Below are 54514 nucleotides of genomic sequence, written 5' to 3'. Positions count from 1 at the left end.
CGATGTGGGGGAGAGGACGAGGAACTGGCGCCTTCGGCGGAGTCGTCGTTGGTGGACGTCAACCTTGACCCGCCTTTCCCGAACGCGCCGGAGTTTCGCGCGGTTCGGTTGCTCGCGGACGAGCGGTTTGTTGAGCGGTTCCGGCCGCGCGTCGTCTCGTCCACCGTGGCCTGGGTCGCGGCCGGGCGACGGGCCGCTTATGTGACGGACGGGCATCTGCGGGACAGTGTCCACTTCGCGAGCGGCATCGCTTTGTGCCAGGCCGCCGGATGTGTGGTCACCGGCATCCATGGCCAGCCCGTGCACACCGGTGCGGGTGGTCTGATCGTGGCGGCCGACCAGGAAACGCATGCGGCTCTGCTGGAGATGATCGCTGCTTAGGGTGAGGACTGCCGGGGCAGGCGGGGGACGGCCCGGGAGAGTTCGGTCGCCAGTTGGAGGGCCCTCTTCAGCTGGTCAGCGTATGTCGCCGGTTCCGGGCCGCCTGCGCCTCTCCGGAACTCACTCACTCTCACGCTCGCCACGACGTTCTGGCGCCGGAAGATGACCCACGCCGCCCTGAGTTCGTCGCGGTCGGGCTCCGACCGGTACGCCTGGTCGCCCAGCACGGGGGACTTGAGCTGGGACGGGAGGGGGCCTGGGGGGTCCATGTTCTTGACCCCGGAGGTGAACTCGTCGGCCGCTCGCGCGGTCGCGTCCTGCGTCACAAAGGGCAGGTGGACCGTCAGGTCGATGAAGGTCAGGTCGCGGCTCCGGCCGCCCGGGTACAGCGTCACCACGGTGCACTGCCAGGTGTCGGCGACCTTGCCCGGCGTGTGCCGGCAGCTGGTCTCCTTCGGGTCCGCGTTGCGCATCAGGTCGTCGCGCAGTGTCGGGGACAGGAGCGTGCGCGGATCGGCGGACGAGCGGAACTCCTGCGGGCGCAAGGTTGGGAGTGCGATGGGGGTCAGCGGGTCGTCGGTGCTCGGTGCTGCTTTGGGCGAGGGCTTGTCGTTGCATGCGGCGAGCGCGCCGCAAAGGAGAAGGGCCGCCACCAGTGCGGTACCTGAGCGGGGTCTGAGCCTGGCCCGGGCGGCCTCGGGCATGGGGGGCTCCATTCTGTGCCGGGCGCGGCGGGGTGGACGACAATCTTGACGAAGGCGACAAGTCCTGTCGAGTCCCCGCGCGGCCGCCTTTCGGGGGCGTCCGGGGGTCTTACGGAGTGGGGTGGCGCCAGGCGCGGGGGGACAGGAGGCGGAGGCCGTTGAGGGCTACCAGGATGGTGGAGCCTTCGTGGCCGGCGACGCCCAGGGGGAGCGGGAGGGTTCCGGCCAGGTCCCAGATGACCAGGGCGGTGATGAAGAGGGCGGCGATCACGAGGTTCTGCGTGACCAGGCGGCGTGCGCGGCGCGACAGGGCGATGACGGTGGGGACGGTGGCCAGTTCGTCGCGGACGATGACGGCGTCGGCGGTCTCCAGGGCCAGGTCGGATCCGGCTCGTCCCATGGCGAGGCCGGTGTGCGCGGCGGCCAGGGCCGGGGCGTCGTTGACTCCGTCGCCGACGACCAGGACGCGGCGGCCGGAGCGTTCCATGTCCTGGACGGCGGCGACCTTGTCGTGCGGGAGCAGGCTCGCGCGGACGTCCTCGATGCCGACCTCGGCGGCCAGGCGGGCGGCGGCGCGCGGGTTGTCGCCGGTGATCAGGATCGGACGGGTGCCGGTGAGGGTAGTCAGGGCGGTGACGGTCGCGGCGGCGTCGGGACGGAGGCGGTCGGTGATGCCCAGCACTCCGGCCGAGGTGCCGTCGATCTCGACCAGGACGGCCGTCCGGCCTTGTTCCTCCAACTGCTCGATGAGCGTGCTGGTCCGGGCGGGACGGCCGACGGCGATGTGGCGTCCGTTGACGGTGGCGGTGACGCCGGTGCCCGGGGCGGACGTGAAGTCGGATGCGCCAGGGATGTCCAGGTCACGGGCGCGGGCCGCCTCGACGATGGCGCGGGCCAGCGGGTGTTCGCTGGGAACCTCGGCGGCTGCGGCGAGGGCCAGCAGGTTGTTTTCGTCCAAGCCGGAGGACGGGAGCGGGGACACGTCGCTGACCTGCGGGACGCCTTCGGTGAGGGTGCCCGTCTTGTCCAAGGCCACCTGGTCGACCTGGCCGAGGCGTTCCATCACGACCGCCGACTTGACCAGGACGCCGTGGCGGCCGGCGTTGGCGATGGCCGACAGCAGCGGCGGCATGGTGGCGAGCACGACCGCGCACGGCGAAGCGACGATCATGAAGGTCATCGCGCGCAGCAGCGAGGCGGTCAGGTCGGCTCCGAAGGCGAGCGGGACGGCGAAGACGGCCAGCGTCGCGGCCACCATCCCCACGCTGTAGCGCTGCTCGACCTTCTCGATGAACAGCTGCGTCGGCGCCTTGGTCTCGGACGCCTGCTCGACCATCGCCACGATCCGGGCGATCACCGAGTCGGCCGGGTCGCGCTCGACCTTCACGCGCAGCGCGCCGGTCCCGTTGAGCGTGCCGGCGAACACCTCGTCCCCGGGGCGCTTGGCGACCGGCAGCGGCTCGCCGGTGATCGTCGCCTGGTCGACCTCACTCGCGCCGTCCAGGACGCGGCCGTCGGCGCCCACCCGCTCGCCCGGACGCACCAGGACGACGTCACCGACCGACAGTCGGTCTGCCCGGACGGCGTCCTCGGTGCCGTCGTCCGCGAGTCGGGTCGCGGTGGCGGGCGCCAGGTCGAGCAGGCCGCGGACCGAGTCGGCCGTGCGGGCGGTCGCGACCGCCTCCAGCGCCCCGGACGTGGCGAAGATGACGATCAGCAGCGCGCCGTCCAGCACCTGACCGATGGCGGCGGCGCCGAGCGCGGCGACGACCATCAGCAGGTCGACGTCCAGGGTCCGGTCCTTCAGGGCCTTCAGCCCCTCCCATCCCGGTTCCCAGCCGCCGGTGGCGTACGTCGCCGCGAACAGCGCGCCCCAGGCCCAGGACGGGCCGTCCAGCAGGTACACGGGCAGCCCGGCCAGGAAGAGGACGAGCGCGGCCGCCGCCCACCGCGCCTCCGGCAGTGCCAGGACACGGGTACGCCGCTGCGGCGGCGCGTCCTCCCGCGGTGCGGCGGGAGCCGGACGGGACAAGGTCGAGGTCATCGGGCAGGGCCCTCCAGGTGCGGAAACAGCGGATCTAGGCCGGGGGCGGCCGTCCTCGGCCGCGACCGCGTCCGGCACGGCGCTCGAAGCAGGATAGCAGGAACACATGAACAAGAATTCATGTGTATCGGAGCGGCGTAGCATGGGCGCATGGGTCATGGAGCGTCGAAACCGTCCGGAGGCGTGCCGCGCACGCGGCTGGACGCCGCCGGCGCCGCCCGGGTCGCCACCACGCTCCAGGCGCTGGCCACCCCGTCGCGGCTGCTCATCCTGGCCCGCCTGCGCGAGGGTCCGCTGCCCGCGACCGAGCTGGCCGCCGAGGTCGGCATGGAGCAGTCGGCCTGCTCCCACCAGCTGCGCCTGCTGCGCAACCTCGGCCTGGTGGTCGGCACCCGCCGGGGGCGCTCGGTGGTGTACGCGCTGTACGACAACCACGTGGCCGCCCTGCTCGACCAGGCGCTCCACCACGTCGAGCACCTCAACCTCGGCCTCAGCGACACCGTCCCGGAATCCGCAACGCCCGAAACCCCGGACGCCGCGGACGCCGACGTCTCGGCCGCTCCGCTCCAGCCCTAGGGTCCCGCTCGCCGAGCCCCGCAAGGGTCACAGCCAACCGCGCCGGACGGCCAGGGCGGCGGCCTGGAAGCGGGTCGCGGCACCGAGATCGGTCATCAGCCGGTGGATGCGCCGCTGCGTGGTGCGCTGGCTCCAGCCCTGGGTGCGCGCGATCACCGCGTCCGTCGCGCCGGAGGCCAGCAGCGCCAGCAGCGCGCGCGTCTCCGCGTCCGGTCCGTTCGGCTCGTTCGGCTCCTGGACGGCGTCGGACGGCGGCAGCGCCCGTTCCGCCTCGAACAGCGGCAGCGCCCGCTCCCATTCGGCCTCGAACAGCGCTCCCAGCGCGGTGAGCATGGGGGAGTGGTGCACCTGGTAGGCGGCCGAGTGGCCGCCGGGCGCCAGGCTCAGCGGGATGATCGCGGTGTGGTCGTCCGCGATCAGCAGCTTCAGCGGCAGCTCGGCGCGCACGCGGGCCTGCTCCCCGCTGCGGACGCTCGGCAGGATGTCGTTGAGCAGCCGTCCCGGCCAGGCGACCGCCGCCCGGTCGTAGAGGACGCGGTAGAGCACGCCCGTGCGCTGCCTCTCCACCTGGTGCTCCAGATTGCTGCCCGGACGGTCGATGTACGGCGGACGGTCGAACGTGCGCACCTGCCGACGCGCGCCGTCGTAGAGACGCCGCACCGCCGCGCTGACGTCGTCGCGTCCGTTGAGCAACTCGACCGCGAGGTCGGGCGCGGTGATGCGCTGGGCCTCGCGGTGCAGCTCGCTCAGCCGGTGGACCAGCGAGCGCGCCGCGTCCAGCCGGTGCTCGCGCTCCTGGATCAGCGCGGTCACCGCGACGTCCGGGGCGCTCGCGGTGAACGTCGGCGGACGCCCCGCCGAGCGGATCGCCAGCCCGTCCCTGACCAGCGCGGCGAGCAGCCGTCCGGCCCGGCTCGCGCTCAGCCCGCAGTCGGCGGCCAGCGCTGACGCCGTGCTGCGCGGACGCGCGACCAGCGCCGTGTAGAGCGCCTCCCTCTCCGCATCGAGCCCGACGACCTCAAGCCCCATCGCCCACTCCCTCCATCCATGCCCCCGTCCCGCGTAGGCGTCGTGCGCATGGCGGGTGGACGCCACGTGGCGGAATCATGCCATCAGACTGATCTTGCGCCCCTGACGTCACGATTGACATCTTCCGGGATGGTCCCGCACCAGACGTCCCCCTCCCGGAAGGTGTCCCATGCTCCATGTCCGTCCCCCGGGCCGCCGTGCCGTCCGGCTCGTGGCAGCCCTCGCGGCGTGCCTCGCCGGCGCGGGCGTCGCGCTCCCGGCCGAGGCCGCGGCGCCCAAGCCGCCCAAGGCGCCGCCGACCATCCCGCACAGGGCCACGCGGCCAGGCACGGCACCGCGCCTGGACATGAAGTCCACGCGGGTTTCGAAGACGGCCACCGAGCAGGTGCCCGCGACCCCGCCGAAGCAGCGCCAGGGCGTCGTCCCCGGTCAGGTCCTGGTCACCCTGAACGCCGGGACGGCCGTGACCGGCGCCCCCGTCCCCGGCACGAAGGTCGGCGCGCGCGGCGCCCAGACCAACAGCGCGCAGATGAACACGCTGCTGCGGCGGTTCGGCGCCAAGTCGATGCGTCCGCTGGTGAGCGGTGCCGCGACCGGCACCGGCCTCGGCCAGTCCTACGTGCTCCAGACCGGCGAGCGGGACTCCGCGGCCGTGGCCCGCTCGCTGCGCACCGCGCCGGGCGTCGCCCTCGCCGAGCCCGACCGCTATGTGAACACGATGAACACCGGCGGGACGGCGCTCCCCAAGACGACTCTCAAGTCGTTCCAGAAAACCCGCAAGCAGGCCGCCCCCTCAGCGCTCCCCGCCAATGACACCGTCGCCAACTCCGCGCAGGCGTTCCTGAACTCCGGGGGCGTGAACGCCATGGGCGCCTTCGCGCTGCTCCAGGAGCACGGCCAGCAGCCCGGGCAGGGGCAGATCGTCACGAACGTGTCGATCGGCGACCTCACCGACCAGTCCATGGCCGACGCCGGGGACGCCTACGTCCAGGGGAACGGTCCGACCACGGTCATCAAGGACGGCCAGCGCTACCTCGACCTGCCGTCGATGCCGCTGATCCCCACCTACGTCGCGAAGGCGGCGGGCGGCCTCGACCCGACCGGATCGACCAAGGAGCAGGACGCCTCGCTCGGCGAGGTCCTGCTCGACTTCAGCGTGATGTCCCCGCTGGCGCACGACCGGCAGCGTCCCGGCGCGACCGGCGGCGGCTACACCGACCTGCTCGGCGTCGCGCCCGGCGCCGGGTACCGCCTGGTGGTTCCCGAGCAGCCGACCATGGCGCAGCTCGCGGGCACGCTGCTCGCCGCCGCCCACCAGAGCCCGCGCCCGAACGTCATCACCGCCTCGCTGGGCTTCGGCACCGACACCGAGGGCTTCCCCGGCCGCTACCTGGAGGACGACCCGTACATCCGCTCGGTCGTCGCGTCCATCGTGCGGGAGGGCGTGGTGGTGACGATCTCGTCCAACGACGGGACGCGCCTCTACACCCCGGCCGCGGTCGGCCCGGACGGCGGCAGCACCCCCACCGACCTCGCGCGGGACGAGCGCGGCGCCACCCGCATCGACGACGTGGCCGAGTCGACCGCGCCGAGCCGGGTGCCCGACAGCGGCGCGATCGCCGCCGGCGGCACCACCCTGGACGACATCCTGGCCCGCGGGACGGACGGCCCGGCGACCACGGCCGAGACCCGGATCAGCGGCGAGGGCACGTTCTCGTCCGGCTTCGGCAGCCGCGTCACCCTGTCCGCGCCGAGCGACAACATCCTCGCGTTCTCGCACCAGATCGGCGGGGGAGCGAGCGACGTCGCGGTCTCGCTGAGCGGCGGGACGTCCGCGTCCGCGCCGGAGATCGCCGCCGCGGCCGCCGTCGTCCTCCAGGCCGGACGCATCAGCGGACGCCACCTCACCCCGGCCGAGGTGCGCCGGATCCTGGCGTCCACCGGACGGGCCGTGCCCACGCCCCCGCAGATCGACCGGACGCTCCAGGTCGGCCCGCAGATCGACGTCACCGCCGCCGTGCAGCGGGTGCTCGGACGCGGCCGTCCGGCGCCGCAGATCGTCCGGCTGGCCGTCGCGCACCGCGTCACCCGCGGCGAGCTCGGCGGTTCCTTCCTGGAAGGCACCGACCAGAACCGCATCGACCTCGGGAACCGCGCCTCGGGCGGCAACGGCAAGGGCCTGAACGGCCCGGTCACCTTCGCCGGTGACGTCACCGGCACCGGCCCCGGAACCACCTACGCGCTGAACATCGGTTCGCAGACCTTCACCTCGCGTACCCCGGCGATCCGGATCACCCCTGAGCAGATGCTCACCGCCGCCGGGCTCCCGCTGATCTCCACGACCGACCGGCAGGTGACCGTCACCTACCGCGTCCTGCAAGACGGCCGCACCCGCGTGAGCACCACCCGCACCCTGACCGTTGGCCCGAGCGACGGCACCACGACCGAGGCGCTCGCGCCGAAGGCCCCGGCGACCGTCGCCGCGGGCAAGCCGGTCACGGTCTCCTACGACCTCACCGGCGTCGCGGGCACCGACAAGCCGCAGCTGGTCGTCTCCACCGTCGGCCACTGGAACCCGGTTCTCGCGCCGGTGTTCACCGCCGCCTGGCACCAGGAGCTGACCGACAAGAAGGGCACCGTCACCATCCCCGCCTCGGCGTTCACGGGCGGCGGCGGGATTTACGGCATCGGCACCGTCCAGTCCGGTTTCGACTCGGCGAACCCGCGCTTCACCGTCTACGGCGAGTTCGCTCCGCTGCGCGTCACCGGCGGGACCGCGGCCGAACGTCCTGAAGCGCCCGTCCTGACCGGGGCCAACGGCGTCGCCGGACACACCGCCGAAGTCACTCGCGCTGCGCCGTCCACGACCGTCCAGTACGACGTGCGCGGCGTGCACGGCGCCCGCGGCGTCCAGGTGGAGCTGTCGACCCCCGGCCCGACGCTCTACGGCACCGTCAACACGTTCACCAACGCCAACGGCACCCAGCTCGACCATGACGGGGTGGACAGCCCGTCCGCCTACCAGCGCGTGCTGCACGGCACCCACGGCACGGTGAAGCTGGACCCGGCCGCCCTCGGCCTGGTCGGCTCGGTCGACTACGGCGTCCGCGTCCTGGCCCTCGACCGCTCCGGCCGCGTCATCGGGCAGGCGTCCCCGGTCTCCACGCTGGCCTTCGACGACGGACCCCCGCCGCCCGGCTCCGGCGTCCTCAACTTCGCCGCCGCCGGTGACCACTCCGTCGCCGCGCTGGTCACACCGACCGGCACCGAAGTCCGCCACTACAACACCGCGACCGGACGCTACGGCGCCGTCATCACGTCCGACCAGGGCCAGTCCTACTACCAGGTCGTCGGCGCCACCGCCCAGCGCACCCTCCTGATCCACGTCACGGGCGACGAGAAGGTCCAGGCCGAGACCTGGGACACCGCCACCGACAAGCTCGTCGCGTCCACGCCCATCTCCGAGGACGACGGCTACTACCTCACGGGCCAGGTCGACACGGCCCGCTCCCGCGCCGCCCTCCTCCTCTACGCCCCGGACAAGAACACCGTCCTCCCGATCGACCTCAACACCGGCAAGCAAGGCAAACCCGTCACCCTCGCACTCGCCGGGAACAGCGCCCCCTACGGCCTGCTGAGCATCGACAAGACCTCGGGCCAGACCTACCTGACCCACCCGGCGGGCCCCTTCAACTGCTTCGGCTTCACCAAGGCCGCCCGCGTCGACCTGGAAGCCGGCACCGTCGCCTACACGGGCTCCATCTCCCCCTGCGGCTACGGCGTGGCCACAGGCGGCGGCAAGCTCTACAACCTGTTCGCGAACTCGATCAGCGTCAATCTCGTCCCGACCGCCACACTCGGCCCGGTCGACCTGGCCACGGGCAACTCCGACACTGCCCTGCCCGTCCGGCTGGGCAAGCCCCTCGGCCTGGCCGTGGACGACGTCCACTCCCTGGCCGTCGTCGCCTTCCCGACCCCGGTCGGCCGCACCTACTACGGCTCCCAGGCGATGGTCATCCCGGACAACAACCCCACCAGCCAGCTGGCCGTCGTCGACCTCAAGACCGGCAAGACCGTCCGCACCCTGAACGGGTTCCTCAACGCCCAACACGGCCCCACCGACAACATCGTCCAACTCGACCCCGCCACCCGAACCGGCTGGACCTACGCCCCCTACGACACCCAAATCCAACAATTCACCTACTAACCCGTGCACTCGCGGCCCCGTCGACCCCCGGTCGGCGGGGCCGCCGCCGTCGGACATCAGGCGTGGGCGGACACCGCGCTCGTCGCGGCTCCGGCAAGGGCGGCCACTGACCTGGACGTCGCGTGAGCGGGCCAGGCCAGGAGGAGGGTGACCGGGTCCAGGTCGGTTACCGGGATGGTGGTCAGGTCGTCGCGCAGGGGTGTCGTGAGGACGCGGGGGAGGACGGCGATCTTGCGGCCCAGGGCGATCAGGTGCACGAGCTCGGCCATGCTCCGCATCTCGCGGGGGTCGTCGGGTTTGCGGTGCAGGGTTTCGGCATCCAGGTCGCTCATGCGCAGGGACGAGCGGTGCGCCAGCGGGTGGGGTCGCGGGGAGGACGGCGACCGGGGGTTCGGTGAGGAGCGGCTCGGCGTCCAGGCCGCGCAGGTCGTCGGGCGGCGCGTACAGGAGGGCCGCGTCGGCCTGGCCTTCGCGGAGCATGGCTGCGGCGTCGGCGCCGAAAGCGACCTCGATGGGGACGGCGTCCGGCTCGCGTTCGTAGGCGGCGAGGATCGCGGGGAGCAGACCCGCGTCGCCGCCGGGCTTCATGGCCAGGACCAAGCGCGGCTCGTGCGTCCCGGCGCGCTGCGTGCGCAGTGCCGCGGCGGACACCGCGTCCAGCGCGACACGTGCTTCGCGGGTGAGGACGCGCCCGGCATCGGTGAGCGCGACCGTGCGGCTCGTCCGCTCGAACAGCGTGACGCCCAGCCTGCGCTCCAGCCGCCGGATCGCCTTGGACAATGCGGGCTGCGCGATGCCCACCCGCGACGCGGCACGCCCGAAATGCAGCTCCTCGGCCACCGCCAGGAAGTAGGCCAGCTCCCGGGTCTCCAACCGATCCATACCCGCAGGTTATCGATCGTGGCCCGGACGGTCTTGGACGCTCCGCAGGCGGCGGTGGTGGGCTGAGGCCATCGCCGATCCGTAGGAGTTCCCATGCCAACGATTGCCCTTGTAGCCGCAGGTTCCCGCCTCGGCCTCTCTCTGGCGAAGGTTTTCGGCGCGCACGGATTCGATGTCGCGCTGATCGCGCGGTCCCCGGAACGGCTCGGTGAGCTGACCGATCGGCTTGCAGCCGAGGGAGGCAGCGCAGCCGGATTTCCAGCCGACGTCACCGGCCGGCCCTCGCTGGTAGCCGCACTGAACAGCGCGGAAGCGCGGTTCGGCGGAGTCGATGTCTTTCACTACTCCGCCCCGGCCGTGGGGCCCGTATGCGACACGGGCGCGCTCGACGTCACCGCGGACGACCTCCGATTGCAGGTCGAGAGCGTCTGCTGCGGCGCGATCACCGCGGCGCGCGCGGTGCTCCCGGCGATGCTGGACGCCGGTGCCGGAACCTGCTGTTCACCACCGGCGCGTCCTCGGTCACGCCCGTCCCCGTGTTCGCCGGTGTCGGCATGGCCGGCGCGGCCCTGCGCAACTGGGTGCTCAACCTGAACGCGGCACTGGACGGCAAGGGCGTCTTCGCTGGCCACATCGCGATAGGTGCTTGGCTCACCGGCACGCCAGGCGCCCCCGAAGGCGTCCCGCTCAAACACCCCGACGACCTCGCCCACCTCTACTGGGACCTCCACACCGCCCGCAAACCCGCCGACACCCTCGTCCAATAGCCCCGCCCCCCGGACGGGGTTTTCAGGGCGGATTACCGGTCAGGCGTGGGCGCGGGTGGGGAACGCCCTTGTGAGCGTCGAGTATTCGGCGCTGAACTCGCCGGTGCGGATGGAGGGGGCCGAGGCGCAGGACGGGGCGGTCGCTGCGCTTCGGGACGTCGTTCGCGGTCTGCGCTAGCTCTGGCCGGTGATGGCCTGGGTCTCTCGTTGGATGAGGTCGATGAAGGGGACGCCGTCGGTGTTGGCGAGGATGATGCCGACCCAGCCGGTGTCGGGGTAGATGTTCCAGTTGGCGGCGCTGCCCGGGTTGACGCCGGCGCGTTCGATCAGCCACTGGCCGTTGATGATGCTGACCGGGACGGAGTAGGCGCCGAAGGACGCTTCGGCGGGGACGCTGCCTGCGGCGAGACCGCCGCCGCCCTGGGGGCCGTGCGGGATCTTGGGGCCGGTGAGGAGTTCGGCGTAGTGGCGGTCGAGGAGGGTGCCGTCGGCGAGGCCGGTGGCGAAGCGGACGAGGTCGGGGGCGGTGGCGAAGCCGCCGTCGCCGGGGGGATCGATGAAGTTGCGGCCGGGGTTCTTGCCGAGCTGGTACGGGTCGAGGCTGCCCTTGTCGAGGTTGCGGACGCAGTCGACCAGGCTGCCGTCGGACTGCCGCATGTAGGAGTGGGCGATGTGCTGGTCGGTGAGCCATTGCGGACGGGTGTAGAACGCCGTGCCGGTCATGCCGCAGCGCTTGAAGATGTTCTGCTCGACGTAGTCCCAGTACGGCATGCCGGACACGGCCTCGACGATCAGGGCGGGGATGGCGACCTCGGCGCCGGCGTGGTCGGTGGGGGTGCCGGGCGGCGCCTCCACTTTGGATTCGCGGGCCCACTTCTCGCAGTAGTCGTGCACCTCGTCGCGGCTCTGGTAGACGCGCTGCAGGTCCTCGTCCGGGCTGCTCAGGCCGGACGTGCCGCTGAGCAGGTGGTGGAGGGTCACCCGGTCGGCGATCTCCGGGGCGAAGCCGGTGAGGTGGGCGCCGACCGTGTCCGACAGGCGCAGCTTGCCCTGCTGCGCCAGTTGCAGGATGGCCACCGCGCCGAACGGCTTGCCCGCCGAGCTGAGGTTGAACGCGGTGTTCTCGTCGTTGCGGACGCCCTTCTCCCGGTCGGCCATGCCGTAGCTGCGGGACAGGACGGTCCGGCCGTGGCGTGCCAGCATCACCACGCCGGAGAACTTGCCCTCCGCCGCCAGTTTCGCCACGTACTTGTCGTAGGCCCCGCCGGGACGGGCGTCCGGCGGGATCGCGGTGGTGTCGGCCTCGTCGGCCCGCGCGGACGAGGGCCGGAGACCGGCCGCCAGCGCGCCCGCCGTCAGCCCGCCCCACCCGAGCAGCCGCCGCCGGCCGATGCCCCCTGCGGATTCCGAAGCCATGATCACCGCTCCCTTCCGGTCGGCGGACCAGACCGCCGATCTGCCGTGGGACCACTGAAGACGGGCGGCCGTTGCGGTGATGTATGCGCTTTTCGATACGTCCGCGATAAGCGGCTCAATCGGTGGCGAGGAGGGGTGCCAGCAGGATGTCGAGGAGGCTGAGCCGGGCGGGTGGCAGGACGGCGCCGATGTACCGGTCGGGTTTGACCAGGACGAAGCAGCCGTCGGCCGGGGCCAGGGCGGCTTCCAGGCGGCCGTCCGCGTCGGCGATGGCCTGGCGTCCGTCGCGCGGGGACGGGAGCCGGTCGCCGAGCGCGACGTCGATCTGCGTCAGCGGCACCGACGGCACGTTCGCCCAGGCATCGGGGCCGACGTTCACCCCCAGCAGGACGAGCCCTTGCCCGAGCACATCGTCCAGGAGCCGCGGATGCAGGCCGGGCGGGACGAGAACCCGGGGTTGCGGCAGCTGCGTGCCCGTGAGCGGGTGGTCGCCCGTCACGAGCCCGGCGGTGTGGACGGCGCGCGGCCGGAACCGCATCTCGCTGAGGTAGCGGCGCCCGGCGGACGTCAGCAGCAGGGCCCTGACCAGAGTGTCCCGGACGAGGGCCCGGGTGCGGTCGGTAGTCATGACGACCTCGCCGAGCCGCTCGGAGAAGCGGACCATCGCGGTGGCGTGCGGGCGGCGCTCCGCCTCGTAGGTGTCCAGCAGGGCGGGACGCGCGCGGCCGTGCCACACCTCGGCGACCTTCCAGGCGAGGTTCACGGCGTCGCGGACGCCGGAGTTGAGGCCCTGGCCGGCGAAGGGCGGCATCATGTGCGCGGCGTCGCCGAGCAGGAAGCAGCGCCCGTCGTGCCAGGAGTCGGCGACGACGCCGTTGAAGGTGTAGTTCGTACAGCGTTCGACCTGCTCGGGGGTGATGCGCCGGTAGCGCCCGACGAGGCGTTCGATGGTCGCGAAGTCGGGTTTCGTCCCCGCAGCGCCCTCGCCGGGCCGGAGGCGGAACTCGTAGCGGCAGCGCCCGTCGCGCCCGGCGACGATCACGGTCGGACGGTCCGGACGTCCCAGGTGCATGCCGTAGCGCTCGTCGTGGTGGTCGCCGAGGGTGTCGGCGACGAGCCAGACGTCCTTGTGGCTGACGCCGGTCATGTCGATGCCCTTGAGCTCGCGCACGGTGCTGCGGCCGCCGTCGCAGCCGAGCACCCAGCTCACGTCGAGCGTTTCCTCGTGCCCGCCCGAGCGCAGGTGGACGGTCACCGCGTCGCCGGTGTCGTCGATGGCGACCAGTTCGGTGGAGAAGCGCAGGTCGACGTCCTCGTCCTTGAGCGCTTCGAGCAGGACGCGTTCCAGTTCGGGCTGGGCGAACTGGTTCTTGAACGGGTAGCCGAGCCGGTAGGGCGCGGGGCCGCGCGCATGGAAGAGGGGGCGGCCCTTGCGGTCGTAGTAGCGGGTCCCGGTGCCGGGGACGACGACGCCGAGGATCGTGTCGGCCAGGCCCGCGGCCTGGAAGGTGCGCAGCGACTCGTCGTCCAGGCTGATGGCCTTGGCCTCGTCGCTGGTCGTGGCGTTGCGCTCGACCAGGACGACCGGGACGCCGCGCGCCGCGAGCAGGCTCGCGGCGGTGAGGCCGACCGGTCCGGCGCCGACGATGAGGACGGGCGGGTTCGTCACCGCGCCTCCTGCAAGTGCTTCTCCAGGAACGCGTGCGTGCGTTCCCAGGCGAGGGCGGCGGCCGGCTCCCGGTACATGTGCGGGCGCGCGTCGCACGCGAACGCGTGCCCGGCTTCGGCGTATACGTGCTGCTCGAAGCCGATTCCAACGCCTGCGAGGGCGCTGTCGATCGCCGCGACCTGCTCGGCCGGGATGGTCGGATCGTCCGCCCCGACGTGCAGCAGGACGGGCGCGGTCAGCGCACCGGCCCGGTCCAGGACGGCGTGCGGCCCGGCGGCGATGCCGGGCCCGTAGAAGACCACGGCGGCGCCGAGACCGGGAGTCGCGGTCGCGGCGGTGAACGCGGCCCGTCCGCCGAAGCAGAATCCGACGATCGCCGTGGCCGCCAGCCCGACGCCTTCGTCCTCCCGCAGATGTGCCAGGACGGCTTGGACGTCGGTGTTGATCCGCTCGGGTCCGATCTCCTTGATGATCTCCAACGCGTCGGCGTGTCGTTCGTAGGGCAGGTCGTCCACCCCGGTGCGGTGGAAGAGGTCGGGGGCCAGCGCGAGGTAGCCCGCCTCGGCGAACCGCCGGGCGATGTCCTGGATGTGGGCGTTCACGCCGAACGCCTCTTGCAGCACGACGACAGCCCGTCCGCTGGGACGCGCAGGACGGGCGGCGAAGACCCGCATGGGGCCGTCCGCCGTGGCGAGGGTGAGCCAGTCGCTCATTTCAGATGTCCTTCCGAGGGGGTACTGCCGGCTCGCGCGCCGAGCCGGCTCGCTGGCCGGCTCGGCGCGCTTCCTTCGATCACGGCTGGACCACCGCCATCCAGATGGGCTGGTCGCGGTTCTCCAGGTGCGCGAGCGCCTCGTTGACCTCGGCCAGCGGGAACCGGTGCGTGATCAGCTCGTCGGCGGTCAGGGCGCCCGAACCGAGCAGGCGGAGGACGGCGGCGGTGTCGGAGCGGGTGCAGGCGCGCGTGCCGACGATCCGCCAGCAGCGGTGCTGGAGGTCGCGCGCCGAGAAGGGGAGCGGCGTGCGGTTGCCGCCCATGTGGACGAGGGCTCCGCCGGTCGCGAGGGCGGAGACGCACTGCGCCGTCCCGGATCCCTGCGGGAGGTAGTCGATGACGGCGTCGGCGCCGTCCGGGGCGAGTTCGCGCAGGCGGGCGGTCAGCTCGTCCTGTTCGGGCCAGTCCGGATCGAGGGTGTCCAGCGCGACGGTCTCGACCGGGACCGTGCTCAGGGCGCGCACCGCTCGGAGCCGCTCGGCCGAGCGCGCGACCAGGACCAGCCGCGTCACGCCGAAGAACGGGGCGAGCCTGATCGTCGCCGTCCCCATCGTCCCGGTCGCGGCGGTGATGACCAGCGTCGCCTCGGACGGCATCCCGGCGCTGGTCAGCGCGCGGTGGGCGTTGCCCAGGTCGTGGAGCTTGGCGCCGAGGTCGAAGCCGACCGCGTCCGGCAGCCGGTCGACCAGCCGGGCCGGGACGCGGACGTACTCCGCCAGCCCGCCGTCGTGGTAGCGCTCGTAGAGCGGCATGGGCCCGCGCCCGTGCGCGCCGTGGCCGATCATGGCGGACGAGCCGCACATCTGCTCGCGGTCGGTGCGGCAGTGCCGGCAGGCCCCGCACGACAGCACCGGATGCACCCGCACCCGGGCCCCGACCAGGCCCTGATCGGCCTCGGCGCCGGCGGCCTCGACGACTCCGGCGATCTCGTGGCCCGGCGTGCTGGGCAGGTGCTTGAACGAACCGCGCGCGAGCAGCTTCATCAGGCTCGGCGCCAGACCGGCCGAAACCACCCGCACCAGGACGTCCTCCGGGCCCGGCTCCGGAACGGCGATCTTCTCCAGCGCCAGCCCGCCGGTCCGGTCATGCGCCCGAGCGGCCAGCATCGTGCCTGGCAGAGCCGTCATCGCAGCGCCTCGATCGCGCTCGCCGGCAGCCGCTCGCCGAAGCCGGTCGCGTCCGCCACGCGCGGCAGCTCCCGCGCCGAGTTCAGGACGATGTGGGCGCTCGCCTCCCGATGGATGCTCGTGAACGCCACCCCTACCGGCACCTGGACGAAGTCGCCCGGCACCAGGTGGACCGTTCCGCGCTGCGTGACGAGCGTCCGCTCGCCGGAGATCTGGTACTGGATCTCCACGGCGTTGCGGACGCGCCGGTAGACGCGCCCGTCCGACGCCTCGTGGAACACCCGTCCGATGCGCACGTCGGCACCGGAGTAGAGCCACGTGGTGCCGGGGACGTCGGCGGGACGGAGGATCTTCAGCCGCTCGGTCTCCCTCGCCGCCTGCTCCAGCAGGACGCGCTCGTCCATCGGCGCCAGGACGATGTCGTGCCCCGTCCCGCCGAGGCATTCGGTGATCAGCTCGTTGATCACGGCGGGCTCCCAGCCGTCGAACGGCGGGATGACCACCCCGGAAGTCCGGTCCGCGGGGTGCGTCTCGGTGACCGGGGCGGGGACGTAGAACAGCAGGTGGATGTCCTCGCGGCCGTAGTTGTCGTGCGCCGCGCCGACCGGAAGCCGGGAGAAGTCGCCCGGTACCAGGTCCACGCTGCCGAAGTCGGTCATCAGCGACCGGACCCCGGTGACCTGGTAGGACAGCTCGTCCACGTCGCAGTTGCGGTGGTAGAAGGGCTGCCGGTTGTCCATGGTCTGCCACTCCAGCCGCAGGAAGTCGCTCTCGTAGACCCCGCGCGGGTGGGCGAACGGCTGCCGCACGTAGGCCGGGTCGAAGTGGACGACCTCGACCGGTCCGTGATCGCGCGCGCGTTTGCGGCCATCGGGGAAGGCTAGGGGATCGGCGAGCAGCAGTTCCTCCTCCCGGTCGAAGATCCGGGCTTCTCCGGTGAAGGGGAAGGTCTCAAAACGTTCGCGGACGAGGCCCATCAATCCTCCAGATATCCGTTGTCGCGGTAGTAGGCCTCGGCCCCCGGATGCAGCGGGACGGGCAGGTTCCGGCACACCTCGCGCATGTCCACCGGGCTGGTCAGCGGGCGCGTCGGACCGGTGAAGCGGCCCGAGATCGTGTCCTTCTGCTCGTCCAGCGCCCGGACGGCCAGCCGCACGAGCTCGTCGGGCGCGTCGGCGGCGGTGTAGAGCACCCAGCCGGAGAAGTCGATGGTCGGGACGTCCTGCTCGACCCCGCGCAGCCGCCCCTTCTCGATCACCCCGGCGGGCATGCCCATCGCGGTCGCGCGCCGCAGGACGTCGTCGTCCAGCGGCAGGAAGGCCAGGTCGTACTGGGTGGTGAGCTTCCGCCAGCGCATCGTCATGATCGCCTCGTCGAAGACGGCGTCGAACGACGGGTCGGCGGGGACCGCGTCCGGGGAGTTCTGCGAGCGCGGCCGGTCGTCCAGCAGCCGCCCGCCCCAGCTCTCCAGGTCCTCCTGGGAGAAGCCGTACCAGCCGAGGATCTCGTCCATGACCCAGCGGGCGGGGTGGCCCATCTCCCGGCCGGGCATCGAGACGTTCAGCGCGGGCTTGGCCGCGGCGATCTGCCGCAGGCTCGTGATCCCGGTCTCCGCGCGGACGGCGAGGGCGAGCCGGTCGTCATGGGCGAAACCGGCCACGGCGCGGAGCGGCAGCGGTTCGCGGTAGGGGCCCTTGCCCTCGCACGCCATCCGCAGCGCCCAGGTCGGGGTGGTGATCCCGAAGTGGTAGCGGCCCCGCGCGACGAGTCCGGGACCGTCCATGCCGAGCCGGGCGGGCGGGGTGCCGGTGACGGCGGCGATCGTCGAGCCGTCCGGCAGCGGGCTCCGGTAGCCGCCCATGCCGTTGGCGAGCAGGCTGCCGATGGCCATCCAGTTCTGGCCCGGACACAGGATCCGGACGTCGACGGCGCTGTCCATCGCTCCTCCTCAGCTCTCGGCGCGGACGGTGTTGCGGAGCGTCCCGATGCCGCTGATCTCGACCTCGACGACGTCGCCGTCCGCGAGGAACACCTGCGGGTCGCGGCGGAACCCGACCCCGCCGGGCGTGCCGGTGAGGATGACGTCACCGGGTTCGAGCCGCGTGAACTGCGAGGTCACGGCGATCAGCGCCGGGACGTCGAAGATCATCCGATCGGTGCCGGACGCCTGCATCTCCGCGCCGTTGAGGCGGAGGCTGATGTCGAGCGCGCCGGGGTCGATCTCGTCGCCGGTGACCAGCACGGGGCCCAGGGGAGTGGACGCGTCCCAGGCCTTGCCCTGCATCCACTGGTGCGTCTTGTACTGGAAGTCGCGCATGGTCACGTCGTTGCAGATCGTGTAGCCGAGGACGTGGTCGAGGGCGTCCTCCCGCGCGATCCGGCGGCCCGGCCGGCCGATGACCACGGCCAGCTCCGCCTCGTAGTCGACCTGCTCCGACTCCGGCGGCAGGACGATGTCGGCCCCGGCGCCGATCAGGTTCGAGGCGAACTTCGGGAACAGCACCGGGTAGGTCGGCAGCTCCCGCTTGGTCTCCGTGACGTGGGACCGGTAGTTCAGGCCGACGCAGAAGATCTTCCCGGGGCGGGCGACGGGCAGCAGGGTCAGCCCGTCCAGCGCGGCCCCGGCGGCGCTTGGCCCCGCCGAGGACGCCGGTTCGGTCTCGGCGGCGAGCAGGGCGTCCGTGCTGGTCGTCCGGTCGATCCGGTCGATGCCGCGGAGGCGGCGGACCGTCCCGTTCTCGATGCGGCCGAGCGCCTCGGATCCGTGGTCGTCCAGGTAGGCGACGAGCCTCATCGCGCTCTCCTTGTCCTGATAATCATGTCATCCGTCCTGTAATTCGCTACAGACTAGGTCTAGAGGCAGGGGCGGTCAATGGGTTACGTTCGTCTCGTTAAACAGGATCTCAATCCTGAATTTCGAACAGGGGAGGGTGTCATGGCGATCGCCGAGCTGGGCCACACCGGGCTGTGGGTCAACGACCTGGCCACCATGCGGGACTTCTACGAGCGGCTGCTCGGCCTCACGGTCACCGACGAGGACCCGGAGCTGGGCATCGTGTTCCTCAGCGCGCGCCCGGACGTGGAGCACCACGAGTTCGTCCTGCAGACCGGCCGGACGGCCGCCATCGGGGACAGGCAGCAGCACCAGATCTCCTGGCGGGTCGAGACCCTGGAGGACATCCGCGCCTTCCACTTCGCCTTCCAGGCCGAGGGCGTCGAGGTGCAGCAGGAGGTGACCCACGGCAACGCCTTCGGGATCTACTTCTTCGACCCCGAGGGCAACCGCAACGAGGTCTACCTGCGGCTCGACAAGGACGTCCGGCAGCCGTTCCGCAAGTCGATCGACTTCGGCCTGCCCGCCGAGCAGATCTACGCCGAGGCCGCGCGCCTGCTGGACGACGGGACCCCGGCCTACCAGCCCGTCCAGTAGCCGCCCGAGCTCGAAAGGCGCGGTGCCGCAAGGAAGCGCACCGCGCCTTTCGTCTGCCGCGCTTGGCACCGCGCCTTTGGTCTGCCGCGCTGAGGGCTCTTAGGAGCCGCGCCTAAGAGAGGACGGAGATGCGGTCGGCGGGCAGTTCCAGCCAGACCTCGTCGCCGGGCAGCGCGGTCAGCGCGGGGTCCTGGCGGGTCGTCCAGACGCTGTCGGCGACGCGCAGCAGGCAGTCGACGCTCTGCCCGACGAACATGACCTGCTCGACCTCGGCCCTGACCACGTTCGCCGTATCAGCCGGACAGGTCAGGTGCAGGGCAAGCGCCTCGGGACGCACCGCCAGCGACACCGCGTCGCCCGCCGCACCGTCCGGGCAGCCGGCGACCTCCAGCTCGCCCGCCGCCGTCCCGACCCGCTTGCCGTCGATCCGGCGCCCGTCCAGGAAGTTGGTCGTCCCGACGAACTCGGCGACGAACCGCGAGCCGGGGCGCTGGTAGATCTGCCGCGGCGCGCCCTCCTGGACGATCCGTCCCGACCGCATCACCGCGATCCGGGTGGACATGCTGAGCGCCTCGTCCTGGTCGTGGGTCACCAGCAGCGTCGTCACCCCGATCTCGCGCTGGAGCCTGGTCAGCTCCGCGCGCATCGCGGCGCGCAGCTTGGCGTCCAGGTTGGACAGCGGCTCGTCCAGCAGGAGCAGCTTGGGCCGCCGCACCAGCGCCCTCGCGAGCGCGAGGCGCTGCTGCTGGCCACCGGAGAGCTGCGTGGACATGCGTCCTTCGTAACCGTCCAGGTGGACGGCGGCCAGCGCGCGCTCGACCCGCTCCTTGATCTCCTTCTTCGGCGTCCTCGCGACCTGGAGCGGGAAGGCGGCGTTGGCGAAGACGGTCATGTGCGGCCAGATGCCGTAGCTCTGGAACACCATCCCGATGTCGCGCTTGTTGGGCGGGGTGAACAGCGGGCCGTCGGTGACGACCGTCCCGTCGATGGTGATCCGGCCGCCGTCCGGGCGCTCCAGGCCCGCGATGGCCCGCAGCGTGGAGGTCTTCCCGCACCCGGACGGCCCGAGCAGCGTGTAGACCTCGCCCTCCCGCAGGTCGAAGCCGACGTCGTCGATGGCCTTGACCGTGTCGCCGCGGTCGGCGAATCCCTTGCGCAGTCCTTCGACCGTGAGCGGCCTCATCAGACGCCCTTTCCTTCGTTCTTGCGGGTGAGCAGCAGGAAGAGCACCACGACCGGCGCCATGAAGCAGATCATCAGCAGCGTCAGCGCCGACGACGGCCCGACCTGGCCGGAGTTGAACAGCGTCCAGGACGCCACCGAGAGGGTGAGGGTGTCCCTCGACCCGAGCAGCGCGGGGACGGTGAGGTCGCGCAGGCTCAGCAGCGCGAGCCAGAGCCAGGTGTAGGTGAGGACGGGCCGCAGCAGCGGCAGCGTGATCCGGCGGACGGCCGTCCAGGTCGACGCGCCCGACATGGCCGCCGACTCCTCCAGCTCGATGTGGATCTGCAGCAGGCCGGCGTTGAACATCCGCGTCCCGAACGCCAGCTGGACGAGCGCCATCACGCACACCATCAGGACGAGCGTGCCGTACAGGCCGTACCAGCCCCTCGTCCAGTAGAGGGCGGCCGTCATCGCGCCGAACGCGAAGATCGAGCTCGGCACGGCCTGCGGCAGGAACGCCACCAGGTCGTACACGTACCGGAACCGCGTCCGCGCCCTCACCACGACGTAGGAGAACATCAGGCTCAGCACGACGGCGAGCGTCGGCGCGAGCACCATCACCTTCGCCGTGGTCGCCAGGCCGCGCAGCACGAACGCCCAGTCGAGGTTCCGGTAGTTGTCGAAGGAGACGACCTGGAACGCCTGGGCGGACGGCTTCTGCACGAACGGCAGCAGCGACACCCAGACGACCATGAGCATCGGCAGGACCGTCGACCAGAGGAAGTAGCCCGCGACCAGCAGCCACGCGACCCATCGCCAGCGGCCGAGCCTGATCTGCGACGGCCGCCGGGACTTGCCCGCGACGACCTGGTACTTGCGTCCGGCGCGGAGCGTCCGCTGGTACCAGAGGCTGAACGCCAGCCCCAGGACGATCATCACCGCGCTGAACGCGGCCGGGACGCCGTACTCCGGCCGTCCTGCGGACGAGTTGGTCGCTACGTACAGGTAGCTGCTGAACACGTACGTCCGGTTCGCCAGGCCCATGATCAGCGGGATGTCGAGGGACGACACGGCGATCGTCCCGGCGAACAGGCCCGCGCCGAGCAGTCCGGGGAAGACCAGCGGCAGCGTGACCCGCCGCAGCACCCGCCACGGGCCCGCGCCGGACGCGCGCGCCGCCTCCTCCAGCGAACCGTCCAGGCCGCGCAGGCTGCCCGAGACCATGGCGAACACCAGCGCCGACAGCGCCAGGCCCTCCACGAACCCCATCCCGACCAGCGACACGATGTTCACCGGCGCCCTGGACAGGCCGAACGCCTCCATGAGCCACTGGTTGACCGCGCCGATGCGGGGGTGGAACAGGAAGATCCAGCCCATCGCCGTGAAGAAGCCGGGGATGAGGATGCGCAGCACCATCGCGGTGTTGATCGTCCGCTCCCAGCCGAAGTCGGTGCGCTCGACCAGCAGCGCGAGCGCGGTGCCGAGGACGAGCGCGACGGCGAGCGCGACCAGCACGTACACGATCGTGTTGGTGACGACCTGCCAGATCTGCGCGTCGCCGAACAGCGCGCGGTAGTTGGCGAAGGTGAGCGCGCCGCCGGGCTCGCCGTGTTCGCGGAAGCCGAGGTAGGCGACGAGCGCGAGCATCCCGACGATCGCGGCCGCGGGGACGGCGATGGCGACGGCGAGCGTGCCGGTCAGCGTCGGGACGCGGCGGCGGTGCGGTGCGGCTGCCGGTGGCGCGGCCGGGGGTGCGCTCTTTGCGGCGACGCTCATTTGCTCGTCAGCAGCTTGATCAGCTGGCCCTTGAAGGCGGAGCTGTAGAGGTCGGGGTGCCCGGCGGCGAACTCGTAGTCGGCGCGGGTGAACTTCACGCCCTTGGCCTCGTAGTCCTTGATCTGCTGGGCGGTGCGGCTGCCGGGCAGGCGGCTGTCGTCGGCGTGGTCCCCGGCGAACACGAGCTTCTGCGCCTCGGGCGTCAGCAGCCAGCTCACGAACAGCTTCGCGGCGTTCGGGTGCCGCGAGTTCTTCGGCACCCCGGCGTACCGGGTCGAGACGATCGCGGCGTCCTTGAGGATCGCGGTCTCGATCGGGGCGCCCTGCGCGGCGAAGACCTCGCCGATGTTCTTGCCGCAGGAGATCCACATCCCCGCGAACTCGCCGGACGCGATCCGGCTCAGCTCACCGCAGCCGAGGTAGCCCGCCGCCTTGAAGTTCCGCAGGTAGGTGTGCAGCGCGTCGACGCCCATCGCGTCCTTGGCGCCGAGGACGTTGAACTGCGCCGCGTACGGGGTGCTGGCGACCGGCTTGGTCAGCTTGAGCACGTCGGCCGAGGTCTTCGGCACCTCGTCCGGCTTGATCAGCGTCGTGTTGTAGGTGAAGCCGGGGAGCAGGTCGAGCAGCGGCAGGACGGTCCCGTCGGAGTTGGCCTGGCCCTTCGTCCAGGGCGCGATCTTCTCCCAGTCGACCTTCGCCAGCGCGTCGGTGCCCTTCGGGCCGAGGCCGTACGAGAGCTCGGCGTTGCCGAGGTAGGCGTCGGACGAGGCGGGCGACTTCGCCTTGTACTCCTGGCCGAGCTTGGCCGAGGTCGCCGGCAGGTTCTGGTTCGGGGTGAGCGTGACCTTCAGGTTCAGGCCGTAGGCGGTGTTGAACGCCGCGGTGAGGTTCTTCACCGTCTTCGGGCCGTCCAGGCCCCAGGTGAGGTCGAGCGCGCCCTCCTTCCTCGCGGCCTCGACGAGGGCAGCCAGCGCCGGGGTGTTCGCGATGCGGCCCTTGACCGCGGCGGCGGCGTCGGCCCCCGCCTTCTTCGCGCCGTCGTCGCCCGACCCGCAGGCCGTACCGAAGACCGCCGCGAGCGCCACCGCCGTGGACAGCTTCCCCAGGCCGTGAAGTCCAAGCCTCATCGGACCCTCCCCTCCTCAAGGTGTCCCACTTTGCGGGATTGTGGTCCTGAATTATGCAAGTGAGCACTTGGTGCCACAAGGGGCGAAGCGGCTGGTGAGGGTGTGTCCTGTGAAGAAGAACACATGTCCTAACTTACGGGATGTGGCTGTGACCTGGGGAAACGTCGATGCGGCGGGAGGGTGGCGGGAGGCGGCGGGGGCGCGAAAATCATGCCGAGGATCAGGAGTCCAGCAGGCGCAGGCGGTCGCCGATCGCCGCCGCGGCCGCCTTGACCTTGGCCGCGACCGCCGGGACGAGGCCGTCCGGCACGCGGTGCGACAGCGCGGCGACGCTCACCGCCGCCACGACGGCCTCGTTCGCGCCGCGGATCGGCGCGGCGATGCCCAGCACGTCCGGGTCCAGCTCGCCGCGCGTGACGGCCAGCCCCTCCTTCCTGATCACCGTGAGGCGCTCGTGGAGCGCGGCGGCCTCGGTGACGGTCGCGCCGGTGAACCGGGGGAGCGGGTCGCGTTCGATGGCCGTCGAGACCTCCTCCGGTGTCGCGTAGGCGAGCAGCACCAGCGCCGCCGCGCCCGCGTTGATCGGGAGGACGTGGCCGCGCTCGTAGGAGAGCCGCACCGGGTGGTCGGCCTCCTCGCGCTCCAGGCAGACGACCGTCACCCCGGTGCGCCGGGTGAGCAGGACGGTCTCCCCGACCTCCTCGACCAGGGCCTTCATGACCGGACGGGCGACCTCCGACAGTCCGAGGCCCTTGCGCGCGAGGCGCGCCAGTTCGAGCACCCGCGGGCCGAGGCGGTACCCGGCCGGCTTGTGCTCCTCCACGAACCCCGACGCCACCAGGCTCTGCAGGTACCGGTACGCGGTCGAGCGGGCCACGCCGAGCTGGTCGGCGACCTCCGCGCCCGAGACGACCAGGCGCGCGTCCTCGAACAGCTGCAGGATGTCGAGCGCTCGGTCCGCCGTGGAGTTCCGGTCCCGGTACGCACCCGACCGGGCGATCTGTCCTGTCATGCAGGAGAAGCTACATGACATACAGGCCAACTCCTGGCGGGCGTGGAGGCGCCATGCTAGCGTCCGCATTTCAGGGATCGCATCCTGCAATATAGGACGCGTGAAAGGAGGGGTGCCATGGCCGAGCCCGCGCCGACCGCCGACGTGCCCGCGACGACCGCCGACGTGCCCGCGACGACCGCCGACGTGCCCTTGGCGACGAAGGCGGTTCGGGTCTTCCGGCATGGCGGGCCCGAGGAGCTGCGCTACGACGACTACCCGCTCGACCCGCTCGGCCCCTCGGACGTCCTCGTCCGCGTGGACACCGCCTCGGTCTCCGGCTGGGACCTGAAGTACCGCAGCGGCGGCCTGTCCGGAGCCAGGCACCCCGGGCGCAAGCCGGTCGTCCTGCCGCAGCAGCTCGGGCGCGAGGCGTCCGGCATCGTGGTCGCCGCAGGCGCGGCGGTCACGCGGTTCGCCGAGGGAGACCGCGTGGTCGCGGTCGTCCACCCGGAGAACCCGTACTCGCCCGAGACGCTGCGCGGGCTCGGGAACCTGTCAGGCGGGATCGAGATCCCCGGCCACCAGGCGCTCGGCTCGTACGCCGCCTACCTGGTGCGCGACGAGAACCTCTGGCTCCCCGTCCCGGACGGCGTCGATCTGGAGCAGGCGGCCGTCACGCTCTGGCCCTACGGCACGTCCCACCGGTTGCTGCACGACCGGCTGCGGCTCACGCTCGGCCAGACGCTGCTCATCACCGGCGCGTCCGGCGGCATGGGCGAGGCCACGGTCCGGCTCGCCCGGCTCATGGGCGCCCGGGTCGCCGTCACCACCCGCCACCCCGACAAGGTGGACGGCCTGCGCGCCCTCGACCCGGACGAGGTCGTCGTCACCTCCGACCTCCCGGCGGCGGCACGCCGCATCCGCGAGTGGACCGGCGGCCTCGGCGTCGACCACGCCGTGGACTACTCCGGCGACGTCGAGCTGATCCGGCTGGGGCTCGACGTCCTGCGGCTCGGCGGGACGCTTTGCCCCGCCTCGGGGAACCAGCGGCAGCCGGGCCCGCTGCCCATCACCGCGTCCGACCTCACCCGGCTGGAGCCGTCCGTCGTCGGGGTGCGCGGCGCGCGGCACCGCGACGCCCTCGCGGCCCTCGACCTGCTCGCGCGCGGGCGGATCCGCACCCGCATCGCGGCGCGCTTCCCGCTCGCCCAGGCGTCCGAGGCCCACGCATTGCTGGAGACCAGCACCGATCTCGTCGGGCGGGTCGTCCTCAAGCCGTGACGGCTCAGGAGGCGAGCATCCGGAGCTGGTCGCCGATGGTCTCGGCGGCGGCCACCACCGCCACGATGACGCTGCGCTCCTTCGCCGGGGGCAACCGGCGCGACAGCGCGGCGATGCTGACCGCCGCGACCACATCGCCGTCGGCGTCCCGGACGGGGGCCGCGATGCCCACCACGTCGGCGTCGAGCTCGCCCCGGCTGATCGCGTAGCCGTCCTTCCGGATGGCCTCCAGCCGCTCCAGCAGCGGACCCGTCTCGGTCACCGTCGTCTCGGTGAACTGCGGGAGGTCGTCGTCCCCGACCAGCCTCCCGATCTCCTCCGGCGGCGCCCACGCCAGCAGCGCCAGCGCCGACGCGCCCGCGTTGACCGGCAGGACGTGCCCGCGCTCGTAGGAGATCCGGACGGAGTGGTCCGACTCCACGCGTTCGAGGCAGACCACGGCGGAACCGGTCCGGCGCGTCAGCAGGACGGTCTCGCCGACCGACTCCTTCAGCTCCTCCATCACCGGCAGCGAGACCTCCGACAGCCCGAGCCCCTTGCGCGCCAGCCGCGCCAGCTCGAACACCCGCGGCCCGAGCCGGTACCCGGCCGGCTTCTGCTCCTCCACGAATCCCGACGACACCAGGCTCTGCAGGTACCGGTAGGCGGTCGAGCGGGCGACGCCGAGCGCGTCGGCGACCTCCTGGCCGCCCAGCACGAGCCGCCGGTCGTCGAAGAGGCTCAGGATGTCCAACGCCCGGTCGGCGGTCGAGTTGCGCTCGCGGTACGTGCTCGACCGTCCACTCCGCTGTCCTGTCATACAGGACACCTTACAGACCCCTCCGGCCGGCGCCCGCAACGCGCATCTGACGGACGGATCCGCTGCGCGAGGGTGATGCCTGTTCGGTTGTTCGTCCGGTGCCGGGACGTCCGGGAGGTCACGATGGGGACGTGGCGAGGATGGCTAGCGAGGAGCCCAGCATTCTGGCGAAGCTGCTGGGGTCGATGTTGCGGACGGCCCGGGAGGTCTGCGAGTTCTCCTATGACGAGGCCGCGGTTCGGGCCGGGTGCGAGGTGGACTGGCTGATCCGGATGGAGACCGGCTTCGCGCTCGTCGGTCCCGAGCAGGTCGAGCGGCTGCTGGAGCGGTACGGCGTCCGGTCGGCGAAGACCGCCGAGGTGATGATCGACCTGGCCCGGCGGCTGGCGGAGCCGCCGCCGTGGCTGGCGCGGCACCTGGGGCGGCTGCGGCCGCGGAACCGGGACGTGCTGCTGGTGGAGGCCGAGTCGACGCTCATCCAGACCTACGGGGTGATGCTGATCCCCGACCTGGCGCAGTGCGAGGAGTACTTCCGCTGGGTGTTCCCCGAGCTGGAGCCGGACCGGGACGTGGACGAGGGCTGGCACCTGCTGTCGAGCCGCCAGAACCACCGTCCGACCGGGGGGACGCGGCGGCTGGAAGTGATCATCCACGAGCGGGCCCTGACCGACTTCGGCAGGGGGACCGACGCGATGTCGGCGCAGGTCAGGCACCTGCTGGAACTGTCCGAGGCCGAGGACGCCAGCGTGCGGCTCGTCCCGCAGGACGTCCCCTTCTGCGAGGACATGGCCTACCCCTTCGACGTCTGCACCTTCGCCGGGACGGACCGGCTCAGCGTCAGCCACCTGCCCGTCCTGGGCATGGAGATCGCCCCCGCCGACCTGTCCGACATCTGGACGTGGATCGCCGGCCGCGCCGCCACCCCCGAGGAATCCCGCACGATCCTCCAGCCCATGCTCCACTGACCACGCCTCCAGCCCATGCTCCGGTGATCACCGCCTCCGGGCGACCCTGGAGCGTTCCCGCGGCCGGCGTCCCGGGACAATGGAGATCCGCGGCCCGGCGGACGGGCCGGGGCCCGCCCGGGGGACGGCGGGCGCGTTCGGGGGAGGCGATCGTCCTGGAAGACGACGGGTTCATCCAGGTCACCGGGGCGCGGGTGCACAATCTGCGGAACGTGGACGTCCGGTTGCCGCGCGGGAGGCTGGTGGCGTTCACCGGCGTGTCGGGGTCGGGGAAGTCGTCGCTGGCGTTCGGGACGGTGTTCGCCGAGGCGCAGCACCGGTTCCTGGAGTCGGTCGCGCCGTACGCGCGGCGCCTGCTGCAGCAGCTGCCGGTGCCGGAGGTGGACGAGATCACCGGCCTGCCGCCCGCGGTCGCGCTGGCGCAGCGCCGGTCGGTGCCGTCCGGCCGCTCGACGGTCGGGACGCTCAGCCGGATCTCCAACTCGCTGCGGCTGCTGATGTCCCGCGCCGGAACCTATCCGGACGGCGCCGAGATCCTGTACTCGGACGCCTTCTCCCCGAACACGATCATCGGGGCGTGCCCGCAGTGCGAGGGCCAGGGCGTCATCCACGAGGTCACCGAGGAATCGCTCGTCCCGGACCCGTCGCTCAGCATCGACGAGGGGGCGATCGCGTCCTGGCCGCGGGCGTGGCAGGGCAAGAACCTCCGCGACATCCTGCGCACGCTCGGGTACGACATCCACCGGCCCTGGCGCGAGCTGCCCGAGCAGGACCGCGAGTGGATCCTGTTCACCGAGGACGAGCCGGTCGTCACCGTCGACCCGGTCCGCGAGCCCGGCCGGATCCAGCGGACGTACCAGGGCAAGTACACCAGCGCGGCCCGGCTGCTGCGCAAGGCGTACGCGACGTCGGCCAGCCAGCGGACGCGCGACCGCGCCGAAGAGTTCATGGAGACGCTGACCTGCCCGCTGTGCGGGGGGCGGAAGCTGGCCCCCGAGGCGCTCGCGGTCACCTTCGCGGGCCTCGACATCGTCGAGCTGTCCCGGATGCCGATGCGGGCGCTCGGCGCGCTGATGGAGAAGTACCGGGACGATTCGGGCCCGGTCGGCCCGCTCGCCGGCGACGTCGCCACCCGCGTCGCGGCGCTGGTGGAGCTGGGGCTCGGGTACCTGAGCCTCGACCGCGCCGCGCCGACGCTGTCCAGCGGCGAGCTCCAGCGGATCCGGCTCGCGACCCAGCTCGGGTCCGGCCTGTTCGGCGTCGTCTACGTGCTGGACGAGCCGTCCGCCGGCCTGCACGCGGCCGACTCGGCGTCGCTCTCGCGCATCCTGCGGCGGCTGCGCGACTCCGGCAACACGGTCTGCCTGGTCGAGCACGATCTGGACGTCGTCCGCGAGGCCGACTGGGTGGTCGACGTCGGCCCGGAGGCGGGCACCCGCGGCGGGGAGATCCTCTACAGCGGGCCCGTGGACGGGCTCCGCGACGTTCCGGACTCGTTCACGCGGCGGTACCTGTTCGACCGGATCGTCCCGGAACATCGCGGTCACGAGGCGTCCGGACGGCTGGAACTGCGCGGCCTCGCGCGCAACAACCTGCGGGACCTCGACCTGGACGTCCCGCTCGGCGTGTTCGTCGCGATCACCGGCGTGTCCGGTTCGGGCAAGTCCAGCCTGCTGGAGGAGATCGGCGAGGCCGCGCCCGGACGGGTCGTCCAGGTGGACCAGCAGCCGATCGGACGCACGCCGCGTTCCAACCTGGCCACCTACACCGGCCTGTTCGACACCGTCCGGAAGCTCTTCGCCGGAACCGAGGGCGCGCGCGAACGCGGTTACGGCGCGACCCGCTTCTCCTTCAACGTCCCGGGCGGACGCTGCGAGACCTGCGAGGGCGAGGGCCACGTCTCGGTGGAACTGCTGTTCCTGCCGAGCACCTACACGCTCTGCCCCGACTGCCACGGCGCGCGCTACAACCCCGAGACCCTGGAGGTGACCTACCGCGACCTGTCCATCGCGGACGTCCTGGGCCTGACCGTGGACGAGGCCGCGGGCTTCTTCGCCGACGTGCCGGCCGTGCTGCGGGCCCTCACCACGCTCCAGGACGTCGGCCTCGGCTACCTGGGGCTCGGGCAGCCCGCGACCGAGCTGTCCGGCGGCGAGGCGCAGCGCATCAAGCTCGCGTCCGAGCTGCAGCGGCGCCGCCTGCACGACACGTTCTACCTGCTGGACGAGCCGTCCACCGGCCTGCACCCGCACGACACCGACCTGCTCATGGCCCGCCTGCACGACCTGGTGGACGGCGGTGCCACCGTCGTCGTGGTCGAGCACGACCTCCGCGTCGTCGCGGGCGCCGACCACGTGATCGACCTCGGTCCGGGCGGTGGCACCGACGGCGGACGGATCGTCGCGTCAGGCCCGCCCGCCACCATCGCGTCCGCCCCCGACAGCCGGACCGGTGAGTACCTGCGGCCCCTGCTGCAGTGATGGTCAGCTTGAGGCGAGGCTCGCTACGAGGTTGATGGTCCCGGCGAGGATGACCGTCCCGAAGACGTAGGACAGCAGCGTGTGCCGCAGCACCACGGACCGGATCTCCGTGGTGGACACGTTGGTGTCCGAGACCTGGTAGGTCATGCCCAGGTCGTAGCTGAAGTACAGGAAGTCCTGGTATCGGGGCAGCTCGTCGTTGTTGAAGTCGATCCCGCCGATGGGGTCGCGGTAGTACATGTGGGCGTAGCGGACGGTGTACATCAGGTGCAGCATCGCCCAGCTCAGGAAGATCCCGACCAGGGCCAGCGCCGCCGCGGGCGCCTGCTCGTCCTTGCGGTGCAGGCTCAGCACCACGATGATCATGACAAGGCAGACCACCGCCTGCGTCACGATGACCGTCTCCTCGACCAGCGGCCGGAAGTCCTCCCGGCGCGCGTCCGCCTGCGTGCGCTCCGGCGTCATCGGCCAGATCCGCGAGGCGCTGACGACGTCGAAGAGCCCGGTCATCGCCACGATCCCGGTCAGCAGGCCCATCGGCAGGCTGACCGTCCACGCCACCAGCGCGAACACCAGGACCCCGACCGTGATCGAGACCGTCCAGTGGCTCAGCGCGGACCTGCGGCGGCCCGGCGTCACCGCCACCGCCACCGCCACCGCCGCGATGCCGCATCAGTCCCGCCGCAGGCGGCGGACGGTCCGGACGGCGCGGAGACCACGGCCACCTCCTCGGACGTTCTGCTGGTCACCGGACAAATAGCCGCCACGCTCTCGGGCCATGCCCAACGCGCCGCCCGGAGAGCGCAAAATCAGTGACAGTGGGACGGCCGTCCGGACGGCCCGGAACCGGTATCGCCGAGGTCGTCGGAGTGCCCGGCCTGGATGCGCGGCCATTGCGAGACGGGCCGTCCTCCCGGCCACTTCGACACCGGACGCCAGTCAGGCGAGCCGGTCTCGGTGCGCGTATTGCTCCGGTCCTGCGGACGGCCCGGGGGAGTGTCCTCCCACGCCTCCTGGCGCCCGTAGGCGGTGAGGTCCATCAGGGCGTAGTTGTTGTCCAGCACTTCGACGCCGCGCCGGTTCGTCCAGTAGGTCTCGAAAACGCGGTCGCCGTCGCGCAGGTAGCACACCAGATGGAACAGCCCGTGTTGGCGGTCGCCTAGAAGCCGTTCCAGGGACTCTTGTGCCGAGTACCAGGGCATGTCCCAGCCCATGAAATCGCGGTAGCGCAGGCTCGCCCTATAGGACGCTTCCGGGTCGCCGCCGCTGTCGATGGTGTTCCGTCCCTGGGAGAAGACCGCGAAGGTGATGTCGCGCGAATGCAGCGGAGCCAGCTGGGCGACCTGGCCGGTGTAGAACGTGCAGCCTTCGCACTGCTCGGACGCGGGACGCCCCGGGCTCCACATGAAGTAGTAGGCGATGAGCTGCTCGCGCCCTTCGAACGCGTCCAGCAAGGTGACCGAACCGTCGGGCCCGATCAGCTCGATACCGGCGTCCACCTCGACCATCGGCAAGCGCCGACGCTCAGCGGCGATCGCATCGCCTTCCCGGGTATGCGCCTTCTCCCGCGTGCGCAACTGGTCGACCCGCTCCTGGAAGGTCGCGCGGTCAACGACTGGCGGCTTGGCGGTGTGGTTGCTCATGACTTCTCCTTTCCCTTTGGGGACGCAGCATGGTCCAGACGAGCGCGACGCTCGCGAGGCTGATCGCCACGTCGGCGAGCAGCGCGAGATGGATGCCGGAGAGTTCGGCGGACCGGGTCGCGGCGATGGCGCTCAGGACCGGGATGCCCAGAGTCAGGCCGATCTGCTGCGTCATCGAGGTGAGGCCGGTGGCGAGGCCCTGGTCCTCGTCGGGGAGTCCGGACGTCGCGGTCACGGTGAACGCCACGATGGCGGGCACATGGCCGAGGAACCCGATGAACAGCGCGGGAACCAGGATCCGCGGCGCCACCAGCGGCGCGGACGAGCGGCGTTCGACCAGCCAGAACAGGACGAGCAGCAGCGCCCCCGCGACCGCCGCCTGCGGGCTCTTCTCGATGACCGCGTACACGACCGCCAGCAGGCCGCCGCTGACCGTGACCGCGCCGGGCAGGTCCAGCCGCACCCGGTCGGACACCCGCGACTCGGCGATGAGGAACGGCGTGGCCGCCATGATGGCGACGGCCACCGGGAGGTTGAGCAGGAACGCGGCCCGCCAGCTGAACAGGCCCACCAGGGTCCCGCCCGCGAGGGCGCCGACGGTGAAGCCGCCCGACAGCAGCGCGCCGTTGAGACCGAGGACGCGGTCCCGCCGGATGCCTTCAGCGAAGGTCGTGGTCAGCAGGGACAGCGCCGTTGGCAGCGTCATCGCGGTCGCGAAGCCTTGGAGCACCCGGCCCGCGAGCAGCGGTCCGGGGCTGGTGGCCAGGCCGCCGAGCAGCGACCCCGCCACCAGCACCACCATGCCGGCTAGGAGCATCCTGCGGCGTCCGAACAGGTCCGCCAACCGGCCGCACACCAGGGTGAAGCCCGCCGCGGGCAGGACGAACGCGGTGTTGACCCAGGGCAGCTGCGTCACGTCCAGGCCGACGCCGGAGCCGATCCGGGGCAGCGCGACGTTCAGGATCGAGAAGTCCACCGACAGCATGAACCCCGCGCCCAGGAGCACGAGCAGGATCGCCCGTTCCCTTGGCGTGAATTGTGCAGCGGACGTTGCGGGGGACGTCGCAACAGCCGACATGAGAAGTCTCCTTTCCGCGAAGCAGGGACGACCGGCCCCAGGGCCCGTCCGGCTGTTCGGGCTACTCCGCCGGGCCAGGGCGCTCGGCGTGCTCGGCCGCTTCTGCGAGGCGTTTGATCCGGGCCAGGCGGCGGTCCCATTCGGAGGCGAGCGCGGCCATCCAGCGGGCCGTGGTGTCCAGGGCCTCGGGGCCGACCGAGTACCGGACCTCGCGTCCGGCCCGGACGCCCTGGACGAGCCCGGCGGCGTCCAGCACCGCGAGGTGCTTGACGACGGCCTGGCGCGAGATCGGCAGGCCCTCGGCGAGGGTCGTCGCGGTGGCCTGGCCGTGCGCGGCGAGCAGGTCAAGCAACCGGCGCCGCGTCGGATCGGCCAGCGCGTTCAGAACGCCGTCGACGACATCGGCGACGGGCTCGGCGGCAGGCTTGGCGACGGGCTCGGGTTCAGTGCCGAGATCCGCGCCGCCGCCGGACGGGCCGGACGGGCCGGACGGGCCGGTGGAACCGGCGGCGCCGGTTCGGCTGGAGGGTTCGTCCATCTCGGAGGGTCATGCGTCCTGGGCGGCGCGGGTGGCGAGCGCGGGCAGGCACTGCTCCCAGCCCGCGGTGTGGTCCTTGACGATGTTGCGGCGGTTGTCGTCCGAGGTCGGCAGCGTGGCGAGCCCGGACTCCACCACCCGCAGCCGGGTGCCCCCGCCCTCGGGCGCGAGGGTGAACTCGACGAGCGTGGAGATCTCCTCGCGGAAGTCCTCGCCGGGGAACGCGCTCACCCAGCGGTAGGCCACGTAGTGCGGCGGGTCGATCTTCTCCACGCGCATCGGGAAGTCGCCGTGCTCGGAGTGCCGCGCCACCAGCGACTGGCCCTCGGTGACCGTCCGGCCGCGGACGCCCTCCTCGTCGGTCGCCCAGAAGCCGGGCTCGTTGACCAGCGCCCAGACCCGCTCCGGCGGCGCCGCGATCAGGACCTCGCGCTCGATGCGGTCGTCGTTCATGGGAAGGCTCCTTCGGATCGCCCTTAACGTGCAACTCCAAGGTTGCACATGGGTGAGCCGAAGTGCAACCCATCGGTTGCGCCTGGAAGGGCTCGGAAAGCTCCACAGGCCGTGCGGGCCCGGGATTGGGGGATTTCGGAATCTTTGTCGCGGAGTTAGCATCTGGGCACCGTCGGGGCCGGGCGACGCTGTGAGGAGCGACGCGTGGAACTGGGCCCGCACCACCTCCGGATGATCGACGCGATCGCGTCGGCGGGGAGCATCACCAAGGCGGCGGCGCGGCTCGGCCTGACGCAGCCCGCGGTGAGCACGATGCTGCGCCGGCTGGAGGCCAACCTGGGCGTCCGGCTGTTCGAGCGGTCGCCGGAGGGCGTGCGGCCGACGCCGGTCGGTGCCGAGGTCGTGGCGCGGGCGCGCGCCGCGCTCGCGTGCATCGACGACCTGAACGCCTCGCTCGGCAAGGGGCAGGGGGCGAGCCCGAAGGTCCTGCGCGTCGGGATCCAGGCGTGCCCGGCGCTGACGCTCCTCGGGGACGACCTGGGAACGCTGGCCCCCGCGCTGAACCTGCGCGTCGATCCCGGCGCGGGACGCATCCCGCCGCTGCTCGCGTCCGGCGGGCTCGACCTGGGGCTCTTCCAGGAACCGCTCGGTCGCGCGGACCCGCCGCCGCGCGATGTGGAGCGGTTCGTCCTGGTGGAGAAGGAGCCGCTGTTCGTCGGGCTGTCCTCGGCGAGCCCGCTGGCGCGCCGCGACACCCTCGACCTCGCCGAGCTGGACGACCTGGACTGGATCGACGACCCGCTCGACGACGGCCCGTGGCCCGCCTACTTCCGGGCGGCGTGCGCCGCGGCCGGGTTCCAGCCGCGGGTGCGGTACTGGTCCACCGACTGGCAGATCGCGGCGTCGCTGATCAGGTCCGGACGCGCGATCGGGGTGTACCAGCCGACGGCCGGCCCGCGCGAGGGCGTGGTGTTCCGCCGCCTCGCGGGGGACCCGCTGGGGCAGCGGCTCGTCCTGATGTGGCGTCCCGAGGCGGGCGCGGCGGCGCAGCGGTTGCTGGACACGCTGGGTGAGGCTTACCTGCGGCTCGTCCGGGCGCACTCGCTGTACGCCGAGTGGTGGGACGCGCACCCCGAGGCCCACCCCGCCCTCCCGTTCACGGCGAGCCCGTCGGCGGGCGGCGCAGGCGCGTCAGCCGGAAGCGCGGGCGCGCCAGCGGGCGGCGCGGGCGCGTCAGCCGGAAGCGCGGGCGCGCCAGCGGGCGGCGCGGGCGCGTCGGCCGGGAGCGCGGGCGCGTCTGCGGGGAGTGCGGGCGGGGCCGCGGGGGCGAGCGGATCCCCGGACGGGGTCGTCGTCCGTCCGGGGATCCGCCCACCGTGAGGGCCGTTCGCTCAGGAACGCCGCGTCCGCCGCCGGAGGACCAGCGCGGACCCGGCCGCCAGCACCAGCCCGCAGCCGCCCAGAGCCGTGAACGCGAGCACGGAGCCGTTGTCCCGATGAGCAGGCGGCACCCCGGTCGACGGCTGGAAGCCGCCGAGCTTGCCCTCGCGCACGTAAGCCGAACCGGGCAGCTTGTCCCCGTATCGCGTGTGCACGAGCTTCTGGTAGGCGGCGACCGAAACACCGCTCTTACCGACCGACGTCAGCGCCTCCTTGTCGAGCCCGGTCACCTTGCCCTTGTCGAGCCGGTACCAGGCGTGGATCTGCGGCTCGGTGAAGACCGTCCCCGTGCCGGACGACGTGTAGGTGGTCTCCTCGGTGCCGGACGTGATGCTGAGGACGCGCCAGCCGTGCGCCCCCTTGGTCAGCCACACGCTCGCCTGCTGCCCGGACGCCGATCGCGCCGGGACGGCCAGGTAGGCGAAGGTCGCGACCGGAGCACCCGCCGTGCCGCGCACGAACGCGGCGTTCAGCGTGTACACCGGCCGGGCCGTCCCGGTGATCTGGGGCGCCTTGGCCTTGGCGGCGGCCGCGTCCGCGGACTTGGTGATGAGCTTCCCGGCACCGCGCTGGTCGAGATGGACGAAGAACGACGCGAGCCGGTCGTGCGTCGCCTGCCCGGCCGCCACCTTCTGCGCGGCGGCGAGGTCGGCGGGCGTCGGGTCGGCACTGGGCGCGGCGAGCGCCGGGCCGCCGCCGAGGACGAGGGAGGCCCATGCGGCCGCCGCAGCGGTTCCGAGCCCGGCGCGCGCCGTCGTCGAGTTCAGTCGCCTGGTCATCGCGGTGAACCTCCTCCGGACTCACCGGACAGTGCCTCGGCCCAGCTGAACTCGTAGTTCTGGATGTAGTCCTGGTATCCCATCTCGCTGTAGCGCGGGCTCGACGGCCACGGGTCGCCGTACGCGACGGTCTCGCTGGACGCGTCGTAGCCGTAGATGACCTGGGAATGCCCGCCGCCGCTCGTCCAGTAGATGCCGGTCTGGATCGGGCGCTGGGCGTCGATCTCCGAGGCGACGTCCTCGAAGCTCAGCGCGCCGGTGACCTGGCCGGGCGACATGCCGAGCTGCTGGAAGGCGGCCTGGTCGTCCTGCAGTTCGCCGGGTTCGTTCGGGCAGTACGAACCCTGCGGGTAGCCGTGCGCGATGGCGCAGAAGTCGTTCTGGCTGATGTCGCCCTTACCGAAGAACTGGGCGATGGTGAGGCCGCTGGCGACCCAGCACCACTGGTCCTGCTCCTGCACCTGCTGGTCGATGGTGAGGTCGCCCGCCGAGGCGGCCCGCGGCATGACCGCGGCGGCGGCGACCACGCCCAGGATCCCGCAGGCGATCCGCCTCCGCGCGGAAGCCCTGCCGGACCGGGTACGCGTTCTCATCCGGTTCCTGCCTGTCTCCCGGCGTTCGGGGTGACGCCCGGGGCGGGGGAGTCCCAGTCCCCGCCGGCGCCGGGGGAGACCGGGCGGGGACTCGCGCACCAGGGCGTTGGTTCCCCTCGACAGTCACAGCCCGGACATCCCGGCGGTAATGCCAACAGGTCATAAACCGGAGCGATACCCCCGCCCCGGGACGGCGCTGTCACGCCTGCGACCTGCGGGGGCGGAGGTCGTCAGAGCGCGCGGAGGCCGTCGAGGACCTTCTGCATGAGCGGGACGTCAGGCACGGGCGAGGGATGCCACCCGTTCCGGTAGAGCATGTAGTGCTGCTGGATGAGGTCGGCCAGCAGGACCTTGACGACGCGCAGCGGCAGCCGGACGCCCGCCGCGGCCTCCGCCACCGACAGCGGACGCTCGCAGGCCCACAGCAGCCGCGCCGACTCGGTGTCGACCCGTCCGGCGTTCACCTTCGGCCTGATCGCGACGACGAGCGTGACGAGGTCCAGCTCGATGCCGCCGGTGCGGGTCCGTCCGCCGGTCAGGGAGTACGGCCGGGCGACCGGTCCCGCCTCCTCGTCGAACCACCAGCGCTGCTCCCCGTCCATCGCGGCCCCGTTCAGGACGTCCCGGCGGTGGCGCCGTGCGGCGGGCGCGGGCGGCTGGACAGGTGCGGCCCGGCCTGCCGGACGACGCTGTTCATCTCGTACGCGACGAGGCCGAGGTCGGCGTCCTCGTCCGCGATCAGTGCCAGGCACGCGCGCGCCCCGGCCTCGCTGATCAGGACGTAGGCGTGCTCCAGCTCCACCACGGTCTGCCGGACTCCGCCGAGGCCGAAGTGGCGCCCGGCGCCGAGCGACAGGCTCCGGTACGCCGAGCCGAGCGCGGACAGGTGCTCGGCGTCGGCCCGCGTCAGCCCGGCCGAACCCGCCATGAGCAGCCCGTCGGAGGAGAGCAGCACCGCGTGCCGCGCCCCGGCCGTCCGGCGGACGAGGTCGTTCATCAGCCAGTCCAGGCCGGCGCCCTTGGCGGTCTCGGTCATCTCCCACTCGCCTTTCATGGGCGCGGCTGATACCACCAGCCGACCACGTCCCGCAGTGCGGTCGAGGTTACGACCGCGTAAAACCCCTCACAATCGGTAAATTTACGTAGGCCGCTCGGCACCGCGTCCCCGCCTACGACCGGGGTGGACCCAGATGAGGCAGTCGTGGCGGGTGTCCTGGGCCGGGTCGGGATGCGTCCAGGTCCAGGAACGGCATCGGGGGCTCCTCGGGATGGCGGGGTTGGTGATCGTGGTCGTCCCGCCTACGATGGGACGACGGGAGGTAGGTGTTCAAATGGGTGATGTCGCCTACATAGGCAACGTGGCGAAACTCGCCGTCGAACTGGTCAACCAGGACGAGCCGAGCGAGCTGCGGGCGGCGTTCTTCGAGCAGCACCGCATCGCCGAGCCGGACGCCGGGACGCTGGCGGAGCTCCTCCCGCTCCTGCGCGACGCGGTCGCGACCACGGCGGACGGAGGTCCGGTCGAGCCCGTCAACCGGCTTCTGGAGAAGTACCCGCCCCTGATGTACGTGAGCACCCACGGCGGCGAAACGCACCTGCACTTCGCGCCGGACGGGGAGGAGCCCGCGTCCTGGCTCGGCCGCAGCTGCGCGGCGGCGCTCGCCCATGTGATCTGCGGCGATCCCCACGTGACCGTGGGGCGGTGCCAAGCGGACGGGTGCGAGCGCTTCTACGTGGACGACTCCCGCAACCACAGCCGGAGGTTCTGCTCCAACACGTGCGCCAGCCGGACGACCGTCGCCGCTTACCGAGCCCGCCGCAAGGCCGCCCGCGCATAGGCCGCTGGCGGCTGCGTCGTTTCGCGGTTAGGCGGACAGCTTTTCGAGGCCGGATTTCACCCAGGTGAGGTCGAGTTCGTCCGCCAAGCTCTGGGCGGTCTCGATGAGGGCGGCGCGTTCGGGATCGTCCTCGGGGAGTTCGCCGGCAAGCAGGAGTTGGGCTGCGGCGATCTGCGGACGCAGGCCCGCGGCGGCGCGCTGATGGAGCGAGCGTCGCAGCATGTGCAACCCCTCTTCGCGACCGCCTTCATCGATCACGTGCCAGGCCGTATGCCGGAGCACGATGGACTCAAGGATCGAGTCGCCCTCCCGGCGGGCGGCTTCGAGAGCCTTGGCGTAATGATCCTTCGTGGCGGCTTTGTCCTCGCGGATGTTGTCGACCAGCGCGCCCCAGTGGAACTCGGCCCAGCCGTGCGTCCTCGGATCGGCGGACGCGAGGCGGTATCCGGCCTCAGCGGTTTCGAAATCGTCCGGTCGCGGGTCCAGCTGGAAGTGCACGCGGGTGTAGGCGAGCCGGGCGGAGAGCATGCGGCCTCGCGGCGTTTCCGGATCGAGTGCCGCGATCGCCTCGGTCGCGGCGTCGAGGCCGTCCAGCTGGAACAGGAGGCGCTCGTAAAGGATCTCGGCCCTCAGCTCGCGCGCTTCGGCGTTCTCGTCCTCGTCCAGCAGCGCGGCGGCCTGCTCCCAGTGCCCGAGGACGTGGAGGTGGCGGGCGGCGTCGAGCGATGTGTAGGTGTCGTTCAGCAGCATGCCGCCTACGTTAGAAGTCGCGAATGTAGGCGGTCAAGTAGGTAACGCCGACTACATTCCTGGTCGGCGCGTCCTCCCGGGGGCCGGACAACGGGTCGGACAACAGAAAGCGGTGACCGTCGTGCGACGGTCACCGCTCAAAAAAGTCGGGCTCGGGCGCGCTGTGCGCCTGGGATCAGGCCTTGGCACGCTCCTTCAGGCGCTGGGCCTCCTTGCGGACCTCGGCCGCGGTGGCCTGCTCGCGCTGCAGCCACTCGGGGTTCTCGGCCTTCAGGGCCTCGATCTGGGCGGTGGTCAGCGGCCCGTCGATGCCGCCGCGGGCCAGGCCCGAGGTGGAGACGCGGAGCTTGGCGGCGACGACCTGCTTGGGGTGCGGGCCCTCGCGGCGCAGCTCGGCGAGCCAGGCCGGCGGGGCGGCCTGCAGCGCGTTCAGCTCGTCCCGGGAGACGACGCCCTCCTGGAACCCGGCGGGCGCTGCCGACAGCAGGATCCCCAGTTTCCGGGCCGCGGTCGCGGGCTTCATGGTCTGTGGGGTCTTCGTCTTGGACGTGCTCATGCCCCCAAGGGTAGCCAGCGCCAGAGGGCCGTCCGGACGCCGCTAGGCTGGGACGGTGACCGAGGGTGAATTCCGGTTGGCGTATGCGCCGGGGGTGACGCCCGCGAAATGGGCCAGGATCTGGGACGAGCGGGTGCGGGAGGTGCCGCTGCGCCTGATCCAGGTGCCCGCCGCCGAGGCCGTCCCACTGCTGCGGAACGGCGGCGCGGACGCCGCGTTCGTGCGGCTGCCGATCGACCGCGAGGCCCTCCACATGATCCCGCTGTACGTGGAGGCGACCGTCGTCGTGGTGCCGAAGGAGCACGCGGTGGCCGCGGCCGACGAGGTGAAGCTCGCCGACCTGGCCGACGAGGACGTGTTCGAGCCGCTGGACGACGTCCTGGAATGGGATGAACGGCCGGGAGAGCCCGCTTTCACCCGTCCCGCGACCACGGCGGCGGCGGTCGAGCTGGTGGCGTCGGACGCGGGCGTGCTGCTGGTCCCGCAGTCCTTGGCCCGCCTCCACCACCGCAAGGACCTCACCTACCGGCCCGTGACCGACGCACCCCAGTCCCAGGTCGGGCTGGCCTGGCTTGAGGACGCGACGACCGACCGCATGGAAGATCTGATCGGCATCGTCCGCGGCCGCACTCCCAACAGCTCGCGCGGCCGGACGTCCAGCGACGCCCCCGCCCGCCCGCCCAAGCAGCCCGCTGCCAAGCAGTCCGCCTCCAAGCAGTCCGCCTCCAAGCAGCAGTCCGCTCGCAAGAAGGCCCAGCCGAAGCGCGCCCCGGCCAAGCGCCGGCGCAAGTGATACCGAGGGACTCGGTTTCTAACTGCGTATCCTGGCGGGATGAGCGGTGACGCGAAGACGAGAAGCGCGGGACGGCCCAGGTCGGCGGAGAAGGACGCGGCGATCCTGCGGTCCGCGCTGGAGCTGCTCGCCTCCCACGGCTACACCCGGATGACCCTGGACCAGGTCGCGGCCGCCGCCGGTGTCAGCAAGTCGACGGTGTTCCTGCGCTGGAAGACCAAGGCGGACCTGCTGACCGCGGCCCTGGAGTCGGTGCGGATGATGGACGCGCCGCCGCTGACCGGGGACGTCCGGTCCGACCTGGTCGCGATCCTGGAGGACTTCGCGGCCACCGTCGAGCGCGTCCGGGGCATGGCCCTGATCGGCACCTGCCTGGTCGAGGAGGCGCACACGCCGGAGCTGCTGACGCTGCTGCGCGAGCGGACCGTCCTGCCGCGCCGGGCGCTCCTGCGCGGCGTCCTCGAACAGGCCCGGGACGCGGGCCGGGTGCGCGCCGACATGGACGCCGAGGCCGCCGTCTCCGCCCTGCTCGGCCCCTTCTACGCCGACTACATGGCCGGACGCGGCGGACGCCCCGGCTGGGCCGAGACCGCCGTCGACCTCGTCCTCGCCGCCCTCTCCCCGACCGCGAACTGACCCCCGCCCACCCGCCGCGCTGCCCCCTGCCGCCGAAGCGTGACCGTGCTCTCGCTCAACCCGCTTGTAATACCGAACGGCTCGGTTTAGTTTTAGCGCAGTGCCGGGGGAGGCCCGGCACCGCATCCTGAAGAGGACCCCTCATGCGCTACGCAGTACTCGGGACCGGCATCGTCGGCCGGACCATCGCCGCGAAGCTCGCCGCGCTCGGCCACGAGGTCGCCATCGGCACCCGCGACCCCGAGGCGACCCTGGCGCGCACCGGCCGCGACGCCATGGGCAACCCGCCGTTCGCCCAGTGGCAGGCGGAGCACCCGCAGGTGCGGCTCGCCACCTTCGCCGACGCGGTCTCCTCGTCCGACGCCGTCGTCAACGCGACCTCGGGCGCGGCCGCGCTCGACGCCCTCGGCCTGGCCGGGGCGGACAACCTGGACGGCAAGGTCGTGCTGGACATCGCCAACCCGCTGGACTTCTCCGGCGAGGGCCTGCCCGTCCTCGACCCGGTCAACACCGACAGCCTCGGCGAGCGGATCCAGGCCGCGTTCCCCGGCGCCCGGGTCGTCAAGACGCTGAACACCATGAACAGCGCGGTCATGGTCGACCCGGCGCGGGTCGCGGGCGAGCACGACGTGTTCGTCTCCGGCAACGACGCGGACGCCAAGAAGGCGGTTACCGAACTGCTCGTCTCGATCGGCTGGCCGGAGCGCAACATCATCGACCTCGGCGACATCACCACCGCCCGCGGTACCGAGATGCTGCTCCCGATCTGGCTGCGCCTGATGAACGCCGTCGGTCACACCGACTTCAACTTCCACATCCAGGGCGCCCGCCCCACCGCATGACCCCCAGCCGCCCCGAGCAGCCCGGGGGCAGGGCTGACCAGCGGCTTCGGGGTGGCGTCGGCGGTTTCGAGGTGATGCCCGCCGCGGGTGGCGGGCGGGTGAGCGGGGTAGGGGATCTCCCGGGGAAGATCATCCGGGGGAGGGGAGCCGGTGAGCGCAGAGGCGGCTGTCGGGGGCGGGGCGTGGCGGGACGCGGTGCACACCGCCAAGGTGCTGGTGGAGAGCCTGTGGTTCCCCGCGGTGTTCTTCGTCGGGTTCCTGATGTGCTACCTGCTGCCGTTCCACAACCCCACGCCTCGTGACGTGCCGCTGGCCGTGCCGGAACCGGCCGTCCAGGTGGTGCAGCGGGGTTTGCAGGGCAGCGTTCCGGGGTGGTTCTCGGTCCGGGGCGTCCCGGCCAGGCCGCAGGCGCTCGTGGGGGCGGTCCGCACCCGCGAGGTGGTGGCGGCCTACTGGCCCGACTCCGCCCGGCCGACGCTGTTCGTGGCCGGGGCGAACGGCGCGGAGATCGGCCTGGTGACCCAGCAGGTCTTCACCAAGGCCGCCGCGGCGCAAGGACGAGCGCTCACCGTGGTGGACGTCGCGCCGACCGCGCCGAAGGACGGCATGGGCACCAGCCTGTTCTACCTGGGCCTGGCGATGACGATCCCCGCCTATGTCACGGTCATGATGATGCTGCGGGCGGCGAGCTTCAGCCGGGCGCGCAAGGTCATCACCTACGTGGTGGTCGGGGCGCTCGCCTCGGTGATCGCCTTCTACGTCGCGCTCGCGATGGACTGCATCCCGAACCGTCCGCTGGCGATCCTGTTCATCTTCATGCTCAGCCAGGCGGTCGCGCTGACGGGGTACGGGCTGGTGCCGTTCGTCCGGCAGCTGTTCCCCGGAGTCGCGGTCACCATCTTCGTCCTGCTGGCGATCCCGTCGAGCGGCGGCGCGATTCCGATCTACATGGTGCCGCGGTTCTTCCACTGGCTGCATCCGGTGCTGCCGATCGGCAACCTCATCGATGCGCTGCGGTCGCACTTCTACTTCGACGACCACCGGCTCACCCGTCCGGTGGTGGTGCTGGCGAGCTGGATCGTCGCCGGGATCGTGCTCATCACGTCGGGCTGGCTGCTGGAGCGGCGCCGCATCGCCGCGTCCGAGGCCGAGACCGGCGCGCGGGTCACGGCGGCCGAGCTCGAATGCACCGTCGAGGACCCGTTCCTGGAGATGCCCGAACCGGCCGCCCTGCACGCCCACATGCACCGCATCGGCAGCTCCGACCCGCAGCTCTACGGACGCGTCGAGACGTCCGGTTCGCGGCGGCTGCCGGGCGTCCGGATCCTGGTGACCGCCGAGAACGGCGACCGCCTCGTGACCACCCGGACGGACGACCAGGGCGAGTACCGCATCACCGGACTGCCCGAAGGCACGCTGTACGTGGTCGCCGGCGGCGAGAAGCTGCTGCCCGCCATCGCCCGTACGGTCGTCCGCCCCGGGATCCTGACCCACCAGGACTTCCTCATCGAACCGGACGCGCCCGACCCGACTCAGGCTGCCGATCAGACCTGAGCTGAAGTGCGGCCCTAGCGCGTAGGCGCGCCGCAGGCTTCCCAGGCGGTGAGGAGCTGCTCGCGCAGGACGGGCCACGGCACGAGTGCCGATTCGGCGCCCTGCAGCTCGGCGAGGGCGGTGCCGCGCATGGTGGCCAGGCTCAACAGGACGGCATCGCGGAATCCCGTCCCGCGCGCGTACTCGGGCACGGCCCGCTCCGCAGCGGCGCACGCGAGGTCCGTGGCGGACAGCAGCATGTCAGTGGGCTGTCGGCCGATCGGCGCGAAGCGGGCGAGGGCGAGGATCTCGGTGACGGCGGGCCAGGCCGGCGCGTGGTGGATGCCCCACAGCAGGTCCAGCAGGCGGGCGGCGCGCTCGCGCGGCGGCAGCGTGAGGTCCGGTTCCTCGCGGGACGCCTCGATGAGGCCGCGGGCGATCCGCTCCAGGGCGGCGGCTACCAGCGCGGCCTTGGTGGGGAAGTGGTGCTGCTGCGCGCCCTGGCTGACCCCGGCGCGCTCGGCCACGCCGCGCGCGCTCGTCCCGGACCAGCCGTGCTCGATGAGGCTGGCGGTGCAGGCGTCCAGCAGGGCCGCGCGGGTGGCCTCGCTGCGCTCGGCCTGCGTGCGGCGCGGCGGTGCGGGCGCCGGGGATGTGCTCACGTCGGCCAACCTACCAACGCCTCCGCGGGGTGCGCGGAGCGCGGCAAGTCACCGACTTGGAAAGTTTGCAAGTCGGTGACTTGTGACTGGGAAAGTAAGGGGTTACCTTCAGGGAACGTGACGCCGGTCACTGCCGGCGCTCCCCACCCCCGTCCCCCCGGAGCCCCCCATGCCCCAGTCCCGAAGGACGTCCCTCCGCCGTGCGGTGATCGGCACCGCGACCGCGGCCACCCTGTCCGTGTCGGTGATGACGCCGGCCGAGGCCGCCGAGTACCCGGTCGGCCACCTGAGCCAGGCCGTCTCCAACTTCTTCTTCAGCCCCGGCCGGGTCGCGGGCGCCAACACGGGCGACTGCAGGCCGAGCGCCGCCCACCCGACGCCGGTGGTCCTCGTCCACGCCACCGGTGTCAACCTTGGGGCGAACTGGGTGACGGTCGCGCCGACGCTGGCCAACGCGGGCTACTGCGTCTACGCGTTCAACTACGGCATGACCGCGCTGTCGGCGGGACGGATCGGTGGCATGGGCGACATCCCGACCTCGGCGCGGACGCTCGCCGCGTTCGTCGACCAGGTCCGTGCCGCGACCGGCTCGGCGCAGGTCGACCTCGTCGGGCACTCCCAGGGCGGCATGATGCCGAACTACTACATCAAGCGGCTGGGCGGCGCCGCGAAGGTCCGCCGGTTCGTCGCGATCGCCCCGAGCAACCACGGCACCACGCTGTCCGGGCTGGTCGACCTCGGGACGAACCTCGGCGTGCTGGGCTTCACCAACTTCATGCTCACCCTCGCCGGCGCCCCCTCGCTCGTCCAGCAGCAGAGCTCGTCCGCGTTCATCAAGGGCCTCTTCGGTGACGGCGACACCGTCCCCGGCCCGCGCTACACCGTCATCGAGACCGTCAACGACCACGTCGTCACGCCGTACACGAACGCGTTCCTCAGCGGTCCGAACGTCCGCGACGTCACGATCCAGAAGCAGTGCCCGAACGACCCGGTCGGGCACATCGGCATGTTCGAGGACGGTCCGACCGTCCAGAACGTCGCCAACGCGCTCGGCCCGGACGACCCGAACTTCCAGCCCGAGTGCAGCGACTACGGAACCGCTCTCTAGTCACCCCGACGTCGCGACCTGCGCGGACGGCCCCTACCCGAGGCCGTTCGCGCTCGCGGCGGGCCGACTGACCGGATCCCTCTCGTCCGGCAGGTAGGCGTACGACTTGATTGCCGGAATGGTTACGATCTGGCGGATGGGGCAACGGCGCGCAAGGATCGCACTCGTTCTTCTCGTGGTCGCGGCCGTGCCGGCGCTCGCCGCCGCGTGGCTGCTCCCCTGGGCGCTGCGGACGACGGCGTCCGGCGGGCACGGCGGGAGGTTCACCGTCCAGCACTGCGGCATGGCGTCGCCGATCACGTGGCGCTGCACCGGGTCGTTCAGCGCCGCGGACGGCATGGCCTGCGAGGACGAACCGGGCTGCCCCACCTGGGACCCCGTCGTGCTGGACGACCCCGGGCGCCTGGACCCGGGCGCGAAGGTCTGGGCGACCAAGCCGATCGGGGACCGCGGCCGGACCGTGTCCCCCTGGGGCTGGCGCGAGCAGATGCTGATCCCGGGCGCCGTCGTCCTCGGCCTCGCCTGCTACCTCGCCGCTCTGGCGACCGCGGCATGGCGCAGGCTGCGGCCGCTCACCGCGACCGCGGCGGTGGCGAGCCTCGTGCTGCTCGTCCCGGTCGTCGCCTGGCTGCCGGCCTGACCGTCCGGCGGGTGGCCGTGAGCCGTCGGTGGTCAGCCGTCGGTGGTCAGGCGCCAGTGGTCGGAGCCCGGCGTCCAGGTCGCGATCTGGGTGCGCGAGGTGAGGTTCAGCCGGTTCAGGATCGCCTCGACATGGGCGTGGACGGTGGGCGCGGAGATGGCGAGGCTGTCCGCTATCTGGCGGTTCGTGAGCCCCTTGTTGACCAGGTCGGCCACCTGCCGCTGGCGCGCGGTGAGGGCCTGCCCGTCGCGCGGCGCGGGACGGCTCCGGGGTCTGGACGGCTCGTCCAGCGCGTCCGCGAGGGCCTCGTCGAGGGTGAGCGAGCGGCCGAGCGCGCGCGCCTCCGCGAAGGCGGCGTCGCCCAGCGAGGCGCGCAGGCGCTCCTCGCATTCGCGCCGCGACGCGGCGAGGACGGCCGATCCGGGATGCGGCAGGCCGAAGGTGGCGCGCAGCCGTTCGGAATGTCCGAGCAGGCGGGCGCCCTTCAGCGGGTCGCCGTCGTAGGACAGGGCGGTGGCCAGCAGCTCCAGGCACCCGGTGATCGCCGCGACGTCCCGGAAGGTCCGCTGGACGCAGAGCGCGTCGGCCGCGTGCCGGGCGGCGGCCTCCATGTCGCCGCTCTGCCGCATGGCCAGCGCGAGGACGAAGTCGGCGTGCGACCGCATCCACCGCTCGCCCGCCGCGTCGGACAGCTCGCGCGCCGCGGCCATCAGCTCGGTCGCCCGCCGCGGCCGGTCCTGAATGATCCAGCACGTGGCGAGCAGCACCTGCGTCGGCAGGACGGCCGGGTCGAGCGGCGCCTGCCCACCGTGCTGGAGCAGCGCCTGCTCCAGCAGTTCCGAAGCCGCCTGGAAGTCGTCGCCCAGCAGCGCCACGTGGCCTGAGCACTGGAGCCAGTACCCCAGCTGCGTCTCGTCTCCGGCGCGGTCCATGTGCTCGCGGCATTGCGCCAGGCGCGCGGTCGCGGCCCGCATGTCGCCTTGCAGCGTGGCGATCCAGGCCACCACCCACAGCGCCTTGATCCGCTCGCCGGTGGGCTCGTCCGGCGCGGCGTCCAGGGCCTGGTCGAGCCAGCGGCGGCCCGCCCCGATCTGCCCGCACGCCACCCACAGGAACCACAGCGACCCGGCCATCGCCAGGGCGAGCGACGCCTCGCCGGGCGCGGCGAGGCTGTAGTCGAACCCGTTGCGCAGGTTGGGCAGGTCGCGCCGGCACCGCTGCGCCCAGTGCTCCTGGTCCGGCCCCGACCAGGCCGCCTCGGCCGTCCAGGCCGCGCACAGGTACCAGTCGCGGTGCCGGCGGCGCAGCTCGGCGCTCTCCCCGAGCCGGTCCAGCCACTCGCCGCCGTAGGCGCGGATGCTCTCCAGCAGCCGGAACGAGGCGCCGAGGCCGGTGTCCTCGCGCACCACGACCGACTTGGCGACGAGCCGGTCCAGCGTCTCGACCACCTGGACGCGGTGCAACCGGTGGTCGCCGCAGACCTGCTCGGCGGCCTGGAGGTCGAAGTCCTGCCCGAACACCGACAGCCGCGCCCACAGCAGCTTCTCGTCCGGGTCGCACAGCTCGTGGCTCCAGCCGATCGCCGCGTGCAGCGTCCGGTGGTGCTCGCGCGGGCTGCGCCGCGCGGTGAGCACGGTGAACCGGCCGTCGTCGTCCAGCCGCTGCGCGATCTCGGGCAGCGGCATCGCCGCCAGCCTGCCCGCCGCGAGCTCGATCGCGAGCGGCAGCCCGTCCAGGACGGTGCAGACCCGGGTCACCAGCCGCCGGTTCTCCTCGGTCAGGACGAAGTCGGGCCGCATCGCCACCGCCCGGTCGGCGAACAGCTCCACCGCCTCGTGCTCGGAGACCCCGTCGCCGTCGCCGCGTCCGCCCACGGGCAGCGGCGCGATCACCAGGGCGTGCTCGCCGGACGCGCCCAGCAGCTCCCGGCTGGTCGCGAGGATCGTCAGGTCCCCGGCCGCGCCGAGCAGCGCCTCGGCGAGGACGGCGCAGTCGTCGAGCAGGTGCTCGCAGCCGTCCAGGACCAGCAGCGCCTTGCGCCCGGACAGGTAGCCGGCCACCGCCTCGACCGGCGACCGCGAGCCCCGCGCGGGGACGCCCAGCGCGACCGCCACGGCCGCGCCAAGAAGCTCGCCGTCGCGCACCGCCGCCACGTCCACCAGCCACACCCCGGCGGTGAAGGCGCGGGCCCCGGCGGAGGCGGTGCGCAGCGCGAGCCGGGTCTTGCCCACCCCGGCCACCCCGGTCAGCGTGACCAGCCGGGCCATCGACAGCAGCCGCCTGGCCTGCGCGACGTCGCGGCGCCGCCCGACGAAACCGTTCAGCTCCGCCGGAAGGTTCCCTCTGCGGGGCCGCGTCCTCGCCATGGCTGCGCTCCAAGCTTCCGATCGCCCCACGACGTGCCCCTCCAACCTACGCCGCGGCGAAGCCCCCGGCCACCTCCCGGCCCCGCCGTCCGCGATGACGAGCCCTGCGGAGTCGCGCCCTGTTCGCGACGGCGGGACGTCCCGGCCCTCGCGGTGGATACTGAGGCGTGGGCACCGGCGACGAGCCCCGCGAGACGGGGCCGCGGATGAGTCTGCCGCAGTTGCGGCTGGACGATCTGCTGAGTGAGTTGCAGGCGCGGTTGGAGGCGGCGCGGGCGACGCGTGACCGGGTGCATGCGCTGCTGGAGGCTGTGGTCTCGATCGGCAGTGACCTGGATCTGGAGACGGTGCTGCGGCGTTTGGTGGGGGCGGCGACGACGCTGGCGGACGCCCGGTACGGCGCGCTGGGGGTGATCGCGGAGGACCGTGAGCGGTTGGTGCAGTTCATCACGGTCGGGGTGGGGGAGCAGGAGATCGGGGCGATCGGGCATTGGCCGGAGGGGCACGGCATCCTGGGTCTGTTGATCAAGCAGCCGCAGGCGTTGCGGTTGCCGGATCTGGGTGCGCATCCGGAGTCGTATGGGTTTCCGCCGGGTCATCCGCCGATGCGGGGGTTTTTGGGTGTTCCGATTCGGGTGCGGGATGAGGTGTTCGGGAATCTTTACCTGACTGAGAAGCGTGATGGGCGGGAGTTTGAGGAGGAGGACGAGGTCGTGGTGTCGGCGCTGGCGACGGCGGCGGGTGTGGCGATCGAGAACGCGCGGTTGTATGACTTGGCGCGGCGGCGCGAGCGGTGGTTGGAGACCTCGGCGGAGATCTCCACGGCGTTGCTGTCGGGTGGTGAGGCGGGGCCGGTGGTCGAGCTGGTCGCGCGGCGCGTCCGGGAGGTGGCCGACGGGACGCTGGCGATGGTGGCGCTGGCCGAGACCGAAGGCGACGAGTTCGCGGTCGTGGCGGCCGACGGGAGCGAGGCCCGGAAGCTGGCCGGTGCGCGCTTCGCGGACGCGGGTGTGGCGGGCCGGGTCTTCAGCGAGGGACGCGCCACGCGGTTGGAGGACGGCCGGTCCGGTTTCGCGTTCGCCGATGTGGTCGTGGGGCCGCTGCTGGTGGTGCCGCTCGGCACCGGGTCGGCGGCGCGGGGCGTGGTGATGGTGGCGCGCGAACCGCAGGGCGCCGTCTTCGACGACGGGACGCAGCGGTTGCTGGAGGCGTTCGCCGGTCAGGCGGCCGTCGCGCTGGAGCTGGCCGAGCGCCGTCGCGATGCCGAGCGGGTCGCGTTGCTGGAGGACCGCGACCGGATCGCCCGCGACCTGCACGACACGGTCATCCAGCGGCTTTTCGCGACCGCGATGACCCTGCTGGCCGCCATAAAGATCACGCAGAAGCGGGAGGTCGCGGTGCGGGTGCAGCGCGCGGTGGACGACCTGGACGACACCGTCCGGCAGATCCGCTCGACCGTGTTCGCGTTGCAGAGCCACGCGGGCGAAGGCAGCCTGCGCAGCCGCATCCACGTTTTGGTGGACGGCGTCACCGAGCAGCTCGGCTACGCGCCCTCGGTGCGCCTGGACGGTCTGCTCGACACGATCGTCCCGGACGAGGTCGCCAACCACCTGGTCGCGGTCGTCCGGGAGGCGCTGTCGAACGTTGCGCGGCACGCCGAGGCCGACCGCGCGGAGATGTCGGTGGACGTCGGCGACGGCGAACTCGTGCTGCGGGTGACCGACGACGGCGTGGGCATCGCGCCGGGCGAGCATCGCGGCGGCCTGCGCAACATGGCGCGCCGCGCCCAGGACCTCGGCGGCACCCTCGAAACCGCCGACGCCCCGGGCGGCGGCACCGTCCTGACCTGGCGCGTCCCGCTGCCGGCCGACGACGACGCATAGGCTGGCACCCACCGGTATCAGGGGTCGTCTTCGGCTCGGGCGGCTTTGAGCTGGGCGGAGTAGGCGGCGGCCTGGGTGCGGCGGCTCATGCCGAGCTTGCCGAACAGGTTGGAGACGTAGTTCTTCACCGTCTTCTCGGCCAGGTGCATGCGTTCGCCGATCTGCCGGTTGGTCAGTCCCTCGCCGATGAGGTCGAGGATCTGGCGCTCCTGGTCGGTGAGCGCGGCGAGCGGGTCGCGGCGTCCCTGGCGGCGGCGGATGCGGGCGAGCATGCGGGCGGTGCTGTGGGGGTCGAGGAGCGACTGCCCGGAGGCGACGGTGCGGACGGCTCCGACCAGGTCTGATCCGTGGATCTGCTTGAGGACGTATCCGGAGGCCCCCGCCATCACCGCGTCCATCAGCGCCTGGTCGTCGTCGAAGGAGGTCAGCATCAGGCAGGCGAGGCCGGGCATGCGGGAGCGGACCTCGCGGCAGACGGTGATCCCGTCGCCGTCGGGCAGCCGCACGTCCAGTACCGCCACGTCGGGGCGGACGGCCGGGATGCGGGCGATGGCGCTGCCGGCGGTGCCGGCCTCGCCGACGATCTCCAGGTCGGGTTCGGCCGCCAGCAGCGCGGCCACGCCCCGGCGCACGACCTCGTGGTCGTCCACCAGGAACACCCCGATCTTGCGGGGGGCCTGCCGCTGGTCGCCCATCGACGCTCCTCGAACTCGTCCTGCGGATCCTCGACCGAGGCATCCGACGCTAGCCCGCCCGCGCGCCGCCCGCGTAGGTGCCGCCGAGCCCGATTGTCGGGACCAAAGCCTCTTGCCCTGCTCCCTTCCAGGGCCCCCGGACCGGCCGCACGGGCCAAAGGTCCCGACGATGGACGACTCCCGGCCCTGCCCGTGCCCGCGCGTCCGGCTCAACCTGAAGGTGGCAGGACGTCAAGGGAGTGTTCATGGACGCCGGTGGTCACCTTCTGGTCGGGTTCGACGGGACCTTCGAAAGCGACCGGGCCCTGCGCTGGGCCGTCCGGGAGGCGATCCTGCGGCGGCTGCCGCTGACGCTCTGCCACGCCTGGCGGTGGCCGTACCCGGCGACCTACATCGACGACGGCGCGGCGGCGATCATCCGGCGGATGGGCGACCACCTCCTCGACCACGGCGTCCGGCGGGCGCAGGAGCTCGGCCCCGGCCTGGTGGTGCGCAAGCGCCTGATGTCCGGCCCCGCCTACAGCGCGCTGCTCGGGCTGTCGGGGGACGCCGCCCTGGTCGTCGTCGGCTCGCATCCGCCGGACGAGGTCCCGCCCGGCTCGACCGCACTGCGCGTCCCGGCCAAGTCCAAGCGGCCCACGGTCGTCGTGCGCGCCGCGCACATCCGGCACCGCCGCGTGGTCGCGGGATTCGACGGCTCGGCGGCCGGCATCGCCGCGCTGGGCCTGGCCTTCGGCGAGGCGGCCCTGTGGGGCTCGCGGCTGCGAGTGGTCCAAGGTTGCTGGGAGCCCGGCGGCGCCGAGAACAACGACCTCGCGCTCTACGCGGACGAGGACAAACTCCGGCGCGTGTTCGGCGAACAGCTGGAAAGCGCCGTGGCGCCGTGGCGGGACCAGTACCCGTGGGTGCAAGTGGAAACCGCGCTGCTCCTGGAACCGCCCCGCCAAGCCCTGTTCGAAGCCGCCGACTCCGCCGACCTCCTGGTGGTCGGCGACCGCGGCCTGGGCGGCACCCGCCCGGACGGCCCGGGCGTCATCGCCGCCGCCGTCCTCCAACACGCCCCCTGCACGGTCATGGTCGTCCCAGCGACCTAAGAAGGGCACTCCTTGCCGACGAGCCGGACGCCGGTGACCAGATCGGGGGAGATCGAGATGAGCTCGTCCGTCCCGGCGTCCACCCAGGCCCGCAGCATCCCCTGGTACCGCTCGACCGCCGCCGGATCGCGGACGAGCCGCGCTGTGCCGGTGACGATGACGCTCCACCCCACGAGCAGGTCGGGGTCGATGTCGTCCGCCTCGTAGGCCACCACCGTCCCCCGCGTCCGTCCGGCGACCCCCACGATCTCCGCGCCGAAGCCGGACCGGATGATGATCGCGTCATCGTCCAGAACGTGGTCGACCGGCCTGATGGCCGGCAGCGCGTGGTGGGTGAACACCACCCGGCCCATCCGCACGCTCCCCAGCAACGCCAGCGCCTCGCTCCGCGCGAGCCTCCGCGTGCGTCGAGGAGCCGAGGACATGGATCTCCCCTGCATCAGGCGCCGGACCGCCATGCGGCCCCGCGCGGTGCCTAGTCGTCCGGCCGGGGACCCGGGCGCTCTGCGCCCCATTGTCATCCGCCCACCCCCCGTTTCCCCGCCGCCAACGTCCCCCATCCCCAGGACCTTCGTCCCTGGCCCCCACGTCCCCCCGAACCCCGATCCGGCCACATTCGGTCTTGCTGGGAGTGGCGGGTGCGGGTGCGACGCATGATGCTCGGCATGGCTTCGGAACACGCCCCGCCGTACGTCGACACCACGCGCCCGTCCCCTGCCCGGATCTATGACCTGTCGATCGGCGGCGACCAGCATTACGCCATCGACCGGCAGACCTCCGCCCAGATCAGCCGAGCCTTCCCCGACGCGCCGGTGTCGGCGGTCGAGAACCGGAGACTGCTGGTGCGCGTGGTCGCCGAACTCGCCGGGCGCGGGATCCGGCAGTTCCTCGACCTCGGCTCGGGCCTGCCGACCCAGGAGAACGTGCACCAGGTCGCGCAGCGGATCGCCCCGGACGCGCGGGTGGTGTACGTCGACAACGACCCGATGACCCACGCCCACGCGCACGCCCTGCTCGGCGACCAGCAGGGCGTCGGCTACCTCGACGCCGACCTGCGCGACCACGAGTCGATCTTGAACGACCCGAGGACGCGGGCGCTGATCCGGCGGGACGAGCCGGTGGCGCTGCTGATGATCGCGGTGCTGCACTTCATTCCGGACGCCGACCTGCCTGCGCTGCTGCGTGCCTACATCGACGCGCTTCCGTCCGGGAGTTACGTGGCGATCTCCCACGCCTCCACCACTGGAATGCCCGCGGATTTGCTGGAACGCATTCACGCCACCTATGACAACGCGCCATCGCCGCTGTTCCCGCGTCCGGCGGAGCAGATCCGCGCCATGTTCGACGGGCTGGAGCTGCTTCCGCCGGGCCTGGTGTCGATCGTGGACTGGCCGGCCCCGCAAGGCCGGACGCTGACGCTGCCATTGTTTTGCGGAGTCGCCGTCAAGCCCTGACCCGGTCACTCGAATCGCGCTGCCGACAATGGATCGTAGGAGGAGCAGTGACGCTGTCACAACGCATGAATGCCGGAACGTTCACCTTAGCCGCGGGTGTGTGCTTGACCATGGGATCGCTCGCCGGATGCGGGGGCGGGCACTCCGCCGCTCCGGCGTCGCCGCAGGTCTCCACGCCGACGTCTTCGACGCCGACGCCCACGGCGTCGGAGACGCAGGCTGACCTCGGACTGGTCGTGCTGAACGACTGTCTGGCCAGCCAGCCGTCCTGGGCCGAGGTCCCCTGCGGGGACGCTCGGGCGGTCGCCAAAGTGGTCGGGTTGGGGATGGTGACCAATCCCTATGGCACCGGTTCGGCGCAAAGTGATTGCCCTGCTGAAACCGACGACGTCCTTAACCGGCCCGATGGTGGTAGCGGCTACTTCTGTTTGCGCAACCTGCGTCCGCCCCACCATTCCCAGCCGGGCTCGGGAGGCGGCGTCATTGTGGTCGGCGACTGCCTGGTCAAGCACTCCGCCAACTACGTCGAAGTCCCGTGCAAGGGAAGCGGGCAGCACCCGGAGTACAAGGTCCTCGACATCACAGACTGGAAACACGCCCCCTGCCCCAAGGGCGAAGGCCGCGTCCAACTCTCACCCGACAGGCTGGGCATGAAGTTCTACTGCGCCGAGCGCCTCTGAGGACGCGCCGTGTGACCAGTCATCAGCCGCGTTGCTGCCAGGCGGGAGGCTCGGCGGATCGGGTGATTCTTGTGATCTTCGGCGTACGGTGTCGGGGGGTGTGAGGGCGGCCGGGGCCTTGAAGAGGAGAGCGATGGCGGGCGGGCCTTTCTTTCACGTGCACTTCACGGCCGAGGATCTTCTGCTCACCCGGTTCGCGGCCAGGCCGGCGCCGTTGGTGGAGCTCAGCCTGTCGGTCGCGACCCTCCAGCGCCGGGACCCGCTGTTCGCCACCTGGCGGTCCCGGATGTGGCGGCAGGCGGCCAGGCCCGCACTGCAGATCACCGAGCTCATCGCCCCCAACGGGAGGGCGCCGCTCTTCATCGACCCGCCGACCGACGGGTTCGAGGAGGGGTTGGACAGGGTCATGTCCACCACCAAGCCGGTCATCAGCAGCGAGCTCCGGGGTGTGTCGCCCGACCACATCGCGACCACGCCATGGGTTCGGGCGCTGGAGGAGTCCGACCGGGAGGCCTGGCGGCATCTGCAAGGGACGATGCGGCAGGCGCACGAGAGCCTTCTGGTCGCGAACTGGGATCGTCTCTGCGCGGGAGTCCGTGGTGACGTCGGGTGGAGAAGCCAGGTCATCGCCGAGCAGGGACTCAAGGCGGCGCTGGCCGGACTCGTTCCAGGATCGGACTGGCAGGGGAGCACTCTGCGGGTCCCGGCCATCTGGAATCGCCATGTCTACCTGGCCGGGTGCGGGCTGACCCTCTACCCCTCGCCGTCCTGGAACGCGCACGTCCTGATGGGGTGGTGTCCGGACGGGTCGCGCCTGCTGGTGTACCCGGCGCTTTCCAGCCTGCCGCTCATCGACGAGGCTCCGGC

53 protein-coding genes and 2 pseudogenes (2 of these 55 only partly in view) are annotated in these 54514 nt (G+C 72.1%); 22 read left to right on the top strand and 33 right to left on the bottom strand.

Annotated elements, in window-relative coordinates; all coding sequences use genetic code 11:
- Nucleotides 1–381: the end of an inositol monophosphatase family protein gene (locus tag FHU30_RS21270; protein WP_253878224.1), read on the top strand. The gene continues 402 nt to the left of window position 1, outside the view; the window shows 381 of its 783 coding nt (coding positions 403–783); the start codon falls outside the window, past its left edge; its stop codon occupies nucleotides 379–381.
- Here the strand turns inward: FHU30_RS21270 and FHU30_RS21265 are convergent.
- Nucleotides 378–1034: a hypothetical protein gene (locus tag FHU30_RS21265; RefSeq protein WP_253878222.1), complete on the bottom strand. Its 657-nt coding sequence runs from the start codon at nucleotides 1032–1034 to the stop codon at nucleotides 378–380. The genes FHU30_RS21270 and FHU30_RS21265 overlap by 4 nt on opposite strands.
- A 160-nt stretch (nucleotides 1035–1194) precedes the next feature.
- Nucleotides 1195–3129: a heavy metal translocating P-type ATPase gene (locus tag FHU30_RS21260; protein WP_253878220.1), complete on the bottom strand. Its 1935-nt coding sequence runs from the start codon at nucleotides 3127–3129 to the stop codon at nucleotides 1195–1197.
- Nucleotides 3130–3279: 150 nt separating this feature from the next.
- Here FHU30_RS21260 and FHU30_RS21255 point away from each other — a divergent pair, with 150 nt between their 5' ends.
- On the top strand, nucleotides 3280–3705 hold the full coding sequence (locus FHU30_RS21255; RefSeq protein WP_301323467.1) for an ArsR/SmtB family transcription factor: 426 nt from the start codon (nucleotides 3280–3282) through the stop codon (nucleotides 3703–3705).
- A 27-nt stretch (nucleotides 3706–3732) separates the two neighbouring features.
- Here FHU30_RS21255 and FHU30_RS21250 read toward each other — a convergent pair whose 3' ends face one another.
- On the bottom strand, nucleotides 3733–4734 hold the full coding sequence (locus tag FHU30_RS21250) for a helix-turn-helix domain-containing protein (protein WP_253878218.1): 1002 nt from the start codon (nucleotides 4732–4734) through the stop codon (nucleotides 3733–3735).
- 169 nt (nucleotides 4735–4903) lie between these two features.
- Here FHU30_RS21250 and FHU30_RS21245 point away from each other — a divergent pair, with 169 nt between their 5' ends.
- Nucleotides 4904–8941 (top strand): S8 family serine peptidase, encoded by a 4038-nt coding sequence (locus FHU30_RS21245; protein ID WP_253878216.1) that lies wholly within the window; start codon nucleotides 4904–4906, stop codon nucleotides 8939–8941.
- Nucleotides 8942–8997: 56 nt separating this feature from the next.
- Here the strand turns inward: FHU30_RS21245 and FHU30_RS21240 are convergent, their stop codons facing one another.
- Both FHU30_RS21240 and FHU30_RS21235 read right to left on the bottom strand, forming a co-directional pair.
- Nucleotides 8998–9273 carry a hypothetical protein gene (locus FHU30_RS21240; RefSeq protein ID WP_253878214.1) on the bottom strand — a complete coding sequence of 92 codons (276 nt, stop codon included), beginning with the start codon at nucleotides 9271–9273 and terminating at the stop codon, nucleotides 8998–9000.
- Between the two features lie 415 nt (nucleotides 9274–9688).
- Nucleotides 9689–9823, bottom strand: a pseudogene (locus tag FHU30_RS21235) (LysR family transcriptional regulator); the annotation flags it as partial.
- Nucleotides 9824–9916: 93 nt separating this feature from the next.
- On the opposite strand from FHU30_RS21235, the gene FHU30_RS47685 reads away from it, so the two are divergent.
- Nucleotides 9917–10417, top strand: coding sequence for an SDR family oxidoreductase (locus FHU30_RS47685; protein ID WP_372503928.1), 501 nt, complete (start codon nucleotides 9917–9919; stop codon nucleotides 10415–10417).
- Nucleotides 10360–10590 carry a hypothetical protein gene (locus FHU30_RS21230; protein WP_253878212.1) on the top strand — a complete coding sequence of 77 codons (231 nt, stop codon included), beginning with the start codon at nucleotides 10360–10362 and terminating at the stop codon, nucleotides 10588–10590. The genes FHU30_RS47685 and FHU30_RS21230 overlap by 58 nt, the downstream gene beginning before the upstream one ends.
- A gap of 174 nt (nucleotides 10591–10764) precedes the next feature.
- Here the strand turns inward: FHU30_RS21230 and FHU30_RS21225 are convergent, their stop codons facing one another.
- The 8 genes and pseudogenes from FHU30_RS21225 to FHU30_RS21195 form a co-directional block, all read right to left on the bottom strand.
- Nucleotides 10765–12006, bottom strand: coding sequence for a serine hydrolase domain-containing protein (locus tag FHU30_RS21225; protein WP_253878209.1), 1242 nt, complete (start codon nucleotides 12004–12006; stop codon nucleotides 10765–10767).
- A 115-nt stretch (nucleotides 12007–12121) separates the two neighbouring features.
- Nucleotides 12122–12544 (bottom strand): hypothetical protein, encoded by a 423-nt coding sequence (locus tag FHU30_RS47920; RefSeq protein ID WP_504928369.1) that lies wholly within the window; start codon nucleotides 12542–12544, stop codon nucleotides 12122–12124.
- Between the two features lie 123 nt (nucleotides 12545–12667).
- A pseudogene (locus FHU30_RS47915) lies at nucleotides 12668–13675 on the bottom strand (FAD-dependent monooxygenase); the annotation flags it as partial.
- Nucleotides 13672–14388 (bottom strand): dienelactone hydrolase family protein, encoded by a 717-nt coding sequence (locus tag FHU30_RS21215; protein WP_253878205.1) that lies wholly within the window; start codon nucleotides 14386–14388, stop codon nucleotides 13672–13674. The pseudogene FHU30_RS47915 and the gene FHU30_RS21215, both read right to left, overlap by 4 nt.
- Before the next feature lie 79 nt (nucleotides 14389–14467).
- Nucleotides 14468–15577, bottom strand: coding sequence for an alcohol dehydrogenase catalytic domain-containing protein (locus FHU30_RS21210; RefSeq protein WP_253878203.1), 1110 nt, complete (start codon nucleotides 15575–15577; stop codon nucleotides 14468–14470).
- The gene (locus FHU30_RS21205; RefSeq protein WP_253878201.1) at nucleotides 15574–16554 is read right to left on the bottom strand and encodes a hypothetical protein; all 981 of its coding nucleotides are present in this window, start codon (nucleotides 16552–16554) and stop codon (nucleotides 15574–15576) included. Before FHU30_RS21205 ends, FHU30_RS21210 begins: the two co-directional genes overlap by 4 nt.
- Nucleotides 16554–17516: a TAXI family TRAP transporter solute-binding subunit gene (locus FHU30_RS21200; RefSeq protein ID WP_253878199.1), complete on the bottom strand. Its 963-nt coding sequence runs from the start codon at nucleotides 17514–17516 to the stop codon at nucleotides 16554–16556. The genes FHU30_RS21205 and FHU30_RS21200 overlap by 1 nt, the downstream gene beginning before the upstream one ends.
- A 9-nt stretch (nucleotides 17517–17525) precedes the next feature.
- Nucleotides 17526–18371: a fumarylacetoacetate hydrolase family protein gene (locus tag FHU30_RS21195; RefSeq protein ID WP_253878197.1), complete on the bottom strand. Its 846-nt coding sequence runs from the start codon at nucleotides 18369–18371 to the stop codon at nucleotides 17526–17528.
- Between the two features lie 141 nt (nucleotides 18372–18512).
- On the opposite strand from FHU30_RS21195, the gene FHU30_RS21190 reads away from it, so the two are divergent.
- Nucleotides 18513–19007, top strand: a complete 495-nt coding sequence (locus FHU30_RS21190; protein ID WP_253878195.1) for a VOC family protein — start codon at nucleotides 18513–18515, stop codon at nucleotides 19005–19007.
- Between the two features lie 112 nt (nucleotides 19008–19119).
- On the opposite strand, the gene FHU30_RS21185 is transcribed toward FHU30_RS21190, so the two are convergent.
- The 4 genes from FHU30_RS21185 to FHU30_RS21170 all read right to left on the bottom strand — a co-directional run bounded on the left by FHU30_RS21185 (nucleotide 19120) and on the right by FHU30_RS21170 (nucleotide 24086).
- A complete protein-coding gene (locus FHU30_RS21185; protein WP_253878193.1) occupies nucleotides 19120–20190 on the bottom strand; it encodes an ABC transporter ATP-binding protein in 1071 nt (356 codons plus the stop codon).
- Nucleotides 20190–21947: an ABC transporter permease gene (locus FHU30_RS21180; RefSeq protein ID WP_253878191.1), complete on the bottom strand. Its 1758-nt coding sequence runs from the start codon at nucleotides 21945–21947 to the stop codon at nucleotides 20190–20192. The genes FHU30_RS21185 and FHU30_RS21180 overlap by 1 nt, the downstream gene beginning before the upstream one ends.
- A complete protein-coding gene (locus tag FHU30_RS21175; RefSeq protein ID WP_253878189.1) occupies nucleotides 21944–23074 on the bottom strand; it encodes an ABC transporter substrate-binding protein in 1131 nt (376 codons plus the stop codon). Before FHU30_RS21175 ends, FHU30_RS21180 begins: the two co-directional genes overlap by 4 nt.
- Nucleotides 23075–23294: 220 nt before the next feature.
- Entirely contained in the window at nucleotides 23295–24086 is a 792-nt protein-coding gene (locus tag FHU30_RS21170; protein WP_253878187.1) for an IclR family transcriptional regulator, read from the bottom strand.
- 117 nt (nucleotides 24087–24203) lie between these two features.
- On the opposite strand from FHU30_RS21170, the gene FHU30_RS21165 reads away from it, so the two are divergent.
- On the top strand, nucleotides 24204–25349 hold the full coding sequence (locus tag FHU30_RS21165; protein ID WP_253878185.1) for a quinone oxidoreductase family protein: 1146 nt from the start codon (nucleotides 24204–24206) through the stop codon (nucleotides 25347–25349).
- A 4-nt stretch (nucleotides 25350–25353) separates the two neighbouring features.
- Here FHU30_RS21165 and FHU30_RS21160 read toward each other — a convergent pair whose 3' ends face one another.
- Nucleotides 25354–26148, bottom strand: coding sequence for an IclR family transcriptional regulator (locus FHU30_RS21160; RefSeq protein WP_253878184.1), 795 nt, complete (start codon nucleotides 26146–26148; stop codon nucleotides 25354–25356).
- A gap of 140 nt (nucleotides 26149–26288) precedes the next feature.
- On the opposite strand from FHU30_RS21160, the gene FHU30_RS21155 reads away from it, so the two are divergent.
- A complete protein-coding gene (locus FHU30_RS21155) occupies nucleotides 26289–27113 on the top strand; it encodes a helix-turn-helix domain-containing protein (protein WP_253878875.1) in 825 nt (274 codons plus the stop codon).
- A gap of 155 nt (nucleotides 27114–27268) precedes the next feature.
- The gene (locus FHU30_RS21150; protein WP_253878873.1) at nucleotides 27269–29593 is read left to right on the top strand and encodes an ATP-binding cassette domain-containing protein; all 2325 of its coding nucleotides are present in this window, start codon (nucleotides 27269–27271) and stop codon (nucleotides 29591–29593) included.
- A 3-nt stretch (nucleotides 29594–29596) separates the two neighbouring features.
- On the opposite strand, the gene FHU30_RS21145 is transcribed toward FHU30_RS21150, so the two are convergent.
- The 5 genes from FHU30_RS21145 to FHU30_RS21125 all read right to left on the bottom strand — a co-directional run bounded on the left by FHU30_RS21145 (nucleotide 29597) and on the right by FHU30_RS21125 (nucleotide 33305).
- Nucleotides 29597–30250: a DUF1345 domain-containing protein gene (locus FHU30_RS21145; protein WP_253878183.1), complete on the bottom strand. Its 654-nt coding sequence runs from the start codon at nucleotides 30248–30250 to the stop codon at nucleotides 29597–29599.
- Between the two features lie 152 nt (nucleotides 30251–30402).
- Nucleotides 30403–31236, bottom strand: a complete 834-nt coding sequence (locus tag FHU30_RS21140) for a DUF899 family protein (RefSeq protein WP_253878182.1) — start codon at nucleotides 31234–31236, stop codon at nucleotides 30403–30405.
- Complete coding sequence (locus FHU30_RS21135) at nucleotides 31202–32314, bottom strand: MFS transporter (protein ID WP_253878181.1); 1113 nt, start codon at nucleotides 32312–32314, stop codon at nucleotides 31202–31204. The genes FHU30_RS21140 and FHU30_RS21135 overlap by 35 nt, the downstream gene beginning before the upstream one ends.
- Before the next feature lie 61 nt (nucleotides 32315–32375).
- Nucleotides 32376–32852, bottom strand: a complete 477-nt coding sequence (locus FHU30_RS21130) for an ArsR/SmtB family transcription factor (RefSeq protein WP_253878180.1) — start codon at nucleotides 32850–32852, stop codon at nucleotides 32376–32378.
- A 9-nt stretch (nucleotides 32853–32861) separates the two neighbouring features.
- Nucleotides 32862–33305, bottom strand: a complete 444-nt coding sequence (locus FHU30_RS21125) for an SRPBCC domain-containing protein (RefSeq protein ID WP_253878179.1) — start codon at nucleotides 33303–33305, stop codon at nucleotides 32862–32864.
- A gap of 204 nt (nucleotides 33306–33509) precedes the next feature.
- Between FHU30_RS21125 and FHU30_RS21120 the strand changes: the two genes are divergently transcribed.
- On the top strand, nucleotides 33510–34685 hold the full coding sequence (locus FHU30_RS21120) for a LysR family transcriptional regulator (protein ID WP_253878177.1): 1176 nt from the start codon (nucleotides 33510–33512) through the stop codon (nucleotides 34683–34685).
- A gap of 11 nt (nucleotides 34686–34696) precedes the next feature.
- Here FHU30_RS21120 and FHU30_RS21115 read toward each other — a convergent pair whose 3' ends face one another.
- The 4 genes from FHU30_RS21115 to FHU30_RS21100 all read right to left on the bottom strand — a co-directional run bounded on the left by FHU30_RS21115 (nucleotide 34697) and on the right by FHU30_RS21100 (nucleotide 37153).
- Nucleotides 34697–35524 carry a hypothetical protein gene (locus FHU30_RS21115; protein WP_253878175.1) on the bottom strand — a complete coding sequence of 276 codons (828 nt, stop codon included), beginning with the start codon at nucleotides 35522–35524 and terminating at the stop codon, nucleotides 34697–34699.
- Entirely contained in the window at nucleotides 35521–36117 is a 597-nt protein-coding gene (locus FHU30_RS21110) for a papain-like cysteine protease family protein (protein WP_253878173.1), read from the bottom strand. The genes FHU30_RS21115 and FHU30_RS21110 overlap by 4 nt, the downstream gene beginning before the upstream one ends.
- A gap of 230 nt (nucleotides 36118–36347) precedes the next feature.
- Nucleotides 36348–36719: a DUF742 domain-containing protein gene (locus FHU30_RS21105; protein WP_253878171.1), complete on the bottom strand. Its 372-nt coding sequence runs from the start codon at nucleotides 36717–36719 to the stop codon at nucleotides 36348–36350.
- Nucleotides 36720–36730: 11 nt separating this feature from the next.
- Nucleotides 36731–37153 (bottom strand): roadblock/LC7 domain-containing protein, encoded by a 423-nt coding sequence (locus FHU30_RS21100; protein WP_253878169.1) that lies wholly within the window; start codon nucleotides 37151–37153, stop codon nucleotides 36731–36733.
- A gap of 295 nt (nucleotides 37154–37448) precedes the next feature.
- On the opposite strand from FHU30_RS21100, the gene FHU30_RS21095 reads away from it, so the two are divergent.
- Nucleotides 37449–37955, top strand: coding sequence for a CGNR zinc finger domain-containing protein (locus tag FHU30_RS21095; RefSeq protein WP_253878167.1), 507 nt, complete (start codon nucleotides 37449–37451; stop codon nucleotides 37953–37955).
- Between the two features lie 27 nt (nucleotides 37956–37982).
- Here FHU30_RS21095 and FHU30_RS21090 read toward each other — a convergent pair whose 3' ends face one another.
- A complete protein-coding gene (locus FHU30_RS21090; RefSeq protein WP_253878166.1) occupies nucleotides 37983–38705 on the bottom strand; it encodes a hypothetical protein in 723 nt (240 codons plus the stop codon).
- A 175-nt stretch (nucleotides 38706–38880) separates the two neighbouring features.
- Entirely contained in the window at nucleotides 38881–39261 is a 381-nt protein-coding gene (locus tag FHU30_RS21085) for a DUF5997 family protein (protein WP_253878165.1), read from the bottom strand.
- Nucleotides 39262–39316: 55 nt separating this feature from the next.
- On the opposite strand from FHU30_RS21085, the gene FHU30_RS21080 reads away from it, so the two are divergent.
- From FHU30_RS21080 to FHU30_RS47155, 4 genes are all read left to right on the top strand, one after another.
- Nucleotides 39317–40054 (top strand): LysR family substrate-binding domain-containing protein, encoded by a 738-nt coding sequence (locus FHU30_RS21080; protein ID WP_253878164.1) that lies wholly within the window; start codon nucleotides 39317–39319, stop codon nucleotides 40052–40054.
- Between the two features lie 39 nt (nucleotides 40055–40093).
- Nucleotides 40094–40690, top strand: a complete 597-nt coding sequence (locus FHU30_RS21075) for a TetR/AcrR family transcriptional regulator (protein ID WP_253878163.1) — start codon at nucleotides 40094–40096, stop codon at nucleotides 40688–40690.
- Between the two features lie 143 nt (nucleotides 40691–40833).
- Entirely contained in the window at nucleotides 40834–41532 is a 699-nt protein-coding gene (locus FHU30_RS21070) for an NADPH-dependent F420 reductase (protein WP_253878162.1), read from the top strand.
- A gap of 150 nt (nucleotides 41533–41682) precedes the next feature.
- Complete coding sequence (locus FHU30_RS47155) at nucleotides 41683–43086, top strand: carboxypeptidase regulatory-like domain-containing protein (protein WP_253878161.1); 1404 nt, start codon at nucleotides 41683–41685, stop codon at nucleotides 43084–43086.
- A gap of 14 nt (nucleotides 43087–43100) precedes the next feature.
- On the opposite strand, the gene FHU30_RS21060 is transcribed toward FHU30_RS47155, so the two are convergent.
- Nucleotides 43101–43727: a TetR/AcrR family transcriptional regulator gene (locus tag FHU30_RS21060; protein WP_253878160.1), complete on the bottom strand. Its 627-nt coding sequence runs from the start codon at nucleotides 43725–43727 to the stop codon at nucleotides 43101–43103.
- 169 nt (nucleotides 43728–43896) lie between these two features.
- Between FHU30_RS21060 and FHU30_RS21055 the strand changes: the two genes are divergently transcribed.
- Both FHU30_RS21055 and FHU30_RS21050 read left to right on the top strand, forming a co-directional pair.
- On the top strand, nucleotides 43897–44835 hold the full coding sequence (locus tag FHU30_RS21055) for an esterase/lipase family protein (RefSeq protein ID WP_253878159.1): 939 nt from the start codon (nucleotides 43897–43899) through the stop codon (nucleotides 44833–44835).
- Between the two features lie 136 nt (nucleotides 44836–44971).
- Complete coding sequence (locus FHU30_RS21050) at nucleotides 44972–45475, top strand: hypothetical protein (protein ID WP_253878157.1); 504 nt, start codon at nucleotides 44972–44974, stop codon at nucleotides 45473–45475.
- A gap of 32 nt (nucleotides 45476–45507) precedes the next feature.
- On the opposite strand, the gene FHU30_RS21045 is transcribed toward FHU30_RS21050, so the two are convergent.
- Nucleotides 45508–47841: a LuxR C-terminal-related transcriptional regulator gene (locus tag FHU30_RS21045; RefSeq protein WP_253878156.1), complete on the bottom strand. Its 2334-nt coding sequence runs from the start codon at nucleotides 47839–47841 to the stop codon at nucleotides 45508–45510.
- A 206-nt stretch (nucleotides 47842–48047) separates the two neighbouring features.
- Between FHU30_RS21045 and FHU30_RS21040 the strand changes: the two genes are divergently transcribed.
- Nucleotides 48048–49724: a GAF domain-containing sensor histidine kinase gene (locus FHU30_RS21040; RefSeq protein ID WP_253878155.1), complete on the top strand. Its 1677-nt coding sequence runs from the start codon at nucleotides 48048–48050 to the stop codon at nucleotides 49722–49724.
- Nucleotides 49725–49741: 17 nt separating this feature from the next.
- On the opposite strand, the gene FHU30_RS21035 is transcribed toward FHU30_RS21040, so the two are convergent.
- Complete coding sequence (locus FHU30_RS21035; RefSeq protein ID WP_253878154.1) at nucleotides 49742–50419, bottom strand: response regulator transcription factor; 678 nt, start codon at nucleotides 50417–50419, stop codon at nucleotides 49742–49744.
- Between the two features lie 245 nt (nucleotides 50420–50664).
- Here FHU30_RS21035 and FHU30_RS21030 point away from each other — a divergent pair, with 245 nt between their 5' ends.
- Complete coding sequence (locus tag FHU30_RS21030) at nucleotides 50665–51513, top strand: universal stress protein (protein WP_253878153.1); 849 nt, start codon at nucleotides 50665–50667, stop codon at nucleotides 51511–51513.
- Here the strand turns inward: FHU30_RS21030 and FHU30_RS21025 are convergent.
- The gene (locus tag FHU30_RS21025) at nucleotides 51510–51938 is read right to left on the bottom strand and encodes a pyridoxamine 5'-phosphate oxidase family protein (protein WP_253878152.1); all 429 of its coding nucleotides are present in this window, start codon (nucleotides 51936–51938) and stop codon (nucleotides 51510–51512) included. The genes FHU30_RS21030 and FHU30_RS21025 overlap by 4 nt on opposite strands.
- A gap of 240 nt (nucleotides 51939–52178) precedes the next feature.
- On the opposite strand from FHU30_RS21025, the gene FHU30_RS21020 reads away from it, so the two are divergent.
- The 3 genes from FHU30_RS21020 to FHU30_RS21010 all read left to right on the top strand — a co-directional run.
- Nucleotides 52179–52967, top strand: a complete 789-nt coding sequence (locus FHU30_RS21020) for an SAM-dependent methyltransferase (protein ID WP_253878151.1) — start codon at nucleotides 52179–52181, stop codon at nucleotides 52965–52967.
- Nucleotides 52968–53014: 47 nt separating this feature from the next.
- Nucleotides 53015–53647 (top strand): hypothetical protein, encoded by a 633-nt coding sequence (locus FHU30_RS21015; RefSeq protein WP_253878150.1) that lies wholly within the window; start codon nucleotides 53015–53017, stop codon nucleotides 53645–53647.
- 133 nt (nucleotides 53648–53780) lie between these two features.
- Nucleotides 53781–54514: the 5' portion of an ArsR/SmtB family transcription factor gene (locus tag FHU30_RS21010; protein ID WP_253878149.1), read on the top strand. Its footprint extends 238 nt past the window's final position; 734 of the gene's 972 nt are visible here — the first part of the coding sequence; its start codon is at nucleotides 53781–53783; its stop codon lies beyond the right edge, outside the window.

Origin of the sequence: Actinomadura rupiterrae, from assembly GCF_024172125.1 — a bacterium.
Lineage (GTDB): Bacteria > Actinomycetota > Actinomycetes > Streptosporangiales > Streptosporangiaceae > Spirillospora > Spirillospora rupiterrae.
Note: the sequence above shows the minus strand (reverse complement) of the source record. Positions and strands in the feature narration are given on the sequence as shown.

Coding starts and splice junctions, on each gene's coding strand:
- FHU30_RS21260 (WP_253878220.1), bottom strand. CDS start 3,129: ATGACCTCGACCTTGTCCCGTCCGGCTCCCGCCGCACCGCGGGAGGAC.
- FHU30_RS21255 (WP_301323467.1), top strand. CDS start 3,280: ATGGGTCATGGAGCGTCGAAACCGTCCGGAGGCGTGCCGCGCACGCGG.
- FHU30_RS21250 (WP_253878218.1), bottom strand. CDS start 4,734: ATGGGGCTTGAGGTCGTCGGGCTCGATGCGGAGAGGGAGGCGCTCTAC.
- FHU30_RS21245 (WP_253878216.1), top strand. CDS start 4,904: ATGCTCCATGTCCGTCCCCCGGGCCGCCGTGCCGTCCGGCTCGTGGCA.
- FHU30_RS21240 (WP_253878214.1), bottom strand. CDS start 9,273: ATGAGCGACCTGGATGCCGAAACCCTGCACCGCAAACCCGACGACCCC.
- FHU30_RS47685 (WP_372503928.1), top strand. CDS start 9,917: ATGCCAACGATTGCCCTTGTAGCCGCAGGTTCCCGCCTCGGCCTCTCT.
- FHU30_RS21225 (WP_253878209.1), bottom strand. CDS start 12,006: ATGGCTTCGGAATCCGCAGGGGGCATCGGCCGGCGGCGGCTGCTCGGG.
- FHU30_RS47920 (WP_504928369.1), bottom strand. CDS start 12,544: ATGCGGTTCCGGCCGCGCGCCGTCCACACCGCCGGGCTCGTGACGGGC.
- FHU30_RS21215 (WP_253878205.1), bottom strand. CDS start 14,388: ATGAGCGACTGGCTCACCCTCGCCACGGCGGACGGCCCCATGCGGGTC.
- FHU30_RS21210 (WP_253878203.1), bottom strand. CDS start 15,577: ATGACGGCTCTGCCAGGCACGATGCTGGCCGCTCGGGCGCATGACCGG.
- FHU30_RS21205 (WP_253878201.1), bottom strand. CDS start 16,554: ATGGGCCTCGTCCGCGAACGTTTTGAGACCTTCCCCTTCACCGGAGAA.
- FHU30_RS21200 (WP_253878199.1), bottom strand. CDS start 17,516: ATGGACAGCGCCGTCGACGTCCGGATCCTGTGTCCGGGCCAGAACTGG.
- FHU30_RS21195 (WP_253878197.1), bottom strand. CDS start 18,371: ATGAGGCTCGTCGCCTACCTGGACGACCACGGATCCGAGGCGCTCGGC.
- FHU30_RS21190 (WP_253878195.1), top strand. CDS start 18,513: ATGGCGATCGCCGAGCTGGGCCACACCGGGCTGTGGGTCAACGACCTG.
- FHU30_RS21185 (WP_253878193.1), bottom strand. CDS start 20,190: ATGAGGCCGCTCACGGTCGAAGGACTGCGCAAGGGATTCGCCGACCGC.
- FHU30_RS21180 (WP_253878191.1), bottom strand. CDS start 21,947: ATGAGCGTCGCCGCAAAGAGCGCACCCCCGGCCGCGCCACCGGCAGCC.
- FHU30_RS21175 (WP_253878189.1), bottom strand. CDS start 23,074: ATGAGGCTTGGACTTCACGGCCTGGGGAAGCTGTCCACGGCGGTGGCG.
- FHU30_RS21170 (WP_253878187.1), bottom strand. CDS start 24,086: ATGACAGGACAGATCGCCCGGTCGGGTGCGTACCGGGACCGGAACTCC.
- FHU30_RS21165 (WP_253878185.1), top strand. CDS start 24,204: ATGGCCGAGCCCGCGCCGACCGCCGACGTGCCCGCGACGACCGCCGAC.
- FHU30_RS21160 (WP_253878184.1), bottom strand. CDS start 26,148: ATGACAGGACAGCGGAGTGGACGGTCGAGCACGTACCGCGAGCGCAAC.
- FHU30_RS21155 (WP_253878875.1), top strand. CDS start 26,289: ATGGCTAGCGAGGAGCCCAGCATTCTGGCGAAGCTGCTGGGGTCGATG.
- FHU30_RS21140 (WP_253878182.1), bottom strand. CDS start 31,236: ATGAGCAACCACACCGCCAAGCCGCCAGTCGTTGACCGCGCGACCTTC.
- FHU30_RS21135 (WP_253878181.1), bottom strand. CDS start 32,314: ATGTCGGCTGTTGCGACGTCCCCCGCAACGTCCGCTGCACAATTCACG.
- FHU30_RS21130 (WP_253878180.1), bottom strand. CDS start 32,852: ATGGACGAACCCTCCAGCCGAACCGGCGCCGCCGGTTCCACCGGCCCG.
- FHU30_RS21125 (WP_253878179.1), bottom strand. CDS start 33,305: ATGAACGACGACCGCATCGAGCGCGAGGTCCTGATCGCGGCGCCGCCG.
- FHU30_RS21115 (WP_253878175.1), bottom strand. CDS start 35,524: ATGACCAGGCGACTGAACTCGACGACGGCGCGCGCCGGGCTCGGAACC.
- FHU30_RS21110 (WP_253878173.1), bottom strand. CDS start 36,117: ATGAGAACGCGTACCCGGTCCGGCAGGGCTTCCGCGCGGAGGCGGATC.
- FHU30_RS21105 (WP_253878171.1), bottom strand. CDS start 36,719: ATGGACGGGGAGCAGCGCTGGTGGTTCGACGAGGAGGCGGGACCGGTC.
- FHU30_RS21100 (WP_253878169.1), bottom strand. CDS start 37,153: ATGACCGAGACCGCCAAGGGCGCCGGCCTGGACTGGCTGATGAACGAC.
- FHU30_RS21095 (WP_253878167.1), top strand. CDS start 37,449: ATGGGTGATGTCGCCTACATAGGCAACGTGGCGAAACTCGCCGTCGAA.
- FHU30_RS21090 (WP_253878166.1), bottom strand. CDS start 38,705: ATGCTGCTGAACGACACCTACACATCGCTCGACGCCGCCCGCCACCTC.
- FHU30_RS21085 (WP_253878165.1), bottom strand. CDS start 39,261: ATGAGCACGTCCAAGACGAAGACCCCACAGACCATGAAGCCCGCGACC.
- FHU30_RS21075 (WP_253878163.1), top strand. CDS start 40,094: ATGAGCGGTGACGCGAAGACGAGAAGCGCGGGACGGCCCAGGTCGGCG.
- FHU30_RS21070 (WP_253878162.1), top strand. CDS start 40,834: ATGCGCTACGCAGTACTCGGGACCGGCATCGTCGGCCGGACCATCGCC.
- FHU30_RS21055 (WP_253878159.1), top strand. CDS start 43,897: ATGCCCCAGTCCCGAAGGACGTCCCTCCGCCGTGCGGTGATCGGCACC.
- FHU30_RS21050 (WP_253878157.1), top strand. CDS start 44,972: ATGGGGCAACGGCGCGCAAGGATCGCACTCGTTCTTCTCGTGGTCGCG.
- FHU30_RS21045 (WP_253878156.1), bottom strand. CDS start 47,841: ATGGCGAGGACGCGGCCCCGCAGAGGGAACCTTCCGGCGGAGCTGAAC.
- FHU30_RS21040 (WP_253878155.1), top strand. CDS start 48,048: ATGAGTCTGCCGCAGTTGCGGCTGGACGATCTGCTGAGTGAGTTGCAG.
- FHU30_RS21035 (WP_253878154.1), bottom strand. CDS start 50,419: ATGGGCGACCAGCGGCAGGCCCCCCGCAAGATCGGGGTGTTCCTGGTG.
- FHU30_RS21030 (WP_253878153.1), top strand. CDS start 50,665: ATGGACGCCGGTGGTCACCTTCTGGTCGGGTTCGACGGGACCTTCGAA.
- FHU30_RS21025 (WP_253878152.1), bottom strand. CDS start 51,938: ATGTCCTCGGCTCCTCGACGCACGCGGAGGCTCGCGCGGAGCGAGGCG.
- FHU30_RS21020 (WP_253878151.1), top strand. CDS start 52,179: ATGGCTTCGGAACACGCCCCGCCGTACGTCGACACCACGCGCCCGTCC.